Source organism: Kribbella sp. NPDC051587 (assembly GCF_044453945.1).
Taxonomy (GTDB): Bacteria; Actinomycetota; Actinomycetes; order Propionibacteriales; family Kribbellaceae; genus Kribbella.
In genome coordinates, this window is record NZ_JBITDE010000014.1 from 1 (window position 1) to 57,457 (window position 57,457).

The 57,457-nt window shown below is 68.5% G+C and carries 49 protein-coding genes, 1 tRNA gene and 1 riboswitch (1 of these 51 cut by a window edge); of the genes, 21 read left to right on the forward strand and 29 right to left on the reverse strand.

Annotated elements, in window-relative coordinates; translation table 11 throughout:
* Window positions 1–198: 198 nt before the first annotated feature.
* Entirely contained in the window at window positions 199–744 is a 546-nt protein-coding gene (locus ACIA49_RS34765; RefSeq protein ID WP_396382379.1) for a TetR/AcrR family transcriptional regulator, read from the forward strand.
* An 81-nt stretch (window positions 745–825) separates the two neighbouring features.
* Window positions 826–2,997, forward strand: a complete 2,172-nt coding sequence (locus tag ACIA49_RS34770) for an MMPL family transporter (RefSeq protein ID WP_396382381.1) — start codon at window positions 826–828, stop codon at window positions 2,995–2,997.
* 30 nt (window positions 2,998–3,027) lie between these two features.
* Here the strand turns inward: ACIA49_RS34770 and ACIA49_RS34775 are convergent, their stop codons facing one another.
* The 6 genes from ACIA49_RS34775 to cmk all read right to left on the reverse strand — a co-directional run bounded on the left by ACIA49_RS34775 (window position 3,028) and on the right by cmk (window position 9,159).
* Window positions 3,028–3,801: a group I intron-associated PD-(D/E)XK endonuclease gene (locus tag ACIA49_RS34775; RefSeq protein ID WP_396382383.1), complete on the reverse strand. Its 774-nt coding sequence runs from the start codon at window positions 3,799–3,801 to the stop codon at window positions 3,028–3,030.
* A 48-nt stretch (window positions 3,802–3,849) separates the two neighbouring features.
* Window positions 3,850–3,922: transfer RNA gene (locus ACIA49_RS34780), tRNA-Pro, on the reverse strand.
* A gap of 56 nt (window positions 3,923–3,978) precedes the next feature.
* A complete protein-coding gene (locus ACIA49_RS34785) occupies window positions 3,979–6,237 on the reverse strand; it encodes an exo-alpha-sialidase (RefSeq protein WP_396382385.1) in 2,259 nt (752 codons plus the stop codon).
* Between the two features lie 156 nt (window positions 6,238–6,393).
* Window positions 6,394–7,773, reverse strand: a complete 1,380-nt coding sequence (der, locus tag ACIA49_RS34790; protein WP_396382387.1) for a ribosome biogenesis GTPase Der — start codon at window positions 7,771–7,773, stop codon at window positions 6,394–6,396.
* Window positions 7,766–8,494 (reverse strand): lysophospholipid acyltransferase family protein, encoded by a 729-nt coding sequence (locus tag ACIA49_RS34795; RefSeq protein ID WP_396382388.1) that lies wholly within the window; start codon window positions 8,492–8,494, stop codon window positions 7,766–7,768. Before ACIA49_RS34795 ends, der begins: the two co-directional genes overlap by 8 nt.
* The gene (cmk, locus tag ACIA49_RS34800) at window positions 8,491–9,159 is read right to left on the reverse strand and encodes a (d)CMP kinase (RefSeq protein ID WP_396382390.1); all 669 of its coding nucleotides are present in this window, start codon (window positions 9,157–9,159) and stop codon (window positions 8,491–8,493) included. Before cmk ends, ACIA49_RS34795 begins: the two co-directional genes overlap by 4 nt.
* An 80-nt stretch (window positions 9,160–9,239) precedes the next feature.
* On the opposite strand from cmk, the gene ACIA49_RS34805 reads away from it, so the two are divergent.
* From ACIA49_RS34805 to ACIA49_RS34815, 3 genes are read left to right on the forward strand one after another with little or no spacing between them, the layout of a single operon-like run.
* Complete coding sequence (locus tag ACIA49_RS34805; RefSeq protein WP_396382392.1) at window positions 9,240–10,112, forward strand: LysR family transcriptional regulator; 873 nt, start codon at window positions 9,240–9,242, stop codon at window positions 10,110–10,112.
* A gap of 49 nt (window positions 10,113–10,161) precedes the next feature.
* On the forward strand, window positions 10,162–11,217 hold the full coding sequence (locus ACIA49_RS34810) for a tartrate dehydrogenase (RefSeq protein WP_396382394.1): 1,056 nt from the start codon (window positions 10,162–10,164) through the stop codon (window positions 11,215–11,217).
* Window positions 11,214–12,107 (forward strand): alpha/beta fold hydrolase, encoded by an 894-nt coding sequence (locus ACIA49_RS34815; protein ID WP_396382396.1) that lies wholly within the window; start codon window positions 11,214–11,216, stop codon window positions 12,105–12,107. Before ACIA49_RS34810 ends, ACIA49_RS34815 begins: the two co-directional genes overlap by 4 nt.
* 898 nt (window positions 12,108–13,005) lie before the next feature.
* Here the strand turns inward: ACIA49_RS34815 and ACIA49_RS34820 are convergent.
* The 8 genes from ACIA49_RS34820 to dop form a co-directional block, all read right to left on the reverse strand.
* Window positions 13,006–14,070: a prephenate dehydrogenase gene (locus tag ACIA49_RS34820; RefSeq protein WP_396382398.1), complete on the reverse strand. Its 1,065-nt coding sequence runs from the start codon at window positions 14,068–14,070 to the stop codon at window positions 13,006–13,008.
* Window positions 14,067–14,435 (reverse strand): chorismate mutase, encoded by a 369-nt coding sequence (aroH, locus tag ACIA49_RS34825; protein ID WP_391544425.1) that lies wholly within the window; start codon window positions 14,433–14,435, stop codon window positions 14,067–14,069. Before aroH ends, ACIA49_RS34820 begins: the two co-directional genes overlap by 4 nt.
* A 42-nt stretch (window positions 14,436–14,477) precedes the next feature.
* Window positions 14,478–15,347: a bifunctional 5,10-methylenetetrahydrofolate dehydrogenase/5,10-methenyltetrahydrofolate cyclohydrolase gene (locus ACIA49_RS34830; RefSeq protein ID WP_396382400.1), complete on the reverse strand. Its 870-nt coding sequence runs from the start codon at window positions 15,345–15,347 to the stop codon at window positions 14,478–14,480.
* A 24-nt stretch (window positions 15,348–15,371) separates the two neighbouring features.
* Window positions 15,372–15,462: riboswitch (ZMP/ZTP riboswitch) on the reverse strand.
* A gap of 529 nt (window positions 15,463–15,991) precedes the next feature.
* Window positions 15,992–16,606 carry an NUDIX hydrolase gene (locus ACIA49_RS34835; protein ID WP_396382402.1) on the reverse strand — a complete coding sequence of 205 codons (615 nt, stop codon included), beginning with the start codon at window positions 16,604–16,606 and terminating at the stop codon, window positions 15,992–15,994.
* Entirely contained in the window at window positions 16,603–17,469 is an 867-nt protein-coding gene (prcA, locus tag ACIA49_RS34840; RefSeq protein WP_396382403.1) for a proteasome subunit alpha, read from the reverse strand. Before prcA ends, ACIA49_RS34835 begins: the two co-directional genes overlap by 4 nt.
* Window positions 17,470–17,491: 22 nt before the next feature.
* On the reverse strand, window positions 17,492–18,334 hold the full coding sequence (prcB, locus tag ACIA49_RS34845; RefSeq protein WP_396382405.1) for a proteasome subunit beta: 843 nt from the start codon (window positions 18,332–18,334) through the stop codon (window positions 17,492–17,494).
* 8 nt (window positions 18,335–18,342) lie between these two features.
* Entirely contained in the window at window positions 18,343–18,552 is a 210-nt protein-coding gene (locus tag ACIA49_RS34850) for a ubiquitin-like protein Pup (RefSeq protein WP_132411737.1), read from the reverse strand.
* 69 nt (window positions 18,553–18,621) lie between these two features.
* Entirely contained in the window at window positions 18,622–20,142 is a 1,521-nt protein-coding gene (gene dop / locus ACIA49_RS34855) for a depupylase/deamidase Dop (protein WP_396382407.1), read from the reverse strand.
* Window positions 20,143–20,224: 82 nt separating this feature from the next.
* Here dop and ACIA49_RS34860 point away from each other — a divergent pair, with 82 nt between their 5' ends.
* The 3 genes from ACIA49_RS34860 to ACIA49_RS34870 are packed head-to-tail and all read left to right on the forward strand — an operon-like array spanning window position 20,225 to window position 22,167.
* The gene (locus ACIA49_RS34860; RefSeq protein WP_396382656.1) at window positions 20,225–20,710 is read left to right on the forward strand and encodes an NUDIX hydrolase; all 486 of its coding nucleotides are present in this window, start codon (window positions 20,225–20,227) and stop codon (window positions 20,708–20,710) included.
* Window positions 20,711–20,746: 36 nt separating this feature from the next.
* A complete protein-coding gene (locus ACIA49_RS34865; protein WP_396382409.1) occupies window positions 20,747–21,358 on the forward strand; it encodes an RNA polymerase sigma factor in 612 nt (203 codons plus the stop codon).
* Window positions 21,355–22,167 carry a hypothetical protein gene (locus ACIA49_RS34870; protein ID WP_396382410.1) on the forward strand — a complete coding sequence of 271 codons (813 nt, stop codon included), beginning with the start codon at window positions 21,355–21,357 and terminating at the stop codon, window positions 22,165–22,167. The genes ACIA49_RS34865 and ACIA49_RS34870 overlap by 4 nt, the downstream gene beginning before the upstream one ends.
* On the opposite strand, the gene ACIA49_RS34875 is transcribed toward ACIA49_RS34870, so the two are convergent.
* On the reverse strand, window positions 22,164–22,496 hold the full coding sequence (locus ACIA49_RS34875; RefSeq protein WP_396382412.1) for a hypothetical protein: 333 nt from the start codon (window positions 22,494–22,496) through the stop codon (window positions 22,164–22,166). The two genes, ACIA49_RS34870 and ACIA49_RS34875, sit on opposite strands and share 4 nt — an antisense overlap.
* 96 nt (window positions 22,497–22,592) lie before the next feature.
* Here ACIA49_RS34875 and ACIA49_RS34880 point away from each other — a divergent pair, with 96 nt between their 5' ends.
* Window positions 22,593–22,892 (forward strand): hypothetical protein, encoded by a 300-nt coding sequence (locus ACIA49_RS34880; RefSeq protein ID WP_396382413.1) that lies wholly within the window; start codon window positions 22,593–22,595, stop codon window positions 22,890–22,892.
* Window positions 22,893–22,899: 7 nt separating this feature from the next.
* On the opposite strand, the gene arc is transcribed toward ACIA49_RS34880, so the two are convergent.
* The 4 genes from arc to ACIA49_RS34900 all read right to left on the reverse strand — a co-directional run bounded on the left by arc (window position 22,900) and on the right by ACIA49_RS34900 (window position 27,761).
* Window positions 22,900–24,642, reverse strand: coding sequence for a proteasome ATPase (gene arc, locus ACIA49_RS34885; RefSeq protein WP_396382415.1), 1,743 nt, complete (start codon window positions 24,640–24,642; stop codon window positions 22,900–22,902).
* A 69-nt stretch (window positions 24,643–24,711) separates the two neighbouring features.
* Window positions 24,712–25,668: a tRNA (adenine-N1)-methyltransferase gene (locus ACIA49_RS34890; protein WP_396382416.1), complete on the reverse strand. Its 957-nt coding sequence runs from the start codon at window positions 25,666–25,668 to the stop codon at window positions 24,712–24,714.
* Window positions 25,669–25,760: 92 nt separating this feature from the next.
* Complete coding sequence (locus ACIA49_RS34895) at window positions 25,761–26,918, reverse strand: site-2 protease family protein (RefSeq protein WP_396382418.1); 1,158 nt, start codon at window positions 26,916–26,918, stop codon at window positions 25,761–25,763.
* 48 nt (window positions 26,919–26,966) lie between these two features.
* Window positions 26,967–27,761, reverse strand: coding sequence for an intradiol ring-cleavage dioxygenase (locus ACIA49_RS34900; RefSeq protein WP_396382419.1), 795 nt, complete (start codon window positions 27,759–27,761; stop codon window positions 26,967–26,969).
* A gap of 68 nt (window positions 27,762–27,829) precedes the next feature.
* Here ACIA49_RS34900 and ACIA49_RS34905 point away from each other — a divergent pair, with 68 nt between their 5' ends.
* From ACIA49_RS34905 to ACIA49_RS34930, 6 genes are all read left to right on the forward strand, one after another.
* Window positions 27,830–28,717, forward strand: coding sequence for a RecB family exonuclease (locus ACIA49_RS34905; RefSeq protein WP_396382421.1), 888 nt, complete (start codon window positions 27,830–27,832; stop codon window positions 28,715–28,717).
* 59 nt (window positions 28,718–28,776) lie between these two features.
* Window positions 28,777–29,526: an ABC transporter ATP-binding protein gene (locus ACIA49_RS34910; RefSeq protein ID WP_396382423.1), complete on the forward strand. Its 750-nt coding sequence runs from the start codon at window positions 28,777–28,779 to the stop codon at window positions 29,524–29,526.
* Complete coding sequence (locus ACIA49_RS34915; RefSeq protein ID WP_396382424.1) at window positions 29,526–32,045, forward strand: ABC transporter permease; 2,520 nt, start codon at window positions 29,526–29,528, stop codon at window positions 32,043–32,045. Before ACIA49_RS34910 ends, ACIA49_RS34915 begins: the two co-directional genes overlap by 1 nt.
* A gap of 35 nt (window positions 32,046–32,080) precedes the next feature.
* A complete protein-coding gene (locus ACIA49_RS34920; RefSeq protein WP_396382425.1) occupies window positions 32,081–32,839 on the forward strand; it encodes an IclR family transcriptional regulator in 759 nt (252 codons plus the stop codon).
* The gene (gene glpK / locus ACIA49_RS34925) at window positions 32,839–34,344 is read left to right on the forward strand and encodes a glycerol kinase GlpK (protein WP_396382426.1); all 1,506 of its coding nucleotides are present in this window, start codon (window positions 32,839–32,841) and stop codon (window positions 34,342–34,344) included. Before ACIA49_RS34920 ends, glpK (ACIA49_RS34925) begins: the two co-directional genes overlap by 1 nt.
* 111 nt (window positions 34,345–34,455) lie before the next feature.
* A complete protein-coding gene (locus ACIA49_RS34930) occupies window positions 34,456–34,839 on the forward strand; it encodes a hypothetical protein (RefSeq protein WP_396382428.1) in 384 nt (127 codons plus the stop codon).
* Window positions 34,840–34,842: 3 nt separating this feature from the next.
* Here ACIA49_RS34930 and ACIA49_RS34935 read toward each other — a convergent pair whose 3' ends face one another.
* From ACIA49_RS34935 to ACIA49_RS34960, 6 genes are all read right to left on the reverse strand, one after another.
* Window positions 34,843–35,643 carry a GNAT family N-acetyltransferase gene (locus ACIA49_RS34935; RefSeq protein ID WP_396382429.1) on the reverse strand — a complete coding sequence of 267 codons (801 nt, stop codon included), beginning with the start codon at window positions 35,641–35,643 and terminating at the stop codon, window positions 34,843–34,845.
* Window positions 35,644–35,661: 18 nt separating this feature from the next.
* Window positions 35,662–36,468 (reverse strand): GNAT family N-acetyltransferase, encoded by an 807-nt coding sequence (locus ACIA49_RS34940; protein WP_396382431.1) that lies wholly within the window; start codon window positions 36,466–36,468, stop codon window positions 35,662–35,664.
* 7 nt (window positions 36,469–36,475) lie between these two features.
* The gene (locus ACIA49_RS34945; RefSeq protein WP_396382432.1) at window positions 36,476–38,188 is read right to left on the reverse strand and encodes a glycerol-3-phosphate dehydrogenase/oxidase; all 1,713 of its coding nucleotides are present in this window, start codon (window positions 38,186–38,188) and stop codon (window positions 36,476–36,478) included.
* A gap of 32 nt (window positions 38,189–38,220) precedes the next feature.
* Window positions 38,221–39,738, reverse strand: coding sequence for a glycerol kinase GlpK (gene glpK, locus ACIA49_RS34950; protein ID WP_396382433.1), 1,518 nt, complete (start codon window positions 39,736–39,738; stop codon window positions 38,221–38,223).
* 19 nt (window positions 39,739–39,757) lie between these two features.
* Window positions 39,758–40,591: an MIP/aquaporin family protein gene (locus ACIA49_RS34955; protein ID WP_396382434.1), complete on the reverse strand. Its 834-nt coding sequence runs from the start codon at window positions 40,589–40,591 to the stop codon at window positions 39,758–39,760.
* Between the two features lie 191 nt (window positions 40,592–40,782).
* Entirely contained in the window at window positions 40,783–41,388 is a 606-nt protein-coding gene (locus tag ACIA49_RS34960) for a VOC family protein (protein ID WP_396382435.1), read from the reverse strand.
* A gap of 95 nt (window positions 41,389–41,483) precedes the next feature.
* Here ACIA49_RS34960 and ACIA49_RS34965 point away from each other — a divergent pair, with 95 nt between their 5' ends.
* The 3 genes from ACIA49_RS34965 (at window position 41,484) to ACIA49_RS34975 (ending at window position 46,396) form a co-directional block, all read left to right on the forward strand.
* On the forward strand, window positions 41,484–42,758 hold the full coding sequence (locus ACIA49_RS34965; RefSeq protein ID WP_396382436.1) for an alpha/beta hydrolase-fold protein: 1,275 nt from the start codon (window positions 41,484–41,486) through the stop codon (window positions 42,756–42,758).
* Window positions 42,755–43,534: an SGNH/GDSL hydrolase family protein gene (locus ACIA49_RS34970; RefSeq protein ID WP_396382438.1), complete on the forward strand. Its 780-nt coding sequence runs from the start codon at window positions 42,755–42,757 to the stop codon at window positions 43,532–43,534. The genes ACIA49_RS34965 and ACIA49_RS34970 overlap by 4 nt, the downstream gene beginning before the upstream one ends.
* Before the next feature lie 72 nt (window positions 43,535–43,606).
* Window positions 43,607–46,396, forward strand: coding sequence for an ATP-binding protein (locus ACIA49_RS34975; RefSeq protein ID WP_396382439.1), 2,790 nt, complete (start codon window positions 43,607–43,609; stop codon window positions 46,394–46,396).
* Here the strand turns inward: ACIA49_RS34975 and ACIA49_RS34980 are convergent.
* On the reverse strand, window positions 46,386–48,218 hold the full coding sequence (locus ACIA49_RS34980; RefSeq protein WP_396382440.1) for a S8 family serine peptidase: 1,833 nt from the start codon (window positions 48,216–48,218) through the stop codon (window positions 46,386–46,388). The two genes, ACIA49_RS34975 and ACIA49_RS34980, sit on opposite strands and share 11 nt — an antisense overlap.
* A 142-nt stretch (window positions 48,219–48,360) precedes the next feature.
* Between ACIA49_RS34980 and ACIA49_RS34985 the strand changes: the two genes are divergently transcribed.
* On the forward strand, window positions 48,361–49,725 hold the full coding sequence (locus ACIA49_RS34985; RefSeq protein WP_396382442.1) for a PKD domain-containing protein: 1,365 nt from the start codon (window positions 48,361–48,363) through the stop codon (window positions 49,723–49,725).
* A gap of 16 nt (window positions 49,726–49,741) precedes the next feature.
* Here ACIA49_RS34985 and ACIA49_RS34990 read toward each other — a convergent pair whose 3' ends face one another.
* Window positions 49,742–50,848: a GDSL-type esterase/lipase family protein gene (locus ACIA49_RS34990; protein WP_396382443.1), complete on the reverse strand. Its 1,107-nt coding sequence runs from the start codon at window positions 50,846–50,848 to the stop codon at window positions 49,742–49,744.
* A 131-nt stretch (window positions 50,849–50,979) separates the two neighbouring features.
* On the opposite strand from ACIA49_RS34990, the gene ACIA49_RS34995 reads away from it, so the two are divergent.
* Entirely contained in the window at window positions 50,980–53,379 is a 2,400-nt protein-coding gene (locus ACIA49_RS34995; protein WP_396382445.1) for a tetratricopeptide repeat protein, read from the forward strand.
* 29 nt (window positions 53,380–53,408) lie between these two features.
* On the forward strand, window positions 53,409–55,811 hold the full coding sequence (locus ACIA49_RS35000; RefSeq protein ID WP_396382447.1) for a tetratricopeptide repeat protein: 2,403 nt from the start codon (window positions 53,409–53,411) through the stop codon (window positions 55,809–55,811).
* A 27-nt stretch (window positions 55,812–55,838) separates the two neighbouring features.
* Here the strand turns inward: ACIA49_RS35000 and ACIA49_RS35005 are convergent, their stop codons facing one another.
* Together ACIA49_RS35005 and ACIA49_RS35010 are read right to left on the reverse strand one after the other, a co-directional pair.
* The gene (locus tag ACIA49_RS35005) at window positions 55,839–56,864 is read right to left on the reverse strand and encodes an ABC transporter ATP-binding protein (RefSeq protein WP_396382658.1); all 1,026 of its coding nucleotides are present in this window, start codon (window positions 56,862–56,864) and stop codon (window positions 55,839–55,841) included.
* A 67-nt stretch (window positions 56,865–56,931) separates the two neighbouring features.
* On the reverse strand, window positions 56,932–57,457 hold the final stretch of the coding sequence (locus tag ACIA49_RS35010; RefSeq protein WP_396382448.1) for an ABC transporter ATP-binding protein. Its footprint extends 536 nt past the window's final position; 526 of the gene's 1,062 nt are visible here — the last part of the coding sequence; the start codon falls outside the window, past its right edge; it ends in the stop codon at window positions 56,932–56,934.

Sequence of the window (57,457 nt, forward strand, 5' to 3'; positions counted from 1 at the left end):
CAAGCTGAATACACGCCCCCGACAGACCCTGGGCTGGCAGACTCCAGCCCAAGCCCTCAACGAGGCGCTACGTGCAACAACCGGCTGAAACCACCCGCACAAATCTGACTGGTGGGTGCCCAAGGTGATTTCGTGATGCGGGGCACAATCCTGACCGATCGGTTGAAAACTGGCCGATCGGTCAGGGAAGATGAGGGTATGACCACGACTCCGGCGCGAGAGCGCACCCGGCACGAGATCGTGCGGCAGGCGATGGGGTTGTTCCAGGGGCGCGGGTTCAGCGCGGTGTCGTTGCAGGACATCGCGACCGCGGCCGGATGCTCGAAAGCGACTGTGCTCTACCACTTCAACGGGAAGGCCGCCGTACTGGCTGCGGTCCTGGAGCCGGCGGCGGCGGACCTGACGGTGATCGTGGCGGCCGCGGACCGGATGCCACGGGCCGAGGCGCAGGAGTACGCGATCGGCCAGTTCACTGATCTTGCGGTGCGCTATCGCGGGGTGATGGATGTGCTGCAGGAGCTGATTCCGGTGATCGAAGAGGTCCCGGAGCTCAGGCAGCTGGTGGCCGACGGCATCCGGCTGAAGGACTTTCTGGCCGGGTCGGACGATCCGCTGGAGCACGACCTGGCGGGGTTCGCCATCAACGGGTTGATGGGTGAGTGCCGCTTCCCTGGTGACCGGACCGACGAGGAACTACGCCGGTTCTGCGATATCGGGCTGCGCCGCCTGCTCAGACCCAACTGATCCACCTGAGTTTGTTCTACCGGCTCGCCGAGTACGCGGGCGGCCGGCCTCTGCCCGCACGTCAGAAACGGATGCCATCCGATGGCCAACCTCCTGTACCGGCTCGGCCGGTTCTCCTACCAGCGCCGGCGTCTGGTCGCCGCGATCTGGGCGGTGTTCATCGTCGCGCTCGGGGTCGGTGCGCTGACCCTCGGTGGCGGCACGACCAACACCTTCTCGATCCCGGGGACCGAGTCGCAGCGTGCTCTCGACGCCCTCAAGCAGGACCTGCCGGCCGCGAGTGGCGCGTCGGCGACGATTGTGGTGAAGGCGCCGGACGGCAAGACGCTGGCCGACCCGACCGTGAAGGCCGCCGTCGGCGCGACCGTCGCCAAGGCCGCCAAAGTGCCCGAGGTGATCGCCGCGATCGACCCGTTCACCAGCAAGGCGATCAGCCCGGACGGGCGGACCGGACTGATCAGCGTCCAGTTCGCGAAGCCGGCCGACGAGCTTTCCAAGGCGAGCACCGAGGGGTACGACGGTCTGTCCGCGCTCAGCACGGGTGACCTGCAGGTGGTCCCGGGCGGCCAGGTGGTCGGCGGCGTACCGGAGATCGGTGTCACCGAGGTCATCGGCGTCGTCGTCGCGGCACTCGTGCTCGTCATCACCTTCGGCTCGCTCGTCGCAGCCGGTATGACGCTTCTGACCGCCCTGCTCGGTGTGGCCGCCGGGATGGCCGGGCTGTTCATCGTGACCGCGTTCACCGATGTCTCCTCGACCGGTCCGATCCTGGCGTTGATGCTCGGCCTCGCGGTCGGTATCGACTATGCGCTGTTCATCAGCTCGCGGCACCGCACTCAGCTCGCCGAGGGGTTGGACGCCGAGGAGTCGGTGGCGCGGGCGACCGCGACCGCGGGGTCCGCCGTACTGTTCGCCGGCGCGACCGTCGTGATCGCGCTGGCCGGATTGTCCGTGGTCGGCGTACCGTTCCTGACCGCGATGGGACTCGCCGCCGCCGCGACCGTGCTGACCGCCGTACTGGTCGCGCTCACGCTGGTTCCGGCCATGCTCGGCTTCGTCGGCGACCGGATCCTGCCGCGCAAGATCCGCAAGACGCCGGCTGCCGTCGTACCGGCTGAGGGGTTCGGCTTCCGCTGGGGCCGGTTCGTGACCCGCTTCCGCATCCCGATCGTTGCCGTCGGCATCGTTGGTCTCGGGCTGCTCGCGATCCCGGCCAAGGACATGCGGCTCGCACTGCCCGACGGCGCCTCCGCGGCGGCCGGCAGTCACCAGCGCGTTGCCTACGACCTCACCGCCGAGGCCTTCGGTCCGGGCGCCAACGGTCCGCTGATCGTCGTGGTGAAGAGCAACGACCCGAAGCAGTCCGGCGCAGTGGTGCAGCAGTTGCTGACCAAGGTACCGACGCTGCCCGATGTCATCGCGGCTCAGCCCGCTGCTGCCAGCCAGGACGGTACGACGCAGCTGGTGCAGATCATCCCGAAGAGTGGACCTGCCTCCGAGGCGACCTCCGACCTGGTGAAGAACGTCCGCGACACCGTGCAGCCGCTCGCCACCAACGGAGCGACGATCTCGGTCACCGGTAACACCGCGGTCGGTGTCGACGTCTCACAGAAGCTCGCCGACGCGCTGCCGATCTACCTCCTCCTGATCGTCGGGCTGTCGTTCCTCCTTCTGCTGCTGGCATTCCGCTCGATCCTCGTCCCGCTCAAGGCAACCCTCGGGTTCGTCCTCACGATCGGTGCGACCTTCGGCATCACCGTCGCCGTCTTCCAGGAGGGTCACCTGGCCGGCCTGTTCGGCATCGACAACCCCGGTCCGATGGTGAGCTTCCTGCCGATCATCATGATGGGCATCCTGTTCGGCCTCGCGATGGACTACGAGGTCTTCATCGTCTCCCGCGTCCGCGAGGAGTTCGTGCACGGCAAGCAGGCCACCGCCGCCACCGTCGAAGGCCTCGGCCACGGCGCCCGCGTCGTCACCGCGGCTGCCCTGATCATGGCCTCGGTCTTCGCCGGGTTCATCCTGGTCCACGACCCGATCATCAAGGCCATCGGCTTCGGCCTGACGATCGGCGTCCTGATCGATGCCTTCATCGTCCGGATGACGCTCGTACCGGCCGTCCTCAGCCTGCTGGGCAAGGCCGCCTGGTGGTTCCCGAAGTGGCTCGACCGCATCACCCCGAACGTTGACATCGAAGGCGAATCCCTCCGCGTCGAAGAGAAGCCCGCGCCGGAACTCGCCGAGATCCACTGACCCCGTGAGGGGGCACCACCCGGCGCCCCCTCACCGCAACAAGCTCGATGCATCTCCCACGCGATATGACAGGTAGCTCTCGGCCGAGATCCCCACCCGCCCGGCGAGAACAGTACTGGGAATGACGAAGATGCTGCCGTCTCCGAGCAAGATGAAGAACAGATCGATCGTGTCCGGGTCGTACGGCATCTTGCCGGCGGACTTGTCGAGCGTGTACGGGCGCCGACCGACGCCCACATTCCAGTAGCCACGACCGTTGCGCGCGGCGCACGACTTCACCTGTACGCGCTGGACGCCCCGCGACGTCGTGACCAGCAGGTCGTACTCCTGGGGTTCTACCGGCAGCGCCACCGCGCAGCCGTGCAACGTGAACCAGGCCATCGCAACACCGGACGCCGCATACCGGAGAGCGTCCATCTCCAGTGGGGCGTCGAACACCTCAGCAGCCTGCATCGGCTGCGGCGTCAGATGCGAGCTGTCCAGACCGAGCCGGACCGAATGCCCCTTGACCCGCACGCGATTCTCGCCGTTGTCGATCACGTCGAGCGCGGCCAGCACCTCGGCCCAGCTGCCTGCCGCAGCAACGGCGTCCCGCAACTGGCGATCCGACCAACGGCGTTGTGCTGTGAAGTGCGACGTCTCCAACTCGAGGCGGACAGCATGCCGCTGCACCGTTCGAATCGCGCCCGCCGACGCGCTCTTCAGACCGACTGCCCGGGCGACCCCGCGCCACGAGCGATTGTTCCGCACTGCCGAGCGCAGGTCGTCGTCGGTCCAGCTGCGTCGATCCCCCAGGCCTGTCATGGCAACAAAATAAAGAGGAGCACCGACAGAATCGGTGCTCCTCCATTGTCGGGCTGGCGAGATTTGAACTCGCGACCTCCGGTCCCCCAGACCGGCGCCCTAACCACTAGGCCACAGCCCGCCCGCCCGGCTCCCAGGAGCCGAACGGGGTAAACCTTACCCCATGTCGGGGGGTGGTTATGAACGGGGTGGGAGGGTGATGGTTCGGGACCAGATGGTGGAGGTGGGGGGCTTGTTGAGGGACCAGTTGGCGCCTCGGTCGCCGAAGGCCAGGAGGGTGGTGGGGCCGGTTTGGATGAGGGAGCCGTTGGCGGAGTTGCGGTAGTCGACGTAGGTGGGTGGGGACCAGGTGGTGCCGTTGCCGTCGTTGGAGACGGCCATGGACTGGCCGGGGCGGCCGTAGTACAGGAGGAGACGGTTGTCGGGGAGCAGGACGAGGCTTGGGAAGACGCCGGTCATGGGGACGCCGTTGGCTTGCAGGGGTGTGGGGGCGGTCCAGGTCTTGCCGTTGTCGGTGGAGCGCGCCTGGTACATCTGCAGGTAGGAGCCGGTGCGCATGACGGCGAGCAGGCTGCCGTCGGCGGTGCGGACCACACCGGCTTCGCAGAAGCCTTCGCCGTTGATGGTCGCGCTGTAGGCGATCGTGGACTGCGTCGTCCAGTTGAGTCCGCCGTCGGTGGAGCGGATGAGGATCTGGCGGTAGCGGGCGTCGCCGTCGTAGTAGCCGTAGCCGGACTGGTACAGCGTGCCGTCCGGGTCTTCCACGACGCCATGGACCAGGACGAAGCCGCCCATCGTGCGGCCCGGCCGGCTGCTGGTGGAGCTGATCGGTTTCATGACTACCGGCGTGGTCATGGCGCCGACGCGGATCGCGCTCCAGGTCTGGCCGCCGTCGTGGGACACGGAGGACTCGACGTCCGCGCTGCGGTTCCCGGTGCGCATGAAGGTGTGGTATGAGACCGCGAGCAGGTCACCGTTGCGCAGCTTCGACAAGCTGTACGACTGCTCGGTCGGCATCGGGTTGCGGGTAGGCACGGGCTGCCAGGTGCCGCCCTGGTCGGGTGACGCGGCGAGGCGTGTGCCGTTGCTGGCGGTGACGTCGGCGTGCGCGCCGTACGTCACCAGCGATTCGGTGCCGTTGGCAACCGCTGAGTGCGGCATCTGCAGCAGATCGTTGTTCACCGAGTCGACCGTGACAGCCGGCCCGACCGTGACCGATCCGGGCGGCAGTACGTCGGCAGCGGGCAGCGCGGAGACGTCGTCGACGAAGAACTCGTCGCCGGTCGGCGCGGTCCCGTTGCTCGACACCTCAAAGGTCGTGAGGTCAGTGACGCGCCGCATCCCGATCGGCCCACCGGCCAACTGCCGCACGCCGTTCACCGAGACCTGTGCTTCTTCCTGATCCGCAGCGACCTGTACGGCGACCTGGTTCCAAGCCCCGATCCGTACGGCGCCCGCCGGGCTCACGGTCGTCCAGTAGTTCCCGTCGTACCAGCGCAAGCTGCCGTCGGACCCGATCGCGATGTGGAAGACGAGCCGCTGGTCGGCGAACCCTTCCATGTGGCCCTGCAGCGAGATCTGGAACCCGTTGGCCATCGCGACCGGGTAGACCGCGAGCTTCAGGTCGACCCCGCGCTGCGGCACGAGCGGGCACGAGATCACGGTCTGCTTGTCGGTGGCCCGATCGTTGAGCCGCAGCGACCGCGCTCCGGTGTTCGCGCGCAGCGTGCTGACCACACCGGCCGCCTTGCCGGCAGGCGTGGTGCAACCAGCCGGTACGGCGTCCACCGGCTCGGACTCGAATCCGCGGCCGGCCGTGGTCCGCACATCGTCGAAGAAGACCTTGTCGCCCTGCGGGACAGTGCCGTTGCTGGCGAACTGATACCCGGTCAGGTCGAGGACGGCCGCCGTACCGGCCCGATTCGCCGTACCGACCACGGCGCCGTTGACCGACACCTGCGCGGAGCCCGGTCCCCCGTCGACCCGGAAGGTGTTCCAGGCGGCGAGGTGCACGGTGCCGGCCGGTGCGAGCGGCGACCAGCTGGCGCCGTCGTACCACTGGATGGCGCCGTTGGACTGGACGTTCAGGTGGTAGATCACGCCGGCCGCGCCGCCCTGCCAACGGCCGAGGAGGCTGACCAGGAACCCGTTGGGCACGCTGGCCGGGTACGTCGCGAACGACAGTGAGGTGCTCGGTGCCGGATCCAGGGGGCACGTGATCACTGTGTGCGACGAGGCGGACACGTCATTGACGAGGAGAGAGCGCGCACTGGCGTTCGCGCCACGTTCCGAGCTGACGACCGCGGCACCCTTCCCAGCCGGCGTCGTACAGCCGGACGGGACAGCTCCGACCGCCTCAACCTCGTACGAGCGCGCGACGCCGACAACCTCGGCCGCCACCGCGGGGGCGGTAACGGCTACGAGAGGTGTCGCCACAACGGCAAGCGTCAGGGCAAATTTGAGCGAGCGGAACACGGGCGGCCTCCGGAGAGCGTGTCGGAACCGACCACTCTGCCTGACAGGTCACCTATCTGCCCAGCTATTTCAGGGCAGTCCAAAGGCTGGTCAAACCAGCCCCGAAGCTTCGCCGGATCAGCGTTTCTTGTTCTTCTGCCGGGCCCGGATCTGGACATGCACGGGGCTGCCGACGAAGCCGAAGTCCTCGCGCAGCCGGCGCTCGATGAACCGCTGGTACGACGGCTCGATCTGCCCGGAGGTGAAGATCGCGAAGGTCGGGGGCATCGTGGTCGCCTGGGTGCCGAACAGGATCTTCGGCTGCTTGCCGGAACGGACCGGGTGCGGGTGCGCCGCGACCAGCCGGCCGAGGAACGCGTTCAGCTGGCCGGTCGGGACGCGGGTCTGCCAGCCGTCGAGGGCGGCCTCGATCGCCGGGACCAGCTTCTCCATGTGCCGGCCGGTGAGCGCGGAGATGTTCACCCGCGGCGCCCAGCGGAACTGGACCAGGTCGCGGTCGATCTCCTTCTCCAGGTAGTAGCGCCGGTCCTCGTCGACCAGGTCCCACTTGTTGTAGGCGATGACGAGGGCCTTGCCGGCCTCCTCGACCGCGTTCATGATCCGGATGTCCTGCTCGGTCATCGGCAGCGACGCGTCGACCACCACCACGACGACCTCGGCCCGCTCGATCGCGGCGTTGGTGCGCAGCGAGGCGTAGTACTCGTGGCCCTGGACGTTCTTCACCTTGCGGCGGATACCGGCGGTGTCGATGAACCGCCACTCCTTGCCGACCAGCGTGATCAGCTCGTCGACCGGGTCGACCGTCGTACCGGCGATGTCGCTGACGACGACCCGGTCCTCCTTGGCGACCTTGTTCAGCAGTGAGGACTTGCCGACGTTCGGCTTGCCGACGATCGCGATCCGGCGCGGGCCACCGCTCTCGGGGTCGCGCTCGGGCGGGGCCTCGGGCAGCGCGGCCAGGACGGCGTCGAGCATGTCACCGGTCCCCCGGCCGTGCATGGCCGAGATCGGGAACGGTTCGCCGATGCCGAGACCCCACAGGTTCATCGCCTCGGACTCGACCCGCTGGTCGTCGACCTTGTTCGCCGCCAGCACGACCGGCTTGCCGGACTTGCGCAGGACGCGGACCACGGCCTCGTCGGCGTCGGTGATGCCGACGGTCGCGTCGACCACGAACAGCACCGCGTCGGCGGCGTTGATCGCCACCTCGGCCTGGGCGGCGACCAGCGCGGCCATGCCGACCGCGTCCGGGTCCCAGCCGCCGGTGTCGACCACGGTGAAGCTACGGCCGGCCCAGTCGGCGTCGTACGAGACGCGGTCCCGGGTCACGCCCGGGGTGTCCTCGACGACGGCCTCGCGGCGGCCGATGATGCGGTTGACGAGCGTGGACTTGCCCACATTCGGCCGGCCGACGATCGCGAGCACGGGCAGCGGACCGGAGTCCTCCGCTTCGTGCGTCGTTTCGTCGAAGTCGTAGCCCGTGGGCAGGTCAGTCATCAGGGTCCTTCTTGTCTGGCGCACCCGGGAGCGGGTGACCGGTGGCTGCGACGGCGGCCTTGATATGGGCACGCAGCATGTCGCCGATCTGGTCGGCAACCGCCCGTACGTCGGAGTGCCGCCGAGGAAAGGATACTCGGTCAACCGTGAACGGTTCGCCGTACACGACGTCGACCCGGCTCCCAGCCGGCGGGAAACCCTCCACGTCACCGTGCGGCAGCCGCGTCCCGAGCAGTGCCACCGGCAGGATCGGCGCCCCGGTGACCATCGCCAGGTACGCCGTTCCGAGCCGGATCCGGGTGAAATCACCGGCCCCGCGGGTGCCCTCGGGGTAGATGCTCAGCACCCGGCCGTCGCGCAGGACCTTGATCGACCGCCGGATCGCGAGCGGGTCGTAGGACGTCCGGTCGATCGGGATCTGCCCGATCCGGCGCAGGAACAGCCCCTGCAGGCCGCCGAACGCCTCGATCTTGCCGAGCTGGTGGAGCATCCGGGGCGCGGTCGCCCCGAGCAGCGGGCCGTCCAGCAGGCTCAGGTGATTCGGTGTCATCAGCACCGGGCCGGTCCGCGGGAACAGCTCCTGGTGATGGACGTGCAGGTCGTACTTGCGCGCGAAGTACCGGCTCGCGACCGCCCGGACCGGGACAGCCAGCCGGTACGGCAGCTTGGGAAGATCGTCTGTGGTCGGCAGTTCCTGGCGTCTGGTGAGCTCGGCCGTCACCCTGTCGAGGCCTCCTTGGCGAGTCTGCTGATCACGTCGATGACCTCCTCCAGGGAAAGATCGGTGGAGTCGATGGTGACCGCGCCGTCCGACGCGACCTGGAACTCCGACACGGTGGAATCGTCGCGGTCGCGACGGATGATCTGGTCGCGCAACTGCTCCGCGGTGACCGAGCCGGCGCCCAGTTCGGCGCCGCGCCGCGCCAGCCGGGCCTCCTGGTCCGCGGTCAGCAGCACCTTCAGCTCGGCGTCGGTGGCGACCACGGTCGCGATGTCACGGCCCTCGACCACGATCCCGCCGCTGGGCTGGGCGTCGTCGATGATCGCGCGCTGCCGCTGGATCAACTCCTTGCGAACGTCCAGATTGGTCGCGATCTTGCTGACCCGCTCACTGATCCGCGGCTCCCGGATCGCCGCGGTGACGTCGGTCCCGTCCGCGATCACGAACTGGTGCAGCGGGTCGGTGCTCAGCTCGAGCCGCAGCTCACGTGCCCGCTGCGCGACCGCCGCGGTGTCGTCCAAATCCAGGCCGTGCTCGATCGCCGACCACGTCACCGCCCGGTACGTCGCCCCGGTGTCCAGGAACCGCAGTCCCAGCCGGTCGGCCACACCCCGAGCGGTACTCGACTTACCGGACCCGCTCGGCCCGTCCACAGCGATGATCATGGCCCGAGAATATCTGCCGCCGAGGCCTATTGGTTCCACATGGCCCTCGACCAACTCTGCCCGTGTGTGAAACTGCGGGCATGGATGCTCGGCACCTCCGGTACTTCCTGGCGGTGGTCGATCACGGCACCGTGAGCCGGGCTGCCGAGGCCCTGTACGTCGCTCAGCCCTCCCTGTCCCAGGCGATCCGGGCCCTCGAACGCGAGCTCGGTACGGAGCTGTTCCAGCGGGTCGGTCGTCGACTCGTCCTCACCTCGGCGGGTCAGGCGCTGATCGAGCCGGCCCGGCAGGTGGTCCGCGGGCTGGAGAACGCGAAGGCGCAGGTCGACTCGGTCGCGGCTGTTCGAACCGGCCGGGTCGAGATCGCGGCGATGCCCTCGCAGTCCGTGGATCCGCTCATCGGCATGATCCAGGCCTTCACCGCGCAGTACCCGGGCCTGACGGTCACCGTCCGAGCCGCCTTCACGGTCGACGACGTGGTCGCCCGGGTCCGCGGTGGTGAGACCGAGCTGGGCCTGGTCGCCTCCCCCGAACCACTGACGCTGGCCGGTATCGAGGTGCACCGGCTCGGGCACCAACGGTTCATGGTGGTTGCCCCGCCGGATGGCCCGTTCGCCGGACAGGACGCCGTACGGGCTGAGGAGTTGGCTGGGCAGCGGCTGATCGTCGGGCAGGTCGGCAGCGGAATGCGCCGGGTCGTGGACGAGATCCAGGCGAGCGGTGTCGCGCTGACCGAGGTCGTGGAGACTGAGCATCGCGAGATGATCCTGCCGCTGGTTCTGGCTGGTGTCGGTGTCACGGTGCTGACTGATGCATGGACGGCGCTGGCTCGCCGTACCGGCGCTCGGGTCCTTGAACTCACACCGCCCCGCAGCCTGCACCTCAGCCTGATCAGCCGCACCGACCTGACACCGGCCGCACGAGCGTTCATAGCCGCAGTGGATATGCCGTAGTGATCACTCGTCTTGGACCCCAGCCGCACCGGCGTGGTGCGATCGGCTCATGACCACGCACCGCATCGCACTCATCCCCGGCGACGGCATCGGCCAGGAGGTGACGCCCGCGGCCTGCCAGGTCCTCGACGCCGTCGGCCGCCGCCACGGCATCAGCTTCGCGTACGACGAGTTCGACTGGTCCTGCCGCCGGTACGTCGAACTCGGCGCGATGATGCCGACCGACGGACTCGACCAGATCCGCCACCACGACGCGATCTTCCTCGGCGCGGTCGGTGATCCGTCGGTCCCCGATCACGTGTCGCTGTGGGGGTTGCTGATCCCGATCCGCCGCGGGTTCCAGCAGTACGTGAACCTGCGGCCGGTGAAGGTCTTCGAGGGTGTCGAGAGTCCGGTACGGCGGGCGCGGGCCGGCGAGGTCGACCTCGTGGTCGTCCGGGAGAACGTCGAGGGCGAGTACGGCGAGATCGGGGGCCGGCTGAATCGCAGGTTCCCCGAGGAGCTCGCCGTCCAGGAGTCGGTGTTCACGCGGACCGGCGTCTCGCGGATCGCGGAGTACGCGTTCACGTTGGCGGCCGGTCGTCGCGGGCACGTGACGTCGGCGACGAAGTCGAACGGGATCATCCACACGATGCCCTTCTGGGACGAGATCGTCGCCGAGACCGCGGCCCGGCACCCATCGGTGGCTTGGAACTCCGAGCACATCGACGCGCTCTGCGCCAAGGTCGTGCTCGATCCGGCGCGGTTCGACGTGATCGTCGGCTCCAACCTGTTCGGCGACATCCTGAGTGACCTGACCGCGGCCGTTGCCGGGAGCATCGGTATCGCGCCGGCGGCGAACCTCAACCCGTCGCGCGAGTTCCCGTCGATGTTCGAGCCGGTGCACGGCTCGGCGCCCGATATCGCCGGGCGCGGCATCGCGAATCCGCTGGGTGCGATCTGGACGGCCGCGATGATGCTCGATCATCTGGAGCACCCCGAGGCGGCTGATCAGATTCGGACGGCGATGGCCGACGTACTGGCGAAGACACCGATCCGGACGCCGGACCTCGGCGGTACCGCGACCACTGTGGAGTTCACCCGCGCCCTCCTGGAGTTCACATGAGCCTGCCGCTCGCCTTCAGCTACCAGAAGATCGATGCCGACGGCATCGAGATCAACTGCGCGGTCGCCGGTTCCGGGCCGCCACTTCTGCTGCTGCACGGCTACCCGCAGACGCACGCCATCTGGCATCACGTCGCGCCAGCGCTCGCGGCCGACTACACCGTCGTACTGACCGATCTGCGCGGGTACGGCGACAGTGCGAAGCCTGCACCGACCGCCGGGGACCACGAGTATTCGAAACGCGCGATGGCGCGTGACCAGCTGCTCGTGATGAGGTCGCTCGGCTTCGATCGGTTCGGGCTGGTCGGTCACGACCGTGGTGGGCGGGTCGCGCACCGGCTCGCGCTCGACTCCCCCGAAGCCGTCTCGAAGCTGGCCGTGCTCGACATCGTGCCGACCCGCCACACCTTCGAGAACGCCGACCTCGCGTTCGGCCTCGGATACTTCCACTGGTTCTTCCTTGCCGCCGGCAACGGCATCCCCGAACGACTGATCGGCGGCGACCCCGAGTTCTGGATCACCGCCCGGATGAACGCCCGCCACCACGGCGGCTCCGCCTTCGACCCGGCCGCCATGCGCGAATACATCCGCTGCTTCTCCGACCCAGCCGCCATCGCCGCCTCCTGCGCCGACTACCGAGCCGCCGCCGGAGTCGACCTCGCCCACGACCGCGCCGACACAGGCCGCCGGTTGGCGATGCCGCTCCTTGCCCTGTGGGGTGAACACGGCTTCGTCGGCGGCAACTACGACGTACTGACCGTCTGGTCGGAATACGCCGCCGACGTCCGCGGCCGCGCCCTTCCCTGCGACCACTACCTCCCGGAGGAGCAACCCGCGCTGGTCGTCGAGTCACTCCGCGACTTCTTCGCCGACACAACCGACTGCACGTAGTCACCCGTCGCCTCCGTCGCGCCGCGCCGGGTGTGCGGGTGTGGCGATCCCGCCACTACCTGCAGTCGTTCATGCGGCCGGCTCGGTACGGCGGCTGGTTACTCGCCGCCGCGGCCTGCTGACAGAGACGGGTGGCGGGGCGGTCTTTGGCTGAGGGGGATGGTGCGGTCGGCGACCATGTGTACGTTGCTTGGGCTTCCGGGCTTTGGTTGCGGCTAGTGACGAGGAGGCCTAAATAGTGACCTCCGCTGTGGTTCTGCAGTTGCTGGGTCGCTGGGGGTGCCGCTGCGACTCGGCCGGCCCGGGGAACGTCGTTAATTGGTGCATTTTCGTCACCGAGTCCCCAAACTCCACCAACTAACGCGACCAGCCCGCGCCGATGTTCCGCCCGCTCGTTATCGGTGACTTTTCGGCAACACAGCACCTGTCGCGCTACGGCTCCCAAACCGGTTTGGGGAGGGTTCGCCGCGCCCGAACAGCGATCTGGGGAGGATTCACCCCCCGGATCGGTCCTAGATCCGCCCCAAACGGCCCGACCCCGAAACCTGATCCTCCCCAAACCGGTTTGGGGAGGATCGCCTGCCAAATCGCCACGGCACATAGCGCCGAAAGGTTCACCGACAACGCAGGTCGTGGACCTCAGCAACAGCCCGGAAGCCCAGGCAACGGACACGCAGTCGCCGGCCGCACCAACCCCCGCAACCAGGCACCCAGCCCAGCCACCCGCCACTGTAAATCGGCCGCCGCGGCGAGCAACCAACCGCCGTACCGAACCGGCCGCATCGGAGCGAACGCGCGCCCGGACCGGCCGCAGGCCGAGGAGCGCGGGAGCGCCAGTTTGTGGATACTCCGGGCCGCCCCTTGGCGCCAGGGCTCCACAAAGGGAGCGAAGTACGGATTAGCGGTGGACGACCCAGCCTCGGTCGGTGAGGGTGGCGACCAATTGGTCGTCGGAGCCTGGTTGGACCAGCAGTTCGACTTCACCGACTGGGCGGCCGGGGCTGTGGTCGATGCGGAGGTCTTCGACGTTGGCGCCGGAGGCGGCGGCGTCGTTGAAGAGGCGGGCCAGTTGGCCGGGGCGGTCGGGGATGGTGACGAGGACGCTGACCAGGTCGATGTGCGGGGCGCCGTGCTTGCCGGGGACGCGGATCGCGCCGGAGACGCCGCGGGCGAGCATGGTGGTGAGCTCGTCGCCGGCCTCTTCTTTGCCGAGGGCAACCAGTACGCGGTCGAGTTCGTCGCGGATCTGCTCGAGCAGGCCGGTGAGGGCGGCCGAGTTCGCCGAGACGATTTGGGTCCACAGGCCGGGGTCGCCGGCGGCGATGCGGGTCACGTCGCGAACGCCTTGGCCGGACAGTTGCAGGTGTGAGTTCGGGGCGTCGACGAGGGTGCCTGCAGCCAGGGACGACATCAGCTGCGGCAGGTGGGAGACGCGGGCGACGGCCATGTCGTGGTCCTCGACCGACAGCTCGACGGTCCGCGCGCCGCACGCCTCGGCGAGGCAGCGGACGAGCTCGACGGCCTCGGGCGAGCTCGTCTCGTGCGGGGTGATCGCCCAAGTTGCACCGTCGAACAGGTCAGCACGCGCGGCCAGTGGGCCGTTGCGCTCCGAACCGGCCATCGGGTGACTGCCGACGTACCGGGTCAGGTCCGCCGACAGCAGCCGGGCGTCGGTCAGCGGCTTCGACTTCACACTCGCGGCGTCGGTGACGATCGCGTCGGTCTGCGCGAGCTGCTCGGCGATCACCGAGCCGACGTGATCCGGCGGTACGGCGACCACCACGAGCTGCGGTTCGATCTGCACCAGCCGTGATCCGGCGCCGATGCGCTCGGCCATCAGCGCGTTGTCGGGATTGGCGTCGACCAGCTCCACGACGACACCCAACCGGGCCAGGGCGAGGCCGATCGACGTACCGATGAGTCCGGCGCCGACGATGCGAACCGGGCCACGTAGTTCGGTCACTGGGCGCCTGTCAGGTCGGGACGGAGCGCGGTCGCGCCGTGCAGGTAGACGTGCTGGATCTTGTCGCGGGAACGATCCGACTCGGTGTGCACCATCAACCGCACCACGCGCGGCAGCGCATGCGGTACGGCGATCTCCTGCATGCACATCAGCGGTACGTCGGTCAGTCCGATCTGACGGCCGGCGACCGCCGGGAACTCGGAGCTCAGGTCCGGCGTGACGGTGAACAGGATGCTGATCAGGTCCGCGCTGTCCAGATCATTCGCCTCCAGGACGGCCTTCACCAACTCTGCGGTCCGCTCGAGCAGGTGCTCGCGCTCGTCCGCATCCAGTTGGGTGGCTCCCCGGATCGCCCGCACCGCCACGTCACGCCTCCTCGTCAAAACTGTTCCGGCAACCTCTACAGCCTAGGCCAGAGTCTCCACGGACTGGACAGCCGTCTCGGAAACCTCGGCCGCGTCGACGGTCTGCTCCAGCAGCAGCGCGATCGTCATCGGCCCGACCCCGCCCGGAACCGGCGTGATCAGGCGAGCCACCTCGGACGCCTCACCGAAGTGCACGTCGCCGACATTGCCTTCGTTGTATCCGGCATCGATCACCACCGCGCCCGGCTTCAGCCAGTCGCCCCGGACGAAGTTCGCCTTGCCGACCGCGGCGACCACGATGTCCGCCGTACGGACGATGTCGGGCAGCCCGACGGTGCGCGAGTGGGTGTAGGTCACGGTGGCATCCGATGCCAGCAGCAACATCCCGGCCGGCTTGCCGAGGATCGGGCTGCGGCCGATCACGACCGCGTGCGCTCCGGACAGCGGTACGTCGTAGGCCTCGAGCAGCCGCATGATCCCGCCCGGCGTACACGACCGGAACCCGGGCTCGCCGAACGCCATCGCCGCGAACGAGTGCATGGTCACCCCGTCGACGTCCTTGCGCGGGTCGATCGCCTCGAAGGCCGCGCGCTCGTCGATGTGGCTCGGCACCGGGTGCTGCAGCAGGATCCCGTGCACCTCGGGATCGCTCGATAGTTCGGTGAGCGTCGCGACCAGTTCGGCGGTGGTGGTCTCGGCCGGCAGCACGACGCTGCGTGAGCCGATCCCGGCCTTCTTGCTGCGGTTCTGCTTCATCCGCACGTACGTCGCGGAGGCCGGGTCGTCACCGACGAGCACGGTCGCAAGGCACGGCTGCACCCCGGATGATTCGCGCAGCTTCTCGGCACGAACGGCGGCGTTCGTCACCATCTCGGCGGCGAGGTCGGTCCCGATCATCAGTTCGGCGGTCATGGGCGCACTCCTCTGGGCAACAAGTCGAAATGCCCAGGCGCGCGGCGACAGCCGGATCCTCCGGCAGGCCGCTCCCCGGTGGTACTCCACCTCAACGCCAGTCGCAGACCCAGCGCCAGCATACCTTCGCCCACGCCTGCTCCCCCTCACCACCGCTCGCCCCGCCGACGCTGCTGGTGGTGGGCCCGCCGTTGACTCCGCTACCGCGGCTACGGACGAGTTTGGTCACAGGAGCGCGTTCAGACCCACCGGGCCAGACCACCACGGCGTCGCGGCCCAGCCGACGAACACGCCCGACGACGCCAGCCACACACGGCTTCGCAGGTCCCCTGCCCAACAGAGGCGCAGTACCTCGGAGATCTGACTGCCGGCATCGACAGACTCTCCGCCGGCCGGCAATCGCGGCCAACTCCAGCAATCGGCCACCAGCCATTTCACTGGCTAGCCACTGGAATGAGGGGTTCTACACCCTCATACGGGTACCTAACCCCGCATTTCGGTGGCTAGCCAGGCAAATCGGGTCCCCGCGATCGCGAGCCGAGCGGGACAAGCGGCGTTGCGGTTCCGGTGGGTGGGTGGCCTTGATCCGATGGTTAGGGGCCAGCGGGATGGGGCGAACTGAGCCCGGGCGGAGCGGGGCGGAGTTAGAGGAGGTTCGCGTGATCCAGGGCCGCGTAGGCGGTGTCGGTGCCGGTCATGGCGCCCGGCGTCCGGAGTTCGGCGCGGAACTCTTCCACGCTGAGCTCGACCGGGACACAGTCCTCGGCGTCGTCGAGTTGCTGTTTGCCGTTGGGACGGCAGCCGCGGGCGATGGCGACGTACTTGCGGAAGGTGGACGACGTACCGGCCCAGAGCCAGCCGACGATCTCGATGCTTTCGCAGGTGTAGCCGGTCTCTTCTTCGAGTTCGCGGGCGCCGCCGGCCTCGGGCTCCTCCCCCGGGTCGATCAGTCCGCCGGGCAGGTTGGTGACGACGCTGTCGGGACCGGGACGGAACATCCGGACCGTCACGATCCGGCCGTCCGGGGTCAGCGGCAGCACGGTGACGCCGCTGGCGATCCTCTCCGCGGACTCCGGTCCGGTGACGTCCCAGTCGACCTCGTGCCCGTTGGGCATCCGGTAGTGGCGGACGCGCACGGTCAGGAACCGCTGATAGGCGACCTTCTCGCCCAGCAGCTCCCATGGCTGCGGGTCGGCGGCCCGAGACGACTCAGCCGTCACGTCGGACGTGACGGCTGAGTCGGTGGTTCGGTCCGTCACAGCGGACGACTGTCGTCGGGGTCCTCCGGCGGCGCGATCGGCGCATCGTCATCGTCCGCAGACGAAGACGAGGATGACGCTGACGACGTTCCGGCCGAGGTCGCGGGTTCGGCGTCGGCCGACGCGGCGGCTTCCGCGGTGGCCTCCTCGATGTCGGCGGCCGGCTGGGACTCGGACAGGATCCGGGCCAGCGTCTCTTCCGAGATCCGCTTGAACTTCCGCACCTGGGACCGGGTCCGGTCCAGTACGGCGACCTCGAGCTGGTCCGAGGTCAGTTCACGCGGCTCGGAGCTGTCGTGACCGAGGGCGTCGACGGCCAGGCGCAGTGCCCCGGCCAGCGAGATGCCTTCGGTGTAGTGCTCACCGACGTACTCCGCGACCTGCTCGGCCTGACCACCCATCACCGCATAGCCACGGACGTCGGCGATCGAGCCGTCGTAGGTGAGCCGGTAGATCTGGTCGTCGGCCGTGGAGGCGCCGATCTCGGCGACCAGGATCTCGACCTCGAGCGGCTTCTCGCCACCGGAGGAGAAGATCGCGCCGAGGGTCTGCGCATACGCGTTGGCCAGCGCCCGGCCGGTGACGTCGCGCCGGTCGTAGGAGTACCCGCGCATGTCGGCCAGGCGCACGCCGGCGATCCGCAGGTTCTCGAACTCGTTGTAGCGGCCGACGGCGGCGAACGCCATCCGGTCGTAGATCTCGGCCACCTTGTGCAACGCGGGCGAACGGTTCTCCGCGACGAACAGGATGCCGTCGGCATACTGCAGCGCGATCGCGCTGCGGCCCTTGGCGATGCCCTTGCGGGCGAAATCCGCCCGGTCGCGCATCAGCTGTTCAGGGGATACGTAGAACGGCGTGCTCATTCGTCCTCTATCAGTCGATGGGTCAGGTCAGGGACGCCGAAGCGGGGCCGTCGGGACGCTCATGGCGCTGCGCCCAGGCCGCGTCGACCAGCGTGGCGACCTCGTCCTCGGGCAGCCGCTGGTAGCCGTCGGCGGTGACCACGCCGATCACCGGGAAGATCCGCCGCAGCATGTCCGGGCCGCCGGTGGCCGAGTCGTCGTCGGCCGCGTCGATCAGCGACTGGATCGCCACCGTCGCGCAGTCGGTCGCCGACAGGTCCTCGCGGTACAGCTTCTTCAGCGCGCCCCGGGCGAACAGCGAGCCCGAACCGACACTGTGGAAGTGAGTCTCCTCGTACCGGCCGCCGGTGGCGTCGTAGGAGAAGATCCGCCCGCCCTTACGGTCGTGGTCGTAGCCCGCGAACAGCGGCACCACGGCCAGTCCCTGCATCGCCATCGCGAGGTTGCCCCGGATCAGCGCGCTCAGCCGGTTGGACTTGCCGTCCAGGCTGAGCGTGGTGCCTTCGAGCTTCTCGTAGTGCTCGAGCTCGACCTGGAACAGCCGGACCATCTCGATCCCGAACCCGGCCGATCCGGCGAACGCGACCGCCGAGTACTCGTCGGCGGGGAACACCTTCTCGATGTCCCGCGAGGCGATGATGTTGCCCATCGTGGCCCGCCGGTCGCCGGCCATCAGCACGCCACCCGCGAAGGTGGCCGCGACGATCGTCGTACCGTGCGGGACCTGGTCGGAGAAGTCGGCCTGCCCCAGGCTGCGCCGTCCGGGCAACAGGTCGGGCGCGTGCCCGGCCAGGAAGTCCATGAACGACGTGCCACCTGGGGTCAGGAAGGCTTCCGGCAACCGGCCGGAGGCATCAAATGTCATCGAGCGGTTCACTCCCCACCCTTTTGCACGAACCCGCGGACGAACTCCTCGGCGTTCTCCTCGAGCACCTCGTCGATCTCGTCGAGGATCGAGTCGACGTCCTCGTCGAGCCGTTCCTTGCGCTCGGCCACGTCTTCCGACGTGGTCGACTGCTCGACCTCTTCCTCGGTCGTCGAACGCTTCGGCTGCTTGTGCTGCTGCCCGCCGTCCTTCGCCATCGCACACACCTCCTAGAACCGCAGTGGAAGAGACGCCCAACCGCTCTCCCGTTGCTTCTAAGAGCGACCCTACCCGGCGGCACCCCCAGTGATGGTGCGAACCAGGTCACTCGCGGTGTCGCACTGGTCCAGAAGGGCACCGACATGGGCTTTCGTGCCCCGCAGCGGGTCCAGGGTCGGGATCCGCTGCAGCGACTCCTTGCCCGGCAGATCGAAGATCACCGAGTCCCAGGAAGCGGCCGCGACCTGCGGCGCGTACTGCTGCATGCAGCGGCCGCGGAAGTAGGCGCGGGTGTCGGTCGGCGGGTGCGAGACCGCCATCCGGATCTCCTCGTCGGTGACGACACGCTTCATCCGGCCGGAGCTGACGAGTTTGTAGTACAAGCCCTTGTCCGGGCGCAGGTCGGCGTACTGCAGGTCGACCAGGTGCAGCTTCGGGTCGTCCCACTCCAGGCCGTCGCGGTCGCGGTAGGACTGCAGCAGCTTGTACTTCGCGACCCAGTCGAGCTGGTCGGCCAGCTTCATCGGATCGATCGCCAACTGGTCGAGCACCTGCTCCCAGCGGTGCAGCACGTCCTTGGTCTGGCGGTCCGCGTCGTCGCCGTACTTGTCCTCGACGTACTTACGCGCCTGCTCCAGATACTCGGTCTGCAACTGGACCGCGGTCAGCTTGCGGCCGTCCTTCAACGTCATCAGATGCTGGCAGGACGGGTCGTGGCTGATCTCGTGCAGCGCCTGGACCGGGCGGTCGACGCCCAGGTCGTCGGTCAGCCAGCCGTCCTCGATCATCGCCAGCACCAGCGACGTCGTCCCGACCTTCAGGTACGTCGAGATCTCCGACAGGTTCGCGTCCCCGATGATCACGTGCAGCCGGCGGTAGCGGTCCGGGTTCGCGTGCGGCTCGTCGCGGGTGTTGATGATCGGCCGCTTCAGCGTCGTCTCCAGGCCGACCTCGACCTCGAAGTAGTCCGCGCGCTGGCTGATCTGGAACCCGTTCGTGCCACCGTCCTGGCCGATCCCGACCCGGCCGGCGCCGGTGACGACCTGGCGGCTGACGAAGAACGGCGTCAGGTGCCGCACGATCGACGCGAACGGCGTCGACCGGCGCATCAGGTAGTTCTCGTGCGACCCGTACGACGCGCCCTTGTTGTCGGTGTTGTTCTTGTAGAGGTTCAGCTGCGGCGCACCAGGGATCTGCCGGGCCTGCCGCGCGCCCTCCATGATCACGAGCTCGCCGGCCTTGTCCCAGACCACCACGTCGCGCGGGTTGGTGCATTCGGGGGCCGAGTACTCCGGGTGGGCATGGTCGACGTACAGCCGGGCGCCGTTGGTGAGGATGACGTTGGCCAGGCCGGTCTCCTCGTCGGTGAGCTGGCTGGTGTCGGCCACCTCCCGGCTCAGGTCGAAGCCGCGCGCGTCCCGCAGCGGGTGCTCCTCGTCGAAGTCCCACCGGGTCTTGCGCGCCAGTGGCTGCGTCTGGGCGTAGCCGTTCACCACCTGGCTCGAGGTCAGCATCGGGTTGGCCCCGGGCTGGCCGGGCACCGAGATGCCGAACTCGGTCTCGGTCCCCATAATGCGCCGCACACTCATATCCACGAGCCTACGCGGTTCCGCCCCCAAACCGGGGTGCTTTGTGCACAGGCGCTCGTGTGAGACTGCCCGCGTGGACGAAATGGTGGCGATTCTCAGCGACGACAACGTGGTCATCGATGCGCAGCCGCGATCGGTGATGCGCCGCGACAACCTGCGCCACTCCGCGACCGGCGTACTCGTCCGGAATGCGGCCGGCGACATCTACGTGCACCGCCGTACCGACACCAAGGACGTCTACCCGGCCTGCTACGACTTCATGGCCGGCGGCGTCATCGACGCCGGAGAGGACCCGTACGACGCGGTCGTGCGCGAGCTCGCCGAAGAGCTCGGCATCAGCGGCGCGGAGCTCACCAAGCTGCCCGAAGGCGACTACGCCGACGCCTTCACGAACTACCACGCCTACCTCTACACCTGCGTCTGGGACGGCCCGGTCACCCACCAGCCCGAAGAGGTCGCCTGGGGCGCCTGGATGACCCCAGCAGAGCTCGTACGACGTCTGGCCGAGTGGTCCTTCGTCCCGGACACCACGGCCCTCCTGGGCGCGTACATCCGCGACCTCGTCTGATGCAACCATCGGCAGGACGACCGGTCATTGACTGGTGTGACCAACATCCTGACCGACGAGGCGGAGCCCGTGACGGCACCACCGGATCACGAGCTGTGGGACCGGCTACGCAGCGGTGACCACCTGGCGCTTGGTGAGCTGTTCGATCGGCACGCAGATGCCGTCCACGCGTTCGCCTTCCGCCGTACGGCGTCCTGGAGCACAGCCGAGGACGTCGTCCAGTCCACGTTCCTCAACACCTGGCGCCGCTTCCAGCGCAACCCGCCCGGGCCGCTGACCTCGCCGACGGCGCGCGGCTGGCTCCTGGTCGTCGCCCAGAACGAGTGCCGCACGCTGGCCCGGACCGCGGCCCGGATCCGGCGGCTGATCGACCGGCTGCCCGATCCGGAACCCGACGCCGATCACTCGACGGCGGTCGTCCAGCGCTTGGACGACGAACGCCGCATGTCCGCGATCCGCCGAGCGGTCGACCGCCTCCCCCGCCATGAGCGCGAAACGCTCGAGCTCGTCGTGTGGGCCGGTCTGACACAGGCCGAGGCCGCCGACGCACTTGGCGTACCGGTCGGCACCGTCAAGGCCCGCCTGCACCGGGCCCGACGGCGCTTCCCCGACCTCGTGTCCAGTGACTTCCTTCAGGAGCTCTCGTGATCGACCTCGAGCCACCCAGCGTTCCGCCGCTCACCCAGTCGCAGCACGACCGGCTGCGCCGCAACGTCATGACCAAGACCCGCCCCTCCTCCAGTACGGCGCACAAGTGGGCCGCGCCCCTGGTCGCAGTCGGCGCCGTCGCGGCAGTCGTCGCGGGCGGCGTCATCGTCGTACAGCACACCGGCAACCAGCAGCAGCCCCCAGCCGCCGCTACGACGCCGTCCCCGAAATCCGTCGCCATTCCCGCGCCCAGCATGCCGCCGCAGTCGGCCACCATCCTGCCGTTCCCGACCGCGGTCGACCTCGGTCCGGTGCCGGCAGCCGAGGCTGCCCAGGCGGCCAAGGCATGTCACGTGCCGGGCTCCGGCCCTGGCGGCCTGCAGGTGCTGTGGTCGCGCCGACTCAAGGGCGCCGCGCCAGGCAGCCGCTTTGTCCAGTTGGTGGTGGAAGGCGAGGGGGTGCGGGCCGTCTGCCAGCAGGGCGTCGGCGTCTACATGATCGAGGACACCTACTGGGCCAAGCAGCCCACCGCGCGCCACGCACTGTCAACGGTGGTCGGGAGCAGCTGGAGTACGCAGCCGACGAAGATGTACTTCCAGCACTGGACGCTGTACCGCGCCCGCGCCGACATCGCCCGGGTCGAGTCGCGGTACGTGTGGCCGGGCGGCGCGAGCGACTGGGTCAAGGGCGCCGTCGCGGACGGCTTCGCCTACACCGACAGCCGGGCGATCCCGGTCAGCAAGAACCCGGTGACACCGACCGAGGAGATCCGCGCGTACGACGCCCAGGGGCAGCGCGTACCGGTCTAGCGGCGGCGGCCCCAGGCGCGGGCCAGGTTGATGCCGACCAGGCCGGCCCAGCTGACGACGACGCCGGTGAAGCCGACCATGTTCGCGGAGATTGCGGTGATCGGGATGGCGACGCTCATCGAGACGATCGCCAGGGCCAGGCCGCCCGGGTCGCGTTCGCGGCTCGGGTTGGCCGGGGGCTGGGACTGCGCCGGTACGACGGTGGCGCGGCGCTGGGCGTCGAGCCGTTCCAGGAAGCCTTCGATGATCTCTGCTTCGTACTCCGGCCCCAGCTCCTGACGAGCCGCCACCGCCGCCCGCAGGTCCTTGCGCACATCTTCCGTCGCCATACCGTTCACGGTAGGACCGGCCGCCTGCCGCAGCTATCGGGGGAAACCCCTACCCGTCCCCAGCCTCCGGGCAGCGCCCCTGAGAGACTCCTCCGCGTGCGTCGCGAACTCACCAGAACTGCTGCCAGCACCGCCGCGTGGACGATCGGTGCCCTCGGAGCCCTGTACGCCGTCCTGAGCGCCTACTGGCTCGTCGGTGGCGGCTGGCTACTGAACACCTTCGGAACCAGCCTGGACCGCTGGATGCGGCCTCGTGAGCTGTTCGTGCTGGCCGGCCTGTGGCTGATCGTCTTCGCCAAGGCCGGCGTCGCCGCCGCGGCCCCGCTGGCGGTCAACCGATGGCAGGCCCGAACGACAGCTGCCCCGAAGCCGACGGCTTCGGGGCAGCTGAGGTAACACGCTCTTACAGGTACTGACCGGTGTTGGTCGCGGTGTCGATCGACCGGCCCGGCTCGGTGCCCTGCTTGCCGGAGATGAGCGTCCGGATGTAGACGATCCGCTCGCCCTTCTTGCCGGAGATGCGGGCCCAGTCGTCGGGGTTGGTCGTGTTCGGGAGGTCTTCGTTCTCCTTGAACTCGTCGACACACGCCTGCAGCAGGTGCTGCACCCGCAGACCCTTCTGGTTCTCGTCCAGGAAGGCCTTGATCGCCATCTTCTTGGCCCGGTCGACGATGTTCTGGATCATCGCGCCCGAGTTGAAGTCCTTGAAGTACAGGACCTCCTTGTCACCGTTGGCGTAGGTGACCTCGAGGAACCGGTTCTCGTCGGCCTCGGTGTACATCCGCTCGACGGTGCGCTGGATCATCCCGTTCACGCAGCTGGCCCGGTCGCCGCCGAACTCACTGAGGTCGTCGGCGTGCAGCGGCAGCGTGGTGGTCAGGTACTTCGAGAAGATGTCGCGGGCGGACTCGGCGTCCGGCCGCTCGATCTTGATCTTCACGTCCAGCCGGCCCGGCCGCAGGATCGCCGGGTCGATCATGTCCTCACGGTTCGAGGCGCCGATGACCAGGACGTTCTCCAGGCCCTCGACACCGTCGATCTCGCTGAGCAGCTGCGGGACGATGGTGTTCTCGACGTCGGAGGAGACACCGGAGCCGCGGGTGCGGAACAGTGAGTCCATCTCGTCGAAGAACACGATCACCGGCATCCCCTCGGAGGCCTTCTCACGAGCACGCTGGAAGACCAGGCGGATGTGCCGCTCGGTCTCACCGACGTACTTGTTCAGCAGCTCGGGACCCTTGATGTTGAGGAAGAACGACCTGCCCTCGACACCGGTCTTCTCGGCCACCTTCTTGGCCAGCGAGTTCGCGACCGCCTTCGCGATCAGCGTCTTGCCGCAGCCCGGGGGCCCGTACAGCAGGACGCCCTTCGGCGGCTTGAGCTCGTGCTCCAGGAACAGGTCCTTGTGCAGGTACGGCATCTCGACCGCGTCCCGGATCTGCTCGATCTGGCCCGACAGGCCGCCGATCTGGGTGTAGTCGATGTCCGGCACCTCTTCGAGGACCAGCTCCTCGACCTCGGACTTCGGGATCTTCTCGTACACATAGCCGGAGCGGGGCTCCAGCAGCAGCGAGTCGCCGGTGCGCAGCGCGATGTCGAGCAGCGGCGAGGCGAGCCGGACGACCCGTTCCTCGTCGGCCTGCGCGATCACCAGTGCCCGCTCGCCGTCGGCCAGCAGTTCCTTCAGCATCACCACGTCGCCCACGACCTCGAAGTCGCAGACCTCGACCACGTTCAGCGCCTCGTTCAGCATCAGCTCCTGGCCGAGCTTGAGCTCGTCCAGGTCGATCGACGGGCTGGCCGCCACCCGGAGCTTGCGGCCCCCGGTGAACACGTCCAGCGTGTCGTCGTCGTTGCGGCCGAGGAAGGTGCCGAATCCGGACGGCGGTTGCGCCAGCCGGTCGACCTCCTCCTTCAGGGCGATGATCTTCTCTCGCGCCTCCCGCAGCGTGTCGGCCAGCCGCTCGTTCTGAGCGGTGACACTCGCCAAGGAGGCCTGTGTTTCGGACAGCCTGCTTTCGAGCGACCGGCTGTCAGCCGGGTGCTCCAACAACCGACGCCGCAACGCTGCGACCTCGGCCTCCAGGTACCGGACCTGGTTACGCAGCTCTGCCGCGGTAGGACTCTCGTCTCCAGCCACGATCATCACCTCACCATGTGGGGCTCGACCCTATGGACCTTACCCAGAAAACCTCGCTGGGCAAGCTGAATCCCATCACGTGTCGGTTGCGGATGAACCTGTTGTCTTCGGCACATCTTCAGATCCGCCACCGCGACGGGGGCCCGTGTAGTCGTCGCCGTACGCGCCCGGTGCCGGCCGGCGCTTCTTGCGGGGTGCCTGAACCCCGTGCGCCATCCGTCGGGCAGTGACCAGGAAGGCGGTGTGACCTTGCATCCGGTGTCCCGGACGCACCGCCAGACCCTCTACATGCCAGTCTCGCACGAGCGACTCCCACGCGCGCGGCTCAGTGAATTCGCCGTGTGCCCGCAAGGTCTCCACAACGCGGCTCAGCTGGGTGGTGGTGGCGACGTACGCGCAGAACACGCCGCCGGGGCTCAACGCACCCGCCGCGGCGTCGATACACTCCCACGGCGCGAGCATGTCGAGGATGATCCGGTCGACCTCGGTCTCGTCCAGCTTCTCGACCAGGTCACCCACCTCGAGCCGCCACGCCGGGTGCTCGGCACCGAAGAAACCGGTCACGTTCTTGCGCGCGACCTCGGCGAAGTCCTCGCGACGCTCGAACGAGATCACCTGGCCATGGATGCCGACGGCCCGCAACAGCGCGGTGGTCAGCGCGCCGGACCCGGCCCCCGCCTCGACCACCTTCGCGCCCGGGAAGACGTCGGCCATCGTGACGATCTGCGCGGTGTCCTTGGGGTAGATCACCGCGGCACCGCGCGGCATCGAGACCGAGTAGTCGGCCATCAACGGCCGCAGCGCGAGGTACTCGACGCCACCCTTGGAGCGGATCACGACGGCGTCCGGGCCGTCGATCAGCTCGTCGTGCTCGATCCCGCCCTTGGTGGTGTGGAAGATCTTCCCGCGCTCCAGGTTGACGGAGTGCCGGCGGCCCTTGGAGTCCTGCAGGGTGATCCACTCCCCCGCCTGCAGCGGGCCGTGATGGACCCCGGAGAACGCCTGGTCGGGAAAGTCGCGCAAGTCAGCCATAAGGCGATCACCTTAACTTTCGGTCACCGCCCGGCCGTCACCCAGGTGGCCGGTACGACGGTCGCCGGCGTCCGCCGTACTGGCGACTTGGCTCAGCGGCCCCGGAAGGCGCGTTCGATGTCGGCGGTCGCCAGTACGCCGTACACGCTGCCGGCCGCGTCGAGGACCAGGTACTCCGAGGCGGGGTGCTCGCGCAGCGTCTTCAGGATCTCCTCACCGGTGTCGTTGACCCCGATGATGTGGCCCGCCGCGATCCGCGTGGACACCTCGCTCACCGTGGTCCACGGCCGCTGGTTCTCCGCAACCGCGGCGACCGCGCTCTCCGAGACCAGCGCATGCGGCTTGCCCTCGCCGTCGATCACCACGACCGCGCCGGCTTGCGCGACCCCGGCCATCCGGACCGCCTCGGCCAGCGGCGTACCGGAATGTACGGCGATCGCGCGGCGCGCCATCGTGCGCACCTGGAGCGTCGGCAGCTTGTGGCGCAGCCGGGCGTTCATCAGCTGGGCGGTCGACCCCATGTACAGGAAGAAACCGACGGCGAGCGCGATCAGGAAGTCGATCAGCGTCGGCTGCCGGCCCCAGATCTCCTGCAGCATGACCGGTAGGGCGAGCACCAGGATGGCCATGATCCGGCCGCCCCAGGCGGCCACGATGGTGCCGGTGTGCATGTTGCCGGTGAACTTCCAGACGATCGCGCGCAGCACCCAGCCACCGTCCAGCGGCAGGCCGGGCAGCAGGTTGGTGACGCCGACGATCAGGTTCGAGACGGCCAGCTGCCACAGCGCGATGTACAGGACGCCGCCGTCGTCGACGGCCCGCGCGCCGAAGTAGGCCAGGCCCCCGACGATCAAGGACGCGATCGGTCCGACCACGGAGACGGCGAACTCCTCGAACGGCGTCTTCCGCTCGCCCTCGATATGCGTCCCGGCCGCGAAGAACCCGAGGTTGATCTCCGACACGCCGATGCCGAACCGCAGGGCCACCAGCGCGTGCGCCAGTTCGTGGATCAGGATCGACAGCGTGAACGCGACCACGAACGCGAACGCCGCGGCATAGCGCCACACCCCGATCTGGGGGAACTGCTGGCCGATCACCGCGGAGAAGCCGAACGCCAGCAGCATCGCGACCGGCAGCCAGCTGAACCGCATCGTGAGCCGGATGCCACGGACACGACCGAGGACCCAGGTACCGGGCGGCGGTGGGCCGGCCGGCTGGGCGGGGCTCTGGGGATCACGCGACTCAGCCATCACTCCAACGCTACTGGTCCAGAGGTAACAACCTGCTATCAGCCCAGCTCACACGCCGACATCCAGCCGCGCCACGTATCCCTTGACCGCGTCCCCGGCCACCGCCGCGAGCTGCCGGACGCCGTCGTCGTCGCCGAACACGTTGTCGTCGGAGATCGACGTACGGCGCAGGTTGTCGGCACTGCCGTCGTACCCGGAGGTGGCGTAGACGGCCATGCAGACGTTCTCGGGCAGGGCGAGTTGTGAGGTCGCGCTGATCTTTCCGGCGGCGGTCGCGTCGGCGAGGCTCGCGTAGACCTCGAAGTGAATGTGCGGCCAGCGACCGGGGTAGGCGGCCGGGAAGATCGTGGTGAAGGTGACCTTGCCGGTGGCGTCGGCGGCCTGGACGCCACGCAAGTAGTTCTCGGTGGTCGCACCCTCGGAGTAAAGGGAGTAGCGACCAAGGGCATCGCATTGCCACACATACACAGCCGCTCCCACCAGTGGCGTGTCCTTGGCGGCGTCGAGGACGGTCAGCTCGACAGTCAGCGGTACGCCGGTCGCCGTGCCCGAGGCGGAACCGAATGACTTCGTGATGTCGCTGCGGACGATGCCGGACTCGGTCAACACGTTGGGACCGTTGGACCCGTCCCCCGGATAGGGACCGGCGGTTTCGGCGGGGATCTCTTCGACGCCTGTTCCTGACGTCGAAGTCGAAGGAGTAGGCGTGGGTGTAGCAGCGTCCGGTGCGCAGCCAGCCAAGGCGACCAGGCCGGCACCGGCGAACAGGCCCAGGACCTGCCTGCGGCGGATCACACCGAGGTCGTGTTCGAGGCCCAGATCGTGCTCGCGCGGCGGCTTCATGACACCAGCTTGGCAAGCCGAACCGATGGTTGGCCGAAAGTGTCCGTGCTCTCGCCTAGGGTTTCGGTATGAGTGTTGCGGTCGAGGTACCAGTCAACGGGCATCCGCGCGGGGCGTTGTCGCCGTCGCGGGCGGCCGATTTCATGAGCTGCCCGCTGAAGTACCGCTTCCGCGTCGTCGACCGGCTACCGGAGAAACCGTCGTCGGCCGCCGTCCGCGGCACGGTCGTGCACGGCGTACTGGAGAGACTCTTCGACCTTCCCCGCGGCCAGCGGACGCTGGAGCACGCAGCCGAGATGCTCGAGCCGCAGTGGCAGCAGGTGCTCGCCGCCGAGCCGGAGGTGGCCGGCCTGTTCGCCGAGGACGCCAGCGGCGAGGAGCTGGCGAGCTGGCTGGCCGAGGCCCACAAGCTGCTCGGCAAGTACTTCACGCTCGAAGACCCGAATGCCCTCGAGCCTGCGGAGCGCGAGCTCTATGTCGAGACCGCACTCGAGTCAGGCCTGGTACTACGCGGCTACGTCGACCGTCTCGACGTCGCCCCGACCGGTGAGATCCGGGTGGTCGACTACAAGACCGGCCGATCGCCCTCGGAGTTCTTCGAGGCCAAGGCGCTGTTCCAGATGAAGTTCTACGCGCTGGTGCTGTGGCGGCTGCGCGGCGTCGTACCGGCGATGTTGCAGCTGGTCTACCTGGGCAACGGCGAGATCGTCCGCTACGTCCCCGACGAGGCCGACCTCCGTGCCTGCGAGCGCAAGGTCACTGCACTGTGGGCGGCGATCAGCCACGCCTTGGAATCCGGTGACTGGCGTCCGAGCAAGGGCCCGCTCTGCGACTGGTGCGACTACAAGTCGCTCTGCCCCGCCTGGGGCGGCACCCCGCCGCCGCTGCCGCAACGAACAGTCGAAGAGGTCGTCGTCGAGTCCGCCGGCGTCGACCTGATCAGCGTCGACGGCTGACCGAGCTCTTGGCACGCCTCCGGCGTGGGCTGGAACCCGCACTCGATACCGTTCGTCGCATGATCGTGGATGACTCACCTGCTGTCCGGGCTGTTGGTGTGACCAAGCGGTACGGCGTGGGCCAGACGCAGGTCGATGCCCTGGTGGAGCTCAGCGCGGACTTCGGCAAGGGGCGGTTCACCGCGATCATGGGGCCGTCGGGGTCGGGCAAGTCGACGCTGCTGCACTGCCTGGCCGGTCTCGATCAGCCGACGGCCGGGCAGGTGTTCATCGGTGACGTCGAGCTGAGCCGGCTGCCGGAGAAGCAGCTGACCCATCTGCGGCGGGACCGGATCGGGTTCGTCTTCCAGGCGTTCAACCTGGTGCCGACGCTGACCGCGCTGGAGAACATCACGCTGCCGCTCGACCTGGCCGGGCGCTCGCCCGACCAGGAGTGGCTGACCATTGTCGTCGACACGATCGGGCTGTCCGATCGGCTCAAGCACAAGCCGTCGGAACTGTCGGGTGGCCAGCAGCAGCGGGTCGCGTGTGCGCGGGCGCTGGCTTCGCGGCCCGATGTGGTGTTCGCCGATGAGCCGACCGGCAACCTCGACTCGCAATCGTCGGCCGATGTGCTCGGCTTCCTGCACCGGTCGGTGCGCGAGTTCGGGCAGACGGTGGTGATGGTCACCCACGATCCGACCGCGGCGTCGTACGCGGATCGGGTGTTGTTCCTGGCCGACGGCCGGCTGCGGTCGGAGCTGCTCGACCCGACCGCCGAGACCGTCCTGGACACGATGAAGAGTCTCGATCCGGCCGTGACCGGCTGATGCTCAGGATCGGTCTGCGTTCGGTTCTGGCGCATCGGCTGCGGTTCGTGCTGTGCACGGTCGCGGTCGTGCTCGGGATCGCGTTCGTCGGTGGCGCGATGGTCTTCACCGACACCTTGTCGACGGCGTTGAAGAAGCAGTACGCCGGCAGTACGGCGGACATCACCGTCACCCCGGTGGACCCGGTCGAGGCGAGCTCCGGGCCGCCGGCGACGCTCGCGATCGCAGTCGGCGACAAGGTGGCCGCCGTACCGGGGGTGGCCGAGGCGGACGCGCAGTTGCTGGTCAGCGACGTACAGATCCGCAAGCCCGACGGGAAGCCGATCGACACCTACGGGCTGGCCACGTACGGCGCGGCCTGGCCGCATGCCGTCAGTACGTCGCCGTTCCGGCTGCTGGATGGCAAACAGCCCTTCGGCACCCAACAGCTCGGGCTCGACGAGTCGACCGCCTCGAAGGCCGGTTACGACCTCGGCGATCAGGTCCGGATAGTCACCGCGACCCGGGCCGTCACCGCCACCCTGACCGCGATCACGACCCCCGCCCAGGCCGGCCCGGCCGCGGGCGCACCGCTGGTCACCTTCGACTCGGCGACCGCGCAGCTCGTCTTACTCGGCAAGCCCGGCTGGACGTCGATCGCCGTGGCGCTGAAGCCCGGCGCCGACGCGAATCAGGTCCAGGCGGCGATCGCCACGGCCGTCGGCAAGGACTTCAAGGTCCGTACGGCGGCGCAGGTCGAGGCCGACGGGGAGAACGCGCTCGACACGGCCTTCGGCGGGTTCAGTTCGATCCTGCTGATGTTCGCCGGGCTCGCGTTGTTCGTCGGCGCGTTCCTGATCGTGAACACGTTCGCGATGCAGGTCGCCCAACGCTCCCGTGAACTCGCGATGCTGCGCGCGATCGGCGCGAGCCGCGGCCAGGTCACCGGCACGGTTCTGGCCGAGGCTGTCGTGATCGGGCTGATCGGTTCGACCCTCGGCCTGCTGCTGGGCATCGTCGTCGCGGCCGGTATCCATTTCGCCTACAGCCAGCTCGGGGCCGCAATCCCGAGCGCTGGCCTGCAGATCACCCCGGCCACGATCATCGCCTGCTACGTGATCGGCACCCTCCTCACCCTGGCCGCCGCCTACCCGGCCGCGCGCCGCGCCGGCCGCCTGCCACCGATGGCCGCGCTGCGCGACGGCGCCACCATCCCCGAACGCTCATTGCTGGTCCGCCTCCTGGCCGGCGCGTTCCTGCTGCTGATGGCGGTCGTGCTCTACCTGATCGCCAATCACGCGGGCGGCATGCCGGGTGCGGTCCTGATCGGGCTGGCCTCAGCGATGGCCCTGCTCGGCATCGTCCTCACCAGTCCCCTGGTCAGCCGGTACGTCGTACGCGGGCTGATGTCGCCGTTCGGCCGCAAGGCCCCGGTCACCCTCGGCCGCCGCAACGCCGAACGCAACCCCCGCCGTACGTCGGCGACCGCGTCCGCGCTGATGATCTCGGTCGCGCTGATCAGTGGTCTCGTGGTGATCGGCGCCTCGGCCAAGGCCTCCATCGACGCCAACGTCGCGGCAGCGATCGGTACGTCGGACCTGGTCGTGAGCTCATCCGACCCGTCCACCTTCAGCCCGCAGGTCGCCGACCGGATCCGCAAGGTCGGCGGGATCGCGGCCGTGCACCAGGTCCGCCAGCAGGACGGCAAGGTCGACGACGTCCCGGTTAAGGTGACCGGCGTCGACGGCGGCACTCTCGACGGACCGATCACGGTCGGGCTCGACTCCGGTTCGCTCAATGGCCTGCGGGACGGCCAAGCCGTCGTACCGAGGACCCTGGCCAAGACCCTCGGCGTCTCCCCCGGCAAGCCGTTCACGCTGATCACCACGACCGGCAAACACCGCGTGACCGTCGCCGGCATCCTCAGCCCGAACCGGCAGCTCAACGCGATCGTCATCTCGCTACCGACGTACGAGGCGATCGGCGGTGCCCCGGCCGACTCGCTCCTGTACGTCGATGTTGCCGACGGCACCAGTACGGCGCAGGCCGCGCCGGCGATCCTGGACGCGTTGAAGGACTATCCGTCGATCCAGGTCCGCGACCAGCAGGCGTACGCGGCCGAGGCCCGCGGACCGGTCGATGCCGCGACCACCGTGATCGGCATGCTGCTGGCCCTGGCGATCCTGATCGCGATCCTCGGCATCGTGAACACCCTCGCTCTCGGCGTCGTCGAGCGCACCCGCGAGATCGGTCTGCTGCGCGCGATCGGGATGGATCGGCCGCAGCTGCGCCGGATGCTGCGTGTCGAGTCGATCGCGGTGACCCTGCTCGGCGCGCTGCTCGGCCTGGCCGTCGGCGTACTGACCGCGGCCGCCATCCAGAACGTGCTCGTCGACGACGGCCTCAGCAAACTCGACGTCCCCGTGCTCCAGCTCATCGGCGCTGTCCTGGTTTCCGCGCTGATCGGCGTACTCGCTGCTGTCTGGCCGTCACGCCGTGCAGCGCGCCTCAATGTCCTCCAAGCCATCGCGAGCGAGTAGCAGCCAGGCGGGGGTTTCACCGGTAGCCTGCGGGTGTGCCGGGCAGCGTGCAGTCCATCGAGCGGGCTGCGGCCGTGCTCCGGCTGCTCGCGGCCGCCCCCAACGGGCTCGGTGTCGCCGATGTCGGCAACGCGCTCGGCCTGGCCAAGACGACCGTGCACGGAATTCTCCGGACCCTGCATCAGGTCGGCTTCGTCGAACAGGATCGCAGCGGCGCGCACTACCACCTCAGTGACGCGTTCGGCCGCCTCGGTGAGAGCTACCTGGACCCGAACGAGCTACGCAGCCGAGCGATCAACTGGGCCGACTCACTGGCCGCCCGCAGCGGCGAGGTCGTCCGCGTCGGCCGGCTCGTCGAGAGCAAGGTCGTCGTCGTCCACCATGTCTTCCGGCCCGACGACAGCGACCAGGACCTCGACGTCGGTACGACGTTGCCTCCGCACGCGACCGCATTGGGCAAGGCCGTGCTCGCGTACGACGCGAGTGGCGCCGCCCGGCCGAAGCGCCTGGAGGCGTTCACCACCCGAACGATCATCGACGGCGCCAAGCTGGCCGAGGAGCTCGCCGCCGTCCGCGCCCGCGGCTGGGCGAGCGAGTTCGAGGAGCACACCGTGGAGACCGCCGGCATCGCCGCACCGATCCGCGGGCTCGGCGGACTCGTCGTCGGCGCGGTCGGCCTCACCGGCCGGATCGAGCGGATCTGCGACAGCCGCCTCCGCCACCGCGGCGACCTCGTGACCATGGTCCGCGCCACCGCCGAGGCGATCGCGCGCGACCTGCGAGGTGACTCCTGATGGCTGAGCAGTACGTCGCCGCTGTCGACCAGGGCACCAACTCGACCCGCTGCATCCTGTTCGACCGGCGCGGGCGACTCGTGTCGGTCGCGCAGCGCGAGCATCGCCAACTGTTCCCCAAGCCGGGCTGGGTCGAGCACGACGCGGCCGAGATCTGGCGGAACGTGACCCGCGTCGTACCGGCGGCGTTGCGTCAGATCGGCGCCGACAAGAGCCAGATCGTTGCCATCGGCATCACAAATCAGCGCGAGACCAGCCTGCTCTGGGACCGCACGACCGGCCAGCCGATCGGCAACGCCGTCGTCTGGCAGGACACCCGCACCGACCGCCTGGTCGCCGAGCTCGCCGGTGACGAGGGCCCGGACCGGTTCGCGGATCTGTGCGGTCTGCCGTTGAACACCTACTTCTCCGCGCCGCGACTCAAATGGATGCTCGACCACACCCCCGGCCTGCGCGCCCGCGCCGAACGCGGCGAGGTGCTGTTCGGCACGATGGAGTCCTGGCTGATCTGGAACTTCACCGGCGGCGCGAACGGCGGTCTGCACGCGACCGACGTCACGAACGCGAGCCGGACCATGCTGATGAACATCGCCACCCTGGAGTGGGACGACGAGCTGCTCGCGGCCTTCGACGTACCGCGCGCTGTCCTGCCGGAGATCCGGCCGTCGTCCGGTGTCTTCGCAACGGCGACCGAAGTGCTGCCCGGAGTCCGGATCGGCGCCGCGCTCGGTGACCAGCAGGCCGCCCTCTTCGGCCAGACGTGCTTCAGCGCCGGCGAGGCGAAGTGCACCTACGGCACCGGCTCGTTCCTGTTGCTGCACACCGGTCACGAGATCGTCCGCTCCAAGCACGGCATGCTCACGACGGTCGCCTACCAGATCGGCGACGAGCCCGCGTCGTACGCGCTCGAAGGCTCGATGGCCGTCACCGGTTCACTCGTGCAGTGGTTCCGCGACGGCCTCGGCCTGATCCACACCGCCGCCGAGATCGAGACCCTGGCCCGCACCGTCGACGACAACGGCGGCGCCTACATCGTCCCGGCCTTCTCCGGTCTGTTCGCCCCGCACTGGCGCAGCGAGGCCCGCGGCGTCATCGCCGGCCTGACCGGCTACATCACCAAAGGCCACCTGGCCCGCGCCGTCCTCGAAGCCACCGGCTTCCAGACCCTCGAGGTCGTCGACGCGATGAACGCCGACTCCGGCATCGCCCTGACCGCCCTCAAGGTCGACGGCGGCATGACCGCCAACAACCTGCTCATGCAGTTCCTCGCCGACCTGCTCGACGTCCGCGTCGTCCGCCCCATGGTCACCGAGACCGTCTCCCTCGGCGCCGCCTACGCCGCCGGCCTCGCCGTCGGCTACTGGCCCGACCTCGAAGGCCTCCGCTCCAACTGGCACCGCGCCGGCCAATGGCTCCCGCACATGGACCCCACCCGCCGCGCCACCGAGTACGCCAACTGGAAAGCCGCCGTCGAACGCACCTTCAACTGGATCCGCCCCGAATGACAAGCCTTTCAGGCCTGATCGAAGAGCGTCGATCGTGATACGGGTTTCAAACGCTTGACATAAAGCGCACCTAAGGTCCCGGGCATTACCAACAACTCGGGAGGAAATGAAATGTCTTCGACCATGAGGGTCCTGGCGGCGGTAGCACTCGGGGTGGCTTCGGTGGGCGTGGGGCCGGTGGTGGCGCAGGCTTCCAGCGACGGCACGCAGGCTTTGAAGATCACTCGGATCAAATGTCATGCGCAGGAGGACAACACCGGCGCCGACGACATTTATCTGACCGTCGACGGCACCGTGATCATGAATTCGATTCAGTTCACCAACGGCGACGACAAGGACATCGCCGATATTCCGATCGAGCAGGGCAAGGTGCTGACGGTGATGGAAGGTGATTTTCCCGACGACGACGACAACCTCGGTGCCAAGCGGATCACCGGCGCCGGGAACTACGAGTTCACCGACGACGGCGCCCACTACACCGTCAGCATCGGCTGAGGCTCACGCCTTCCAGCGATAGATGGGGCGGTCGTAGGCGACCTTGAAGCCGACGCGCTCCATGTTGGCCAGGGAGGAGTTGTGCTCGCCCGGTCCGGGCTTGCCGGTCTCGGAGACGACCCAGCGGCAGCCGGCCGCGTAGGCGTCTTCGGCCCGGCGGGCCAGGATGGCGGTCTGGGCGCCACGGCCCCGGTACGCCGGGAGGGTCGCGCCGCTGACGCATTCGCCGACCTCGTCGCCGATGACCAGGCCGCCGGTCGCGACCAGCGTGTCGCCGTCCCAGGCGCCGTACGCGGTGACGTTGGGGGCGTGGACGAACCCGGTGAGCACGTCGAGCTGGTCTTCGGGGAGTCCGAAGACCTCGAGCTGGACGGCCGACCAGGCGGCGGCGTCCTCGGGGCGGATGACGTCGACGCGCAGGTCGGTCCGGACCGGGTCGACGGGGGCGGCCGCGCGGACGGCCTTGACCCAGGTGCCGCCGGCGACGATGCCGTGCTCGGCGCAGATCTCGGCCCAGTTCGCCGGGAGCACCTGCGGAGGGAGGTGGAAGTTCAGGACGCGGCCGTTGCCGGCCCGGGCGACGTCGAGGATCTCGCCGATCAGCGCGCTGTCGATCGGCCGGTCGAAGCCGAACCCGTAGGCCCGCGACCAGAAGTCGATCGAGTCGTTGCTCAGCACAACGACCACGCCCTTGCCGATCCGCTGGCCGCTGATGCCGAGCGACTGCACCACGGCTCGCGGACTCTGGGTGAGCGTCCAGATCATCTCGCCCTCGGCACGTTCGAGCCGCTCAGTCAGGTTCATGCCCATGACTCTAGCCAGTCAGGAAAGTGTCCAGATCTGGAGCGTGCGATCCGTAAGCTCGGTGAAACCCTGGCGCAGCATGTTGGCCAGCGAGGGGTTGTGTTCGCCGGGCCCCGGCTTGGCCGAGCCCGTGGTGACCAGGTCGCAGCCTTGCGCGAAGGCGTCGGCGATCCGGCGGCTGAGCAGCGCGGACTGCGCGCCTCTGCCCCGGTACTCCGGGCGGGTCGCGCCGCTGCGCAGCCGGCCGACACCGTCCACGACGTACAGCGAGCCGGTAGCGGCCATCGTGTCACCGTCCCAAGCGGCGTACGCCGTCATACCCGGCCAGTCGGTGTAGGCCTCGAGCATGGCGCGGAAGCCCTCGTCGTACATCTGATAGGCGTCCATCTGCACCTGCGCCCACGTCTCGGCGTGCCGCGGTCCGACCGGCTCGATGCGGAGATCAGTGGGCGCCTGCGCGAGCGGCTCAGCCGGACGCACAACCTGGACCGCGGTCGGCCCGGGGGTGATTCCGTACGTCGCCGCGAGGTCGTCCCAATCCGCTGGGAGAGCGCTGGGCATGATGCTCAGATTGGCCGTCGTACAACCGGCAGTCTTGAAGTAATCCACGACCTCGCCGATCACCGCCGCAGTGACCGGACCGTCCAGCCCGAATCCGGCCGCCTGCGACCAGAACGACAGCGTGTCCCGTGGTGCCGCCAAGGCGACGACAGAGCCGAAGCGGCGCCGCGTCGCCCCCAGCAGCGACGGGCCGGGGCCGGAGTCGGTCCCGCTGTTCCAGACCAGCTCCGCCTCGGCTCGTTCGATCCGCTCGATCAGTTCCATACCGCCATCATGCCGGGGAGACGATGTCGGGCGCTTCCAGGCGGACCTTGTCCGCCGACTCGTCATCGGGCTGATCCTGCGAGGCCCGCTCGGACTCGACCCGGCGCAGGTAGAACGACACCTCGCGCTCGATCGCCTCGTCGTCCCAGCCAAGGACCGGCGCCATCAGCCGCGCCGCGGCCTCAGCGGCGGCGACCCCACGGTCCCAGGCCTCGATCGAGATCCGGGTCCGCCGAGCCAGTACGTCGTCCAGGTGCCGGGCCCCCTCGGCCTTCGCACCGTAGACGACCTCGGCCTTCAGGTAGTCCTGCGTGCCGGGCAACTGCTCACCCAGCGATGGGTCCTCCTCGACCAGCGCGAGCACTTCGTCGATCAAAGCGCCGTACCGGTTGAGCAGGTGCTCGATCCGGGCGACATGCAGACCGGAGCGTTGCGCGATCAGGTGCCGCTGGTTCCACAGCGCCTGGTAGCCGTCCGCGCCGACCAGCGGCGTGGTCTTGGTGACCGACTTCGGCACCCGTCCGTCCAGCGCCGCCGCGGCCGCGTCGATCGCGTCCTTGGCCATCACCCGGTACGTCGTGTACTTGCCACCGGCAACAACCACGAGACCGGGGGCGGCGTGCGCGACGACGTGTTCCCGCGACAGCTTCGACGTACTCTCCGACTCCCCGGCCAGCAGCGGCCGCAGACCGGCGTACACGCCCTCGACGTCCTCGCGGGTCAGCGGGGTGACGAGCACGGAGTTCACGTGGTCGAGCAGGTACTCGATGTCCTTGCTGGTCGCGGCCGGGTGCGCCTTGTCCAGGTTCCAGTCGGTGTCGGTGGTGCCGATCAGCCAGTGCCGGCCCCACGGGATGATGAACAGCACCGACTTCTCGGTGCGCAGGATCATCCCGGTGCTGGACTGGATCCGGTCCTTGGGCACGACGAGGTGGATGCCCTTCGAGGCGCGCACGTGGTACTGCCCGCGCTCCCCCACCATGCCTTGGGTGTCGTCGGTCCAGACACCGGTCGCGTTCACGACCTGCTTGGCGCGGACCTCGAACTCCCGCCCGCTCTCCAGGTCCTTCGCCTGTACGCCGGTGACGCGCTCGCCCTGACGCAGGAAACCGGTGACCTTCACCCGGTTCGCGACATGAGCGCCGTACGACGCTGCCGTCCGCGCGAGCTCCATCGTGTGGCGCGCATCGTCCACCTGGGCGTCGTAGTACATGAGTGCACCGACCAGTGCCGACTTCTTCAGCGACGGAACGAGTCGCATCGCGCCGCGCCGCGTCAGGTGCTTGTGGATCGGCAGCCCGGCGCCGAGACCCGAGCTGACGGCCATCCCGTCGTACAGGGCGACACCGGCGCCGGCGTAGAACCGCTCCCACCAACGGTGCTGCAGCGGGTAGAGGAACGGCACCGGCTTGACCAGGTGCGGTGCCAGGCGTTGCAGGAGCAGTCCGCGCTCCTGCAACGCCTCGTGCACCAATCGGAAGTCGAGCATCTCCAGATAGCGCAGACCACCGTGGATCAGCTTGCTGGAACGGCTGGAGGTACCGCTCGCGAAATCGCGCGCCTCCAGCAGTCCGGTGGTCAGACCCCGGGTCGCGGCATCGAGTGCCGAGCCGGTGCCGACCACCCCGCCACCGACCACCAGGACGTCCAGCTCTCGTCCGTCGGCCATCGCGTCGATCGCGTCGGCCCTTGCTTGCGGTGACAGAGCCACTACCGCCACTGTGCTGCTCCTTCTTCCGTTGTTCGCATTACTTAGTCGACGTCAACCCAGTCCAGCGTCCGCGAGACGGCCTTCTGCCATCCGGCGTACCCCTTCGCTCGCTGCTCGTCGTTCCACTGCGGTTCCCACCGCTTGTCCTCGTTCCAGTTCTGGACGAGCTCTTCCTTGTTCTTCCAGAACCCGACCGCTAGGCCGGCCGCGTACGCCGCACCCAGGGCCGTGGTCTCGGCCACCACCGGCTTGCTCACCGGCACGCCGAGGATGTCGGCCTGCATCTGCATGCACAGCTCGTTGGCCGTGACACCGCCGTCGACCTTCAGCACGTCCAGCGTCACGCCGGAGTCCTTCTCCATCGCGTCGGACACGTCCTTGCTCTGGTAGCAGATCGCTTCCAGCGTCGCGCGCGCCAGGTGAGCGTTGGTGTTGAACCGCGACAGCCCGACGATCGCGCCGCGGGCGTCCGAACGCCAGTACGGCGCGAACAGTCCGGAGAAGGCGGGCACGAAGTACACGCCACCGTTGTCCTCGACCTGCCGGGCCAGCGTCTCGGTCTCACTCGCACCGGAGATGATGCCGAGCTGGTCGCGCAGCCACTGCACGGCCGACCCGGTCACGGCGATCGAACCCTCGAGCGCGTAGACCGGAGCCTCGTCGCCGAACTTGTAGCACATCGTGCTGAGCAGACCGGCCTTCGACCGGACCAGCTCGGTGCCGGTGTTCAGCAACATGAAGTTGCCGGTGCCGTAGGTGTTCTTGGCCTCGCCCGGGTTGAAGCAGACCTGGCCGACGGTCGCGGCCTGCTGGTCGCCGAGGTCACCGGTCAGCGGAACCTGCCCACCGAGCGGGCCGCTGGTCAGCGTCTCGCCGTAGGTGTTCGGGTCCGACGACGGCCGGATCTCCGGCAGCATCTGGCGCGGGATGTTGAAGAAGCTGATCAGCTCGTCGTCCCAGTCGAGCGTCTCCAGGTTCATCAGCATCGTCCGGCTGGCGTTCGTCACATCGGTGATGTGCGACCCGCCGTCGGTGCCACCGGTGAGGTTCCACAGCAGCCAGGTGTCGGTGTTGCCGAAGACGGCGTCACCGGCCTCCGCGGCCTCGCGGACCCCGTCCACGTTCTCCAGGATCCACTGCACCTTGCCGGCCGAGAAGTACGTCGCCGGCGGCAGCCCGGCCTTCTGCCGGATCACGTCGCCCTTGCCCTCGCGCTCGAGCGCCGAGGCGATCCGGTCGGTCCGGGTGTCCTGCCAGACGATCGCGTTGTAGTACGGCCGGCCGGTCTTGCGGTTCCAGACCACGGCCGTCTCACGCTGGTTGGTGATGCCGAGCGCCGCCAGGTCGGTGGCGTGCAGGCCGTTGGCGTTCAGGGCGGTCCGGATCACCGAACTCGTCCGCTCCCAGATCTCCACCGGGTTGTGCTCGACCCAGCCGGCCTGCGGCAGGATCTGCTCGTGCTCGAGCTGATGCTTGCCCACCTCGTTACCGGAGTGGTCGAAGATCATGAAGCGGGTGCTCGTGGTGCCCTGATCGACGGCACCGACGAAGTCAGCCATTAGAACTCCTCACAGATCGTCATGCTGCGTTCTCTTCAGGAATGCGGCCCGGCTCTTCGTCCTCGTCCGCGATCGGCAGGTTGCGCCCGACCAGCAGGTCGTAGAGGAACGCGCCGACCAGGGCGCCGATGATCGGTGCCACGATCGGCACCCAGAAATAGACGTCCCCGAACTGATCCTTGAAGGCTCCCCCGTACCCGGTGAAGAACGACGCCAACCGCGGCCCGAAGTCACGGGCCGGGTTGATCGCGTACCCGGCGTTGGTTCCCCACGCCATCCCGATGGCCACCACCAGGAGGCCCACGATGAACGGTGCGAGGTTGGCGGCCGGCGCGGTGTTGCGCAGGTCGGTGATGGCCAGGATCACCATCATCAGGATCGCCGTACCGATGATCTGGTCCCGGAAACCGCCCCACAGGTGCACGCCGAGATCCATGCTGCCGTTGCCCGGCAGGGTGGAGAACACCCCCTGGGTCTTGATCGTCAGTCCGGGGTCGACCTTGTTCAGCGCCTCGGTGTAGTTCCACCGAACCACCAGCGCCGCCAGGAACGCTCCGAGGAACTGCGCCACCGAGTACGGCAGCACCTTCTTCCAGCTGAACCCGCGGAACGCCGCCAGGGCGATCGTCACCGCCGGATTCAGATGCGCGCCGGTCATCCGGCCCGCCACGTAAATACCCAGCGTCACACCGAGTCCCCACGCCCACGCGATCGAGTCGTGGTCGCCGATCCCGCCGGCCACCACCTGCGCCACCACTCCGCAGCCGAACAGGATCAGGATGAACGTGCCCGCGAGCTCGGCGGAACACTCCCCCAGAAGGGTTTTCGCTTTGACCGCTTCGGTCGTAGCCATACCGGCTAGCCTCCCTTCCTTGCAAGACAACCGTGACGACCACGGCTGGCTGGAATCTAGGAGCCATCGGCGGCCACCACAACGCCCGCCGTTCGACATTGTCGAACGGGACCACCTGGCAACTGGTCTGCGACACACGGTAACCCGACGGCAACCCGGAGCAACGGTTTCCGCCTGATCCAGCCCCTGGACTAACTGAGTGCGAAGTCGCCCGCGGGGCCGCGGACCGCGGCGGTCAGGCCGGCGGGGCCTTCGGTGACGGGCAGGTCGGCTGCCAGCGCCTGCAGGACCGCGCGGACCTTGTCGGCCTGCGGGTGGGTGGCGCGGAAGTCGAGGAGCTCCACGGCCGGCAGGGACGTGGACGGGTGCGGGGTGTCTTCCCAGTCGATCAGGAACGGGACGACGCCGTCGTACGGGTGCGGTTCGATGCCGGTGACCCGCCAGTTGAGGACGTCACCGGCCGGGGTCGTTCGCGAGCCCGGGAAGATCTCGCCCAGGTCGGCGCCGGCCGTGCCGGCGGCGGCGAGGGCGGGCTCGAGGTCCGCGGGATGGATCGCCCAGGTGAGGAGCCGCTCGTCGCTGACGTCGAACATCGACGTCGCCGTCGCGTCCGGATCCGGTCCGATGAGTTCCAGGTACGTCGTACCGCCGAGCCCGACGAGGTAGTTCCGGGTCCCCCACGCCTCGTGCCGGCCGCCCTCGACCGGCCGGACCCCGGTCGCGGCGGCGAACCGCTCGACGGTCGCGAGAAGATCGGGCGTCGCGAGGACAAGATGATCGAGCAGCGAGGCGGTCATAGGTCAGACCGTAAAGCGTTCGCAATGTTCGATGCCAACCTCGGCCGCCGGATCGGCGTCTGGCAGGTGGACGTCAAATCGTGAGGGGGCTGGGGATGAACGGGATCTCGCTGCTCGGCGGGTGGTTTCCGGCGACGCTAGAGGTACTGGCAGTGGGATTGCTGATCGTGGCGATCGGGTGGCGGGACCGACGGTGGCGGGTGCGGATCCTGCCGCTGGTGATCGGACTGTCCGCGGTCGGGGCCCTGCTGGCGTCGTACCCGGGAGCGCAACTGCTCGGGATCACCGATCCGCTGCCGTTCGGGGTCTGGCTGTGGTTCGGCATCGGGCTGACCGCGCTGGTGGTGCTGATCGCCGGCTGGCGGGGCGCGCAGTGGTGGCGGCGTGGCGTCGCCGTGCTCGCGATCGCCGTCGCGGCGCTCGTCTGCGGGAACCAGGTCAACCAGTTCGTCGGCTACTACCCGACCATCGACGCTGCCGTGAACGACTGGACCGACGCACCGCTGCCCGGCGAGGTGTCGATGACCGGCCTGGCCCACGACTCCGGCGGTCGCACCCTCCCGAAGACCGGCAAGCTCGTGTCGGTGAACATCCCGGCCACCTACAGCGGGTTCAAGCACCGCCCGGAACTGGTCTACCTGCCGCCGGTCTGGTTCCGCAGCGCGAAGCACCACCCGACACTGCCCGTGGTGGAGGTCATCGGCGGCGAGCGCGGTGCGCCCGCGGACTGGGTGCGGCTCGGCAACGCCGTCGACACGGCCGACGCGTTCGCCCGCAAACACCACGGGGTTGCACCCATACTGGTGTTCGTGGATGCGACCGCGTCGTTCGACAACGACACCGAATGCGTCGACGGCCCCCGTGGCAACGCCGCGACACACCTGGCGCGCGACATCCCGCAGTACGTCGAGACCACGTTCGGGGCCTCCCGTAACCCCGCGCAATGGGCGGTCGCCGGCTTCTCGATGGGCGGCACCTGCGCCATCGACCTGGTCGTCGAGCACCCGGACGTCTTCACCCATTTCGTCGACATCTCCGGCGACCTGGAGCCGAACAGCGGCGACGACCACGACACTTTGGTCCAGTTGTACGGTGGCGACGTGGCGTTGGAACAGGCCAATGAGCCGCTCAAGGTGATGCATGCCCACGGCAAGTACCTGGGCGTGAGCGGCGCGTTCCTGACCAGCACCGCCGAGAAGACCCACCAGCGGGAGGCGCACATGCTGTCGAAGGCGGCAGCCAAGGTCGGCATCCCGACCACGGTGCAGGTCTCCCCCGGCTCCCATGTCTGGCAGTTCGCCGGCCCGGCGTTCGCCAAGTCCTTCCCCTGGCTGGTCAGCCAGCTCTCCGCACACCACAGGTCGGCGTGACGCGCAGACTCCTCTACCTCCTCGTCACGCTCGCGCTGGTCACCACGACCGCCGCGGCGGACGCCCGCCCGATCCCGCTCGAGGTCCCGCCGGGCAACCTGAGCGTGCTGGCACTCGGTGACTCCGTCACCTCCGGCTACAGCTGCTACTGCGACGCCTTCCCGGCCGCGTACGGCGATCAGCTGGCGAACCAGACCGGCACCGGAGTCACCGTGCACAACCTCGGCGTCGGCGGACTCGACTCCGGTGGCCTGCTCGACGACCTCGACCGCTCCAGCTCGCAGATGGCACAGGCCGCCACCGACGCCGACTACGTCCTGCTCACCATCGGCGCGAACGACTTCGCCGGCCACGAGGACGACGTCACCGCCGGCCGCTGCACCACCGAATGCGTCACCGACGAGCTCGCCGAGCTGAGCCACAATCTGGAACAGATCCTCGACCGCATCAACGGCCTCGACACCCACCGCACGCCCGAGGTCCTGATCACGGGCTATTGGAACGTCTTCAAGGACGGTGAGGTCGCCCGCAGGCTCTACCCCTTCGACGGTCAGAACGCGACGCTCGCGCTGACCCAGGCGACCAACCACGTCATCGCCGGTGCCGCCGAGGCCGCGCATGCGACGTACGTGGATCTGTACACGCCGTTCGAGACCGCGCCCGACATCACCGACCTGCTCGCCCCCGACGGCGACCACCCGAACGCGGCCGGGCATGCGCTGATCGCCGATCTGTTGCTCAAGGCCACACGACCCCAGCACAAGCTCACTGGCTGAAGTCCTTCCACGACGGGCGGTCACGAACTAGGGTCCGGTAGGACACGACCCCGCCGCCCCGAGGGAGTGACCATGCCTCATCGCAATCTGCTGCGCACGAGCTCCCCCGTTCTCGTCGGCCGGAGCGAAGAGCTGCAGGTCCTGGTCTCGACCGTGCCCCGCCGCTCGACGGTCGTCATGATCGAAGGCGAAGCCGGGATCGGCAAGACCCGCCTGGTGGACGAACTGCTCGCCCACCCCGAGCTGGCCCGGCTCAAGGTCCTCGTCGGCCACTGCCAGCACCTGCGCGAACCCTTCCCGTACGGCGCAGTCATCGAGGCACTGCGGTCCCTGGCCGGCACCAAGCTCCACACCATCAGTCCGGTCGCCGGAGCACTGCGCCCACTCCTGCCCGAACTGGCCGACCTGCTGCCTCCCCAGCCCGAACCCATCGGCGACCCCCACGCCGAGCGGCACCGCACGCTGCGCGCAACCCGTGAAGTCCTCGCCGCGATCGGCCCCGCCGTACTGGTCGTCGAAGACCTGCAATGGGCCGACGACGGTACCCGCCAACTGCTGCGCTTCCTGATGGCCGACCCGCCGCCCAACCTGTCGGTCGTGATCACCTACCGCCGCGAGGATCTCGCCGGTCACCTCCCCCTCGGTACGGCGTACCGACCGCCTGACCACGTGGCCGGGATCCTGCTCCAACTCCGCCCACTCGACGTCGACGCCGTACGGGTCCTGGCGACCGCCATCCTGGAACACGAGCCGGTCAGTGAAGAGTTCGCCGACCGCCTGCACGACCGGACCGCGGGAATTCCCTTCGTGGTCGAGGAGCTGCTGCGCTCGCTCCACGGCACGGCCGGCCGACTCCCCGACGAGGTCGAGGTCCCGGTGCTGCTGCGCGACGCGTTCGCCGACCGCCTCGCCGGGCTTCCCGAACTCGCACACCGCGTCGTCCACGCCGCCGCGGTCCTCGGCGTACCGGCTGGGGTTGAGCAGCTGTCGGTCGTCGCCGCCATCGATCCTGAGCACGCCGAGCTGGCCCTCATCCAGCTCGCTCGCGCCGGCGTACTGCATGAGACCCGGCCGAACCAATACGGTTTCCGCCATGTGCTCGCCCAACAGGCCGTGTACGACTCGCTCGAAGGACCGGCCCGCCGCCAGCTGCACCTGAGCGCGATCGCCGCCCTGCGCGACACCGAGCCACCACCACTTGTGCAGCTCGCTGAACACAGTCGCCGCGCAGGCCGCCGTACCGACTGGCTCCGGTACGGCGAGGAGGCCGCCGACCGCGCCACCGAAGTCGGCGACCCGGCCGTCGCCACCGGCCTGCTCCAGCAGTTGCTCGCCGAACCCGACCTGCCGACCAGCGAGGTCGACCGGCTCGCCACCAAACTCGGATCGGTCGCGTACGCCGGCCTCGATCAGCACGATCCGGTCACCACCCTCGAGCGCGTCCTGAGCGACCACCGCCTGTCGACCGCGGCCCGTGGCGAAGTCCGGCTGCTGCTCGGCCGACTCATGGTCCGCCAGAACGGCGGCCGGATCGCCGAGGCTCGTGTGACGATCGGACAGGCCGTCGACGAACTCGCCGAGCGCCCCGACCTCGCCGCCCGCGGGGCAGCCCTGCTCGGTACGACGTTCATCGGCGACACTCCTTTGGCCGAACAACTCCCGTGGCTGGAACGAGTCGAGGAGTACCTGGCCGGCTGCGACAACCTCGAGGTCCGGATGTCGTTGCTGGCCAACGTGCTCGGCTCCCGGCTCGCGATCGGCGAACCCGACGTACTGTCCAAGTTGTCCACCCTCCCCGCGACCGTCGAGTCACCAGCCGAACGCCGCCAGCTCGCCCGCACCCGTTGCAACCTCGCCGACTCCTGTACGACGATCGGCCACTTCGGCAAGGCCCGTGACTTCCTGACCAGCGGGGTCCGGCTCGCTGCGGAGGCCGGCAGCCCCTTCGTGGTCAGCACCGCGCGGTCCACGGAGGTCCGGCTCGACTGGTACACCGGGAACTGGTCCGGCCTGGCCGAACGCGCCACCCGCCTGCTCGCCGAGTACCGCGACTTGTTGCCGGTAGCAAGCGAACTCTGCCTGATCCTCGGCTTCCTGGCGATCACCCGCGGCGAATGGCCGGCCGCCGCCGAGTATCTCGGCCGCACCGGCGTCGACAGCCCCCAGGACTCGATCACCCCGATCGCCATCGGCGGCTTCGCCGGGCTCGCCCGGATGTGGCTCGCGCAGGACGACCTGGTCGCCGCCTCGGCCAACGTCGAGCATGGCCTGCAACTCGTGCGCCACAAGGGCATCTGGGTCTGGGCCGCCGATCTCGCACCCGTTGCCGTGAGCACCTTCCTCGCCACCGGTCGCGCTCATGAAGCCGTCGCCCTCGTCGAGGAGTTCGCGACCGGGATCGCCGGTCGGGACGCGCCGCTGGCCCATGCGGCGCTCTCGTCGTGCCGTGGCGAGCTCAGCGACGACGGCCGGGCACATTACCGCGACGCCGAGGCCGCCTACCGCGCTCTGGATGCGGTCTACCTCGCCGCACTCGCCTCCGAACGAGCCGATACGCGGGACCTGCCCGCACTGGCCGACTGGTACGACGTACTGGGTGCGACTCGTGATGCGGCGCGCTGCCGCTACGACCTGCGCTCCCGCGGCACACCCGCCCCATCCCGTCGCGGCCGCCGGGGCTACGGGCTGGAACTGTCACCGCGGGAGCAGGATGTGGCCCGGCTCGTCTCGCAGGGACTGACCAACCGCGAGATCGCCGAGGTGCTGTTCCTCTCCCCTCGCACGGTCGAACAACACGTCGCGAAGGTGCTGCGCAAGCTCGGCGCGGTCTCCCGCGCCGAGCTAGGCCGCGTTACTGGGTGAAGCAGAACCCTTGCGCACCCACGCCCCAGCACTGGATCTGCTTGGTCGTGGTGTTGCTCAGACCCGCTCGGTCGGTCACCTTCAACTCCGCCATGTAGGTCTTCTGGGTGTTGGGGTAGGTGTTGGAAGTGGTGACCCCGGTCCCGGTCTTGCCGTCGCCGAAGTTCCACGCGTACGACGCGATGTCGTTGTCGGGATCGGTTGAACCAGTGCCGTTGAAGCTGCACACCGCCCACTGACACTGCACCGTGAACGACGCCTTCGGTGGCTGACCCGCCGGCGGCGCACCAGCCTGCACCTGCTTCGTGGTGTTACCGGTCTTCCCGGCGGTGTCGGTCACCGTCAGCTTGACGGTGAAACTGCCAGCCGTCGCGTAGGTGTGCGAGGGTGTAGCGCCGGTACCGGTCTGGCTGTCACCGAAGTCCCACGCGTACGACGCGATCGACGGACTGGACGCGGAGCCATCGAACGAGCACGTCAGGGAATTCGAGCAGTTCGCCGTGAAGGAGGCCGCCGGGCCACTCGGCTGACCGCCACCGATCTTGCTGACGTCGAGCAGCTTGTTCGGCGAACCGGCGCCCGGGTTCTGCACCTTGCCTTCCTGCGCCATGTTCACCAGCGCGTCCCGAACCTGCTGCGGCGTCGCACTCGGATTCGCTGACAGGTACAGAGCGGCTGCTCCGGTCACGTGCGGCGCGGCCATCGACGTACCGGACATGCCCTTGCTGCCGTTGTTGTTCGAGTTGCTCGCCGAGGTGATGTTGCCGCCGGGCGCGAAGATGTCCACGCAGGACCCGATGTTGGAGAAGCTCGACCGACTGTCGTTGGAGTCGGTCGACGCGACAGTGATTGCCTCCGGCACCTTGGCCGGGCTCGGCGTACAGGCACTGCCGCCGTTGTCGTTGCCAGCAGCAACTGCCCAGACGACGCCGGAAGCGATCGATGCCTTGACGGCCCGGTTGACGCCCTCGGGATCGGCGTTGTCGCCGCCGGAGGTCCAGCTGGCGTTGGCCACGGCGGGCTTGACCGCGTTCTGGGTCACCCAGTCGACGCCCTGGATCGAGTCCGCGTCAGGGGCGTTCCCGTCACAGCCGAGGACCTTCACGCCGATCACGGTGACGTCCTTGGCCACCCCGTACGTCTCGCTGCTCGACGTACCGGAGGTGTGCGTGCCGTGGCCCTGGTCGGTCGGGCTCTTGCACTCGTTGACGTTCGCGTCCTCGTCGACGAAGTCGTACCCGGACCTGGCCCGGCCCTCGAACGCGACGTGGTCGGTGTTCAGCTCGGAGTCGGTGTTGTAGACGGTGACGCCGGTGCCGGTGTTCGGGTACTTGTAGACGTTGTCCTTGACCCCGTCGATGCGATCAAGACCCCAGGACGGCGGGTTCGGCTGCTCCCCGGCGGTCGGTGTCGCGAGGCTGCGAGCGATGCTCGCCACACTGGCGCCGTACGCGTTGCTCCTGGCATCGGCCCGGTGCACCCACAACGACTGCTGGACGAACTCGACCTTCGGATCGGCCGCGAGCCGGCGCGCCTGCCCGTCCGACATCTTCACGGCAAAGCCCCGCAGCGCCGCCGAATACACGTTGCGGACCGTGCCGCCGTACCGGTCAGCCAGTACGCCGGCCTCCGCGCTGACCGTCGGCATCGCGGCCGGGGCGAGCGACGTCCCGCCGTACAGGCCGACGATGTACAGACCGGGGACGGTGTCGGGCGCACCGGCGTTCAGCACGGTGCCGGTCGGCGCTGCCTGGACAGTGCCGGCACCGGACACCATCAAGGCCAGGGTGCTGACGAACAGCCCAATGGACTTTCCTCGCATGGTTCCTCCTTCGGATCTGCAGCCACTGTCGAGCTGAGCCCCGCGCGGAACAATCCGTAGTGGGATAGGTAGTAATAGATGCGTACCCCTACGGACCCCTGCGCGGATTGTTCGCACTCCGGTCGCTGGTGATCCTGCGGTCATGAGACGACTACTGGCAGCCCTCACCGCACTGATCGCCTTCAGCCCCGGACTCGCGCACGCCGCGCCACCGTCGCACGACGCGACTCCGCCGAACCAGAACCCGCCGACCACCCAGATCATCGGCGGCCAGCAGGCCTCCGTCGCCGACTACCCCTTCGTCATCGCGATGCTCCGCGAAGGCGGCACCCGACCCCAGGGCCAGACCTGTACGTCGGCCGTCGTGGCACGCCGCGTGATCGTCACCGCCGCGCACTGCAAGAACGGCGACGGCGCGAAGACGATGCTGTACGGCTCGGACGACCTCACCAAGCCCGGCGGCACCAAGCTCGCGGTCAAGGAGTACCTGCAGCACCCGAACTACCAGCCCCCGAACGGCTGGCAGCAAGGCTGGGACGTCGGTATCGTCGTCACCGAGACCGACATCCCGGTCCCGGCCGGCTACAAGTACCCGCGGGTCGCCGACTCCACTGACACCACCTTGGACGACCCGGGCAAGAAGGCCTTGCTGCTCGGCTACGGTCGCGTGCGCGACGGCGAGAACGAGTTCGGCCACCTGAAGAAGGTCGAGAACTTCCCGCTCGTGGACGGCCGCGACACCTGCGGCTCGTTCGGTTCCTTCAACGACGCCTACATGATCTGCGGCGGTTACGCCGACGGCCACGACGGCATCTGCCAAGGTGACAGCGGCGGCCCCATGCTCGTCGACGGTGTGATCGTCGGTGTCGCCTCCTGGGTCAAGACCGGCTGCGGCAGCTACGGTGCCTGGGGCAAGCTCACCGGCGTCATGGGTGACTGGGCCAACGAGACCATCAAGAAGTACAGCGACCCGGACGCCCCGACCGCCTCCTTCACCGCGAACTGCGCGAACTCGCTGACGTGCTCGTTCGACGGCTCCGCATCCAGCCCGTCGATCGCGTCGTACGCGTGGGAGTCCGGTGACAGCCAGACCGGTACCGGCGCTACGCCCTCGCACACCTACGCGACGGCCGGGTCGTACACCGTGAAGCTCACCGTCACCGACACCGCCGGCAAGACCGGCTCGACCACCAAGCAGGTGCAGGCCGGCGCACCCCCGGCCGGTCAGCCGCCTCGCGCCTCCTTCACTGTCCAGTGTCAGTGGGCGGTCTGCAGCTTCAACGGCACGGGTTCAACCGATCCCGACAACGACATCGCGTCGTACGCGTGGAACTTCGGCGACGGCAAGACCGGGACAGGCGCCACAGCATCCAACACCTACCCCAACACCCAGAAGACCTACACCGCCGAGCTGAAGGTCACCGACCGAGCGGGTCTGAGCAAGACCACCACCAAACAGATCCAGTGCTGGAGCGTGGGTGCGCAAGGGTTCTGCTTCACCCAGTAAGCCGGCGACCGCAAGGTCAGGCGGTGGGCACCGGGCTGACGTCGATGGCGTCCAGCTCGGTGTAGCAGTCGCCCTTGCTGAACCGGACCACGTTCTGCCCGGCCTTCAGTTGTAGGTCGATCGCAGCCACCGACAGCAGATCCCAGCTGTACGACGGATAGACCACCGGTGCAGCCGCTCCCCCGTTGGCCGCGACCTGGTGGCTGCAGTTCGTCCCGCTCCCGTTCGCGCCGCGGGCCCGGATCCGGTAGGTGCCGGCCGTCGGAACCTGGAAGTTGAACGCCACCACGCTGTCCGGGAAGTCGATGTACCGCGCCTTACCGCCACCCGACGCCGACGTGATCCGTCCGGTCTGGACATGCGTGAGGGTCGCGTTCGCCGCCTCCTCGGCCTCCAGCCGCACCAGCGGCTGCCCGGTCAGAGCGCCGTACCAGATCCCGGCCGCCTTCGACAGCGCGCCGTACGTCGGATGCAGTGCGTCCGCCATGTCGAACGGATTCGAGAACGCCGGGTTCGTGTCCACGAACGTCACCTTCGTCCCCGCGGCGGCCTTGGTCGCGACCATCGCCGGGATCGTCGCGTTGAACGCCTCCACATGCGCGTTCTTCAGTTCGTCGTTGATCGGCGGAATGCTGCTCACGAACGTCTGCGTGTTCGGCAACGTCTGCGCGATCGTGTCCAGCAACGCCGACAACCGCCCCGGTGCAGCCCCGGAGGCCGCATCCGTAGGCATGTCGTTGGTCCCGATCATCAACGTCACCACGTCCGGCTGATACGTGTTCAGCCAGCCGACGACGCTGCCCTGGATCATCTCGATGGTCCAGCCGCCGTGCCCCTCGTTGTCCTTGTCCGCCAGAGCCGCCGACCCACTGCTCATCGACCCGACGAAGTCGACCGGCCGGCCGTCCGCCCGCAACAGCTGCCAGAGGTCCGTCCGATACCCACCCTGCGCGGCGTCAGCCCCCGCAGTGATCGAGTCACCGATGGCCATCACCTTCGTCGGCGCGGCCCGCACCACCGGCACCGCAACAGTCGGAGACGCCGACTCCCCCGGCGAGCTCAATCCCAACGCAACCACCGAACTGACCAACGCAACCGGCACAGCACGCAACACTCCACGCATCACAATTCCTCCTCGGGGCGGTTGCCCAGATCCTCAGGCACCCACCCCGGCCTCACAATCCTTTCTGTCTCGGCTGAAGCGTCTTGGAGTTCTGGTCTACTTCGGCCTGTGTTGCTGGCACAATCGGGGGCGTGGAGGAGACGTTCGCCGCCGTACTTCGGCTTGCCCGGCTGTCTCGTGGGTTGAGTCAGGAGGCGCTGGCCGAGCGGGCGGAGCTCAGCACCAAGGCGATCGGCCTGCTGGAGCGTGGGGTGCGGCGGTTCCCGCATCTGATGACCGTGGACAAGCTGGACCGGGCGCTCTCGCTCACCGCGGAGGAGCGGGAGCGGTTCAAGCGGCTGGCGGCCCGCGGTGCGGCGAGTGAGCAGGCCAGCTCGGCGGAGGCTGGGGCGGCGTGGGTTGTTGTAGACCAATTGCCCCTGTGCCGGACAGCGTTTACGGGGCGGACGCAGCATCTCGACGAGCTTCGCGAGGCGTTGACGACTACTGCCTCACAGGCTGGGTCGGCGGTTGTGGTGACCGTGCGTGGCATGGCCGGGGTGGGCAAGACCTCACTCGCGGTCGAGACCGCCGAAGCGTGCCGGGCGACATACCCGGACGGCGTACTGTCCGTGAACCTGCGCGGCTTCGGTTCCGGTACGCCGCTCACTCCGGTGCAGGTGATCGGGCAGCTGCTCCGGTCTACCGGCGTACCGGCTGAGGCGGTGCCCGGCGATCAGGCGGATGCGGTCGCAGCGTTGCGGACGCGGTTGGCGAATCGGCGCGTGTTGTTGCTGCTCGACAATGCGCGAGACGTTGCCCACGTCACCGACCTGATCCCGAGCGCGAGTGGCTCGGCCGTGCTCATCACCAGCCGCAACACACTGACGACTCTGCCGGCCCGCCTGCACATTCAGCTTGAACCGATGCCGGTCAGCGACGCCGTCCAGCTCCTCGCCAACGGCGCCGGCCGCGACCGGCTCGGCGATTCGGCCGCGCGCATCGCCGAGCTGTGCGGGCGTCTTCCGCTCGCTCTTTCAGTTGCTGGTGCCTGGCTGTTGCGCCGCCCGGACACGTCCGCGGCCGAGCTGGTACGGCGGTTGGAGGACGAGACCCGGCGGCTTGATCTCCTCGGTGTCGACGATCTCGACGTACGGGCCAGCCTGTCGTTGTCGGTCGACCACCTGACCAACAGCCCGCGGCCGCGCGACCACGAGGCGGCCGCCGCTTTCACGCTCCTCGGCCTGACTGCCATCGGAGACTTCACCGCTGAGTCAGTCGCCGCCCTCCTCGGCTCCAGCCGCGCCCGGGCCGGCGACCTCCTCGAACACCTCACCGACCTCCACCTGCTCGAGTCCCCCACGCCCGGCCGCTACCACTTCCACGACCTCGTCCGGACGTTCGCCAACGAGCACGCCCAGCGAATCCCCGAAGCAGAACGTACGGCGGCCCTTGACCGCCTCCTCGACTTCTACCTGGCCGTCGCGTGGCGTACAGCCGCGCTCGCGGATCCGAAGGCGTCGCGAACGGCGTGGGCCGGCCGCCCTCCCGCCCCGGCCTTCCCAGCCTTCGCGACCACCGAAGACGGACTGAACTGGATCGACACCGAGCTCGCCAACTATCTCGCGATCATCGAGCAGACCACCCGGCTCGGCGGCCGCGACGAGATGGCGGCCGGCCTGGTCGTCGGCCTGTACAGCTACTTCGTCGCGCGCGGGAACCTGATCGACTGGCTGCCCGCCATCGACGCTGTGGTCGGTGGCGCGATCGCCGGCTGGACAGCAGCCCAACTCCACGCCGACGCGGCCATCGCGCTGGCCGAGCTCGCGCGCTACGAAGAGTCGGCGGAGCGATTCGGTCTGGCTCGGGACGAGTTCGAGGCCATCGGCAACCTGCGCGGCGTCTCGATGACCACCAACAACATGGCCCGCCTGCTCGTCCGCATGCGCCGGTACGCCGAAGCACTGCCGCTCGTCGAATCCGCCTTGGTCATCAACCAGCAGCTCGGCAACGAGCGCGCGATGGCCGCCACCTACAACACCATGGCCGAGCTGCACACCGAGCTCGGTGACTGGGCAGCAGTCGAGGCCGACGTAGCGGCCGGCATCGAGCACTACGCACGGGCCGACGACCGAGGCGGCGTCGCCAACATCAGAATCGAAGGAGCCTGGGCCCGAGCCCGTTCCGGCCATCCCGACACGGCCCTCCCAGACCTGCTGCAATCCCTGTCCGAGCTCGACCAACTCGGTCTGCGCAAGAACACCTGTGACGCCCATTGGGTCCTCGGCATGACCTACCTCCAACTGGCCGACTACGAGTCCGCCATCGAGCATGCCGAGTCAGCCCTGGAGATCGCCCTCGACGTCAACGACCCCCGCCGCGAAGCCCAGGTCCGCGTCCTGCTCGGCGAACTGCTCAACGAGATCGGCGACCGCGACGACGCCGTAGCCAACCTAGAGTTCGCCCTCACCTTCTACCGCCGCCACCACCCCGGCAAAGCCACCGACACCGAAGCCCTGCTCCAGAAGATCCGGAACGAGACCAGCGCCTGAGACCGGAGCCTCCTGGCACAATCGGGTCCGTGGAGGAAACCTTTGCCGCCGCACTCCTGAAGGCCCGGCGTGCCCGAGGACTCAGCCAGGAGGCGCTGGCAACGCGTGCCGGTCTGAGTGGGCAGGCGATCGGCCTGCTGGAGCGAGGTGTCCGCAAATATCCGCATCTCACCACTCTCGACAAGCTCCACCTAGCTCTCAACCTCACCCCGGAGGAACGCGCACGCTTCAAGCGCCTCGCATCCCGCGGTACACCCACCGACGCCGAGACCGGCCCGGAGGCCAGTGGCTCGCCTTGGGTGGTGGTCGACCAGCTTCCGACAACGAGGGCAGCGTTCAGTGGACGCGTTGAAGATCTAGACCAACTCAAGCGAGCATTGACGGCCAGCGAGACACAGGCCGGCGCGACTGTCGTCGTCACGGTGCGCGGAATGGCCGGTGTAGGCAAGACCGCCCTCACGGTCGAAGCCGCCAGCGCGTGCCGTGCGGCCTACCCCGACGGCATCCTGTCCGTGAACCTCCGCGGCTTCGGCACCAGTACGCCGCTCAGTCCGCTGCAGGTGGTCGGTCACCTGCTCCGGGCAACCGGCGTACCGGCTGAGTCGGTGCCTTCCGATCAAGCCGACGCGATCGCGGCCCTGCGCACTCGACTCGCGAACCGCAAAGTCCTTCTGCTGCTCGACAACGCCCGTGATGTTGCTCAGGTCACCGACCTCATCCCCAGCACCAGCGGGTCGGCCGTACTCATCACCAGCCGCAACACGCTGACGACGCTGCCCGCCCGACTGCACCTCCAACTCGAGCCGATGCCGTCCAAGGAGTCAGTCGAGCTCCTCACGACCGCCGCCGGCTCCGAGTGCCTCGGCGACTCGGCAGACCAGATCGCTGACCTCTGCGGTCACCTCCCGCTGGCGCTCTCCGTCGCGGGCGCCTGGCTCCTCCGCCACCCAGAGACATCCGCGGCGGACCTGGTCCGCCGGCTGACCGACGAAACCCGCCGCCTCGACCTACTCGGCGTCGACGACCGCGACGTCCGCGCCAGCCTCGCGCTGTCCGTCGACCAACTCACCAGCAGCCCCCGCCCCCGAGACCACGACGCCGCCCACACCTTCACCCTCCTCGGCCTGACCGCCGCCGAGGACTTCACCGCCGAATCCACCGCGGCCCTCCTCGACACCACGCCGCGGACGGCCAGCGAAGTTCTCGAACACCTCACCGACCTCCACCTCGTCGAGTCCCACGCTCCAGGCCGATACCAGTTCCACGACCTCGTTCGCACCTACGCCCACGAACTAGCCGAGCGGCTTCCAGAGCCTGAGCGCGATGCCGCCTTCGACCGTTCCCTGGCCTTCTACCTAGCCGCCGCCTGGCGGGTGTGCGACCTCGCCGACCCGAAGGCGTCACGCAACACCTGGCCGGGGCGCCCTTCTGCTCCCCAATTTCCACTCCTCGACAGCTCTGACGCAGCGCTGCTATGGATCGACGGCGAGCTCGTCAACTACCTTGCGATCATCGCGCAGTCGGTACGTCTCGCCGGCCGCGACGAGCAGACAGCGGGAATGGTCATTCCGCTCTACACCTACTTCGTGGCGCGCGGGAATCTCAACGATTGGCTGCCGGCGATCGATCTCGTTGCCGGCGGCAACCTAGAGCGTTGGACGTACGCACAACTTCACGCTGACGCAGGTATCGCACTGGCCTCACTCGCCCGATTCGAACAAGCTGTGGAGCGCCTCGATCTCGCCAGGCAGGCCTTCGAGGAAATCGGCAACCTGCGAGGCGTCTCGTTGACGACGAACAACAAAGCCCGGGTTCTCGTTCGGCTGCACCGCTACCAGGAGGCACTCCCAGTCGCCGAGCGAGCGGTCGCCATCAACCGGCAGCTCGGCGTGAAGCGGGCTTTGGCTGCGAGTTACAACACCATCGCCGAGATCAACACCGAGCTCGGCCGTTGGGATGCCGTCGAGACGGCCGTCGCTGTCGGCCTCGACCTGTTCGCAGAAGCCGGCGACCTGGGTGGCGCGGCAAATCTGAGGCTCGAAGGCGCCTGGGCCCGGACCCGCGCCGGCCGCCCGGAAGCGGCCCTGCATGATCTCCATCAATCCCTCGCCGAGCTCCAGCAGCTGGGACTGCGCAAGTTCGCCTGCGACGCCCACTGGGTCCTCGGCCTGACTTACCTGCAGATGACGGACTACGCGTCCGGCATCGAGCAGACGGAGCTTGCGCTGGACATCGCAGTCGATGTCAGGGATCCGCGTCGAGAGGCTCAGCTGCGGCTGCTCCTAGGAGAGCTGCTACTGGGTATCCGCGACGACGACGAGGCAATCATCAACCTCGAATCCGCGCTGGCCTACTACCGGCAGCGGGACTCAGCCAGAGCCGAACAAGCACAGGACTTGCTGAAGAAGGTCAGAAACGAAACCAGCGCCTGACGGTTTTGTCAGGCGCTGGTTGGCGAACTACTTGTCTTGGGCGGTGGCGGCGGGGGTGGTTGAGGCCTCGCCTGGCTGATTTTCCGGGAAGTGGCAGGCGGCCTGGTGACCGGGAGCCAGTTGGAGCAGCGGCGGCTCTTGGGTCTTGCAGATCTCCTGTGCTTTCCAGCAGCGGGTGTGGAAGCGGCACGCGGGCGGCGGGTTGATCGGGCTCGGCACGTCGCCTTCGAGGCGGATGCGCTTGACGTTGCCCTTGCGCGTGGTGTCCGGGACCGGAACCGCCGACAACAGCGCGACCGTGTAGGGGTGCATCGGCTTCTCGTAGAGGCTGACGCGGTCGGCGATCTCGACGATCTTGCCCAGGTACATGACCGCGACCCGGTCCGACACGTGGCGGACGACCGAGAGGTCGTGCGCGATCATCACATAGGTGAGGTCGAACTCTTTCTGCAGGTCCTCGAGCAAGTTGACGACCTGGGCCTGGATCGACACGTCCAGAGCCGACACCGGCTCGTCGGCGACGATCAGCTTCGGCCGGAGCGCCAAGGTCCGGGCGATCCCGATGCGCTGCCGCTGACCGCCGGAGAACTCGTGCGGGTAGCGGTTGTAGTGCTCCGGGCTCAGACCAACGAGCTCGAGCAGCTCCTGCACGGCACGCTTCACGCCGTGCTCGGTCTTCACGTTCTGCAGCCGGTACGGCGCTCCGACGATCTTGCCGACGGTGTGCCGCGGGTTCAGCGAACCGTACGGGTCCTGGAAGATCATCTGTACGTCGCGGCGCAGCGGCCGCATCTTGCCTTCGCTGAGGTGGCTGATGTCACGGCCCTCGAAGACGATCTTGCCCGCGGTCGGCTCCAGGAGCCGGGTCAGCAGCCGTCCGGTCGTGGTCTTGCCACAACCGGACTCGCCCACCAGCGACAAGGTCTCGCCACGGGTGACGTTGAAGGTCAGGCCGTCGACCGCCTGCACCGCGCCGGCCTGCCGCTGCAGCAGGCCCTTGCGGATCGGGAAGTGCTTGACCAGGCCGTCGACCGACAGCAGCTCTTCGCCCATGGCAGGCTCGATCACGCCCGGGACGGCGGTGGTTTCAACTTCTTCAATGCTCACAGTGTCGTCCCGTTCACAGCTTCGGCTTGATGTCGGTCTCCCACGCGTGCTTGCGCTCGGCCGGGGAGAGATGGCAGGCGACCTTGTGACCGGCGCCGATGTCGAGCAGCTCGGGCCGGTCGGTCTCGCTCGCGCCGCCGTTCAGGTGCGCGTAGTTGCAGCGCGGGTTGAAGGCGCAGCCCTTCGGCACGTTGATCAGGCTGGGCGGCGTGCCCTTGATCGGGATCAGCCGCTCGGTGCGCTCCCGGTCGATCCGCGGCATCGAGCCGAGCAGACCCCAGGTGTAGGGGTGCTGTGGGCTGTCGAAGATGTCCTCGGCGGTGCCGTACTCGATCGCGCGACCGGCGTACATCACCTGGATGTCGTCGGCCAGCTCGGCCACCACGCCGAGGTCGTGGGTGATGATGATGACGGCGGAGTTGAACTCGCGCTGCAGGTCCCGGATCAGGTCCAGGATCTGCGCCTGCACGGTCACGTCGAGCGCGGTGGTCGGCTCGTCGGCGATCAGCAGGTCGGGGTCACACGACAGCGCCATCGCG

Bases quoted from the DNA above. Each gene is read 5' to 3' on its own strand.
- ACIA49_RS34765 (WP_396382379.1), top strand. From the start codon at position 199: ATGACCACGACTCCGGCGCGAGAGCGCACCCGGCACGAGATCGTGCGG.
- ACIA49_RS34770 (WP_396382381.1), top strand. From the start codon at position 826: ATGGCCAACCTCCTGTACCGGCTCGGCCGGTTCTCCTACCAGCGCCGG.
- ACIA49_RS34775 (WP_396382383.1), bottom strand. From the start codon at position 3,801: ATGACAGGCCTGGGGGATCGACGCAGCTGGACCGACGACGACCTGCGC.
- der (WP_396382387.1), bottom strand. From the start codon at position 7,773: ATGACTGACCTGCCCACGGGCTACGACTTCGACGAAACGACGCACGAA.
- cmk (WP_396382390.1), bottom strand. From the start codon at position 9,159: ATGATCATCGCTGTGGACGGGCCGAGCGGGTCCGGTAAGTCGAGTACC.
- ACIA49_RS34805 (WP_396382392.1), top strand. From the start codon at position 9,240: ATGGATGCTCGGCACCTCCGGTACTTCCTGGCGGTGGTCGATCACGGC.
- ACIA49_RS34810 (WP_396382394.1), top strand. From the start codon at position 10,162: ATGACCACGCACCGCATCGCACTCATCCCCGGCGACGGCATCGGCCAG.
- ACIA49_RS34815 (WP_396382396.1), top strand. From the start codon at position 11,214: ATGAGCCTGCCGCTCGCCTTCAGCTACCAGAAGATCGATGCCGACGGC.
- ACIA49_RS34830 (WP_396382400.1), bottom strand. From the start codon at position 15,347: ATGACCGCCGAACTGATGATCGGGACCGACCTCGCCGCCGAGATGGTG.
- prcA (WP_396382403.1), bottom strand. From the start codon at position 17,469: ATGAGCACGCCGTTCTACGTATCCCCTGAACAGCTGATGCGCGACCGG.
- prcB (WP_396382405.1), bottom strand. From the start codon at position 18,334: ATGACATTTGATGCCTCCGGCCGGTTGCCGGAAGCCTTCCTGACCCCA.
- ACIA49_RS34850 (WP_132411737.1), bottom strand. From the start codon at position 18,552: ATGGCGAAGGACGGCGGGCAGCAGCACAAGCAGCCGAAGCGTTCGACG.
- dop (WP_396382407.1), bottom strand. From the start codon at position 20,142: ATGAGTGTGCGGCGCATTATGGGGACCGAGACCGAGTTCGGCATCTCG.
- ACIA49_RS34860 (WP_396382656.1), top strand. From the start codon at position 20,225: ATGGTGGCGATTCTCAGCGACGACAACGTGGTCATCGATGCGCAGCCG.
- ACIA49_RS34875 (WP_396382412.1), bottom strand. From the start codon at position 22,496: ATGGCGACGGAAGATGTGCGCAAGGACCTGCGGGCGGCGGTGGCGGCT.
- arc (WP_396382415.1), bottom strand. From the start codon at position 24,642: ATGATCGTGGCTGGAGACGAGAGTCCTACCGCGGCAGAGCTGCGTAAC.
- ACIA49_RS34890 (WP_396382416.1), bottom strand. From the start codon at position 25,668: ATGGCTGACTTGCGCGACTTTCCCGACCAGGCGTTCTCCGGGGTCCAT.
- ACIA49_RS34895 (WP_396382418.1), bottom strand. From the start codon at position 26,918: ATGGCTGAGTCGCGTGATCCCCAGAGCCCCGCCCAGCCGGCCGGCCCA.
- ACIA49_RS34900 (WP_396382419.1), bottom strand. From the start codon at position 27,761: ATGAAGCCGCCGCGCGAGCACGATCTGGGCCTCGAACACGACCTCGGT.
- ACIA49_RS34905 (WP_396382421.1), top strand. From the start codon at position 27,830: ATGAGTGTTGCGGTCGAGGTACCAGTCAACGGGCATCCGCGCGGGGCG.
- ACIA49_RS34910 (WP_396382423.1), top strand. From the start codon at position 28,777: ATGATCGTGGATGACTCACCTGCTGTCCGGGCTGTTGGTGTGACCAAG.
- ACIA49_RS34915 (WP_396382424.1), top strand. From the start codon at position 29,526: ATGCTCAGGATCGGTCTGCGTTCGGTTCTGGCGCATCGGCTGCGGTTC.
- glpK (WP_396382426.1), top strand. From the start codon at position 32,839: ATGGCTGAGCAGTACGTCGCCGCTGTCGACCAGGGCACCAACTCGACC.
- ACIA49_RS34930 (WP_396382428.1), top strand. From the start codon at position 34,456: ATGTCTTCGACCATGAGGGTCCTGGCGGCGGTAGCACTCGGGGTGGCT.
- ACIA49_RS34935 (WP_396382429.1), bottom strand. From the start codon at position 35,643: ATGAACCTGACTGAGCGGCTCGAACGTGCCGAGGGCGAGATGATCTGG.
- ACIA49_RS34940 (WP_396382431.1), bottom strand. From the start codon at position 36,468: ATGGAACTGATCGAGCGGATCGAACGAGCCGAGGCGGAGCTGGTCTGG.
- glpK (WP_396382433.1), bottom strand. From the start codon at position 39,738: ATGGCTGACTTCGTCGGTGCCGTCGATCAGGGCACCACGAGCACCCGC.
- ACIA49_RS34955 (WP_396382434.1), bottom strand. From the start codon at position 40,591: ATGGCTACGACCGAAGCGGTCAAAGCGAAAACCCTTCTGGGGGAGTGT.
- ACIA49_RS34960 (WP_396382435.1), bottom strand. From the start codon at position 41,388: ATGACCGCCTCGCTGCTCGATCATCTTGTCCTCGCGACGCCCGATCTT.
- ACIA49_RS34965 (WP_396382436.1), top strand. From the start codon at position 41,484: ATGAACGGGATCTCGCTGCTCGGCGGGTGGTTTCCGGCGACGCTAGAG.
- ACIA49_RS34975 (WP_396382439.1), top strand. From the start codon at position 43,607: ATGCCTCATCGCAATCTGCTGCGCACGAGCTCCCCCGTTCTCGTCGGC.
- ACIA49_RS34980 (WP_396382440.1), bottom strand. From the start codon at position 48,218: ATGCGAGGAAAGTCCATTGGGCTGTTCGTCAGCACCCTGGCCTTGATG.
- ACIA49_RS34985 (WP_396382442.1), top strand. From the start codon at position 48,361: ATGAGACGACTACTGGCAGCCCTCACCGCACTGATCGCCTTCAGCCCC.
- ACIA49_RS34990 (WP_396382443.1), bottom strand. From the start codon at position 50,848: ATGCGTGGAGTGTTGCGTGCTGTGCCGGTTGCGTTGGTCAGTTCGGTG.
- ACIA49_RS35005 (WP_396382658.1), bottom strand. From the start codon at position 56,864: ATGGGCGAAGAGCTGCTGTCGGTCGACGGCCTGGTCAAGCACTTCCCG.